The 57,304-nt window shown below is 73.2% G+C and carries 47 protein-coding genes (1 of these 47 cut by a window edge); 18 read left to right on the forward strand and 29 right to left on the reverse strand.

Going from position 1 to position 57,304, the window contains the following annotated elements; translation table 11 throughout:
* Window positions 1-185 precede the first annotated feature (185 nt).
* Window positions 186-1,040, forward strand: coding sequence for a DMT family transporter (locus tag AB0927_RS12815; RefSeq protein WP_366667794.1), 855 nt, complete (start codon window positions 186-188; stop codon window positions 1,038-1,040).
* Window positions 1,041-1,075: 35 nt separating this feature from the next.
* Here the strand turns inward: AB0927_RS12815 and AB0927_RS12820 are convergent, their stop codons facing one another.
* Window positions 1,076-2,464 (reverse strand): PLP-dependent aminotransferase family protein, encoded by a 1,389-nt coding sequence (locus AB0927_RS12820; RefSeq protein ID WP_366667606.1) that lies wholly within the window; start codon window positions 2,462-2,464, stop codon window positions 1,076-1,078.
* A gap of 46 nt (window positions 2,465-2,510) precedes the next feature.
* Between AB0927_RS12820 and AB0927_RS12825 the strand changes: the two genes are divergently transcribed.
* Entirely contained in the window at window positions 2,511-3,008 is a 498-nt protein-coding gene (locus AB0927_RS12825) for a carboxymuconolactone decarboxylase family protein (RefSeq protein ID WP_366667607.1), read from the forward strand.
* Window positions 3,005-3,742 carry an isocitrate lyase/phosphoenolpyruvate mutase family protein gene (locus AB0927_RS12830; protein WP_366667608.1) on the forward strand — a complete coding sequence of 246 codons (738 nt, stop codon included), beginning with the start codon at window positions 3,005-3,007 and terminating at the stop codon, window positions 3,740-3,742. Before AB0927_RS12825 ends, AB0927_RS12830 begins: the two co-directional genes overlap by 4 nt.
* Before the next feature lie 7 nt (window positions 3,743-3,749).
* On the opposite strand, the gene AB0927_RS12835 is transcribed toward AB0927_RS12830, so the two are convergent.
* The 9 genes from AB0927_RS12835 to AB0927_RS12875 form a co-directional block, all read right to left on the reverse strand.
* Window positions 3,750-4,709 (reverse strand): ABC transporter substrate-binding protein, encoded by a 960-nt coding sequence (locus AB0927_RS12835; RefSeq protein ID WP_366667609.1) that lies wholly within the window; start codon window positions 4,707-4,709, stop codon window positions 3,750-3,752.
* Window position 4,710: 1 nt separating this feature from the next.
* The gene (locus AB0927_RS12840) at window positions 4,711-6,639 is read right to left on the reverse strand and encodes an ABC transporter permease subunit (protein ID WP_366667610.1); all 1,929 of its coding nucleotides are present in this window, start codon (window positions 6,637-6,639) and stop codon (window positions 4,711-4,713) included.
* A complete protein-coding gene (locus AB0927_RS12845; protein ID WP_366667611.1) occupies window positions 6,639-7,739 on the reverse strand; it encodes a glycine betaine/L-proline ABC transporter ATP-binding protein in 1,101 nt (366 codons plus the stop codon). Before AB0927_RS12845 ends, AB0927_RS12840 begins: the two co-directional genes overlap by 1 nt.
* Complete coding sequence (locus tag AB0927_RS12850; RefSeq protein ID WP_366667613.1) at window positions 7,736-9,274, reverse strand: GMC oxidoreductase; 1,539 nt, start codon at window positions 9,272-9,274, stop codon at window positions 7,736-7,738. Before AB0927_RS12850 ends, AB0927_RS12845 begins: the two co-directional genes overlap by 4 nt.
* Before the next feature lie 73 nt (window positions 9,275-9,347).
* The gene (locus AB0927_RS12855; RefSeq protein WP_366667614.1) at window positions 9,348-10,868 is read right to left on the reverse strand and encodes an aldehyde dehydrogenase family protein; all 1,521 of its coding nucleotides are present in this window, start codon (window positions 10,866-10,868) and stop codon (window positions 9,348-9,350) included.
* Between the two features lie 358 nt (window positions 10,869-11,226).
* The gene (locus tag AB0927_RS12860) at window positions 11,227-12,216 is read right to left on the reverse strand and encodes a malate dehydrogenase (RefSeq protein ID WP_366667615.1); all 990 of its coding nucleotides are present in this window, start codon (window positions 12,214-12,216) and stop codon (window positions 11,227-11,229) included.
* Window positions 12,217-12,524: 308 nt separating this feature from the next.
* Entirely contained in the window at window positions 12,525-13,673 is a 1,149-nt protein-coding gene (locus tag AB0927_RS12865; RefSeq protein WP_366667616.1) for a DUF2690 domain-containing protein, read from the reverse strand.
* 175 nt (window positions 13,674-13,848) lie between these two features.
* The gene (locus tag AB0927_RS12870) at window positions 13,849-14,319 is read right to left on the reverse strand and encodes a DUF3017 domain-containing protein (protein WP_366667617.1); all 471 of its coding nucleotides are present in this window, start codon (window positions 14,317-14,319) and stop codon (window positions 13,849-13,851) included.
* A complete protein-coding gene (locus AB0927_RS12875) occupies window positions 14,309-15,163 on the reverse strand; it encodes a bifunctional methylenetetrahydrofolate dehydrogenase/methenyltetrahydrofolate cyclohydrolase (RefSeq protein WP_366667618.1) in 855 nt (284 codons plus the stop codon). Before AB0927_RS12875 ends, AB0927_RS12870 begins: the two co-directional genes overlap by 11 nt.
* A 288-nt stretch (window positions 15,164-15,451) precedes the next feature.
* On the opposite strand from AB0927_RS12875, the gene AB0927_RS12880 reads away from it, so the two are divergent.
* The 3 genes from AB0927_RS12880 (at window position 15,452) to AB0927_RS12890 (ending at window position 18,430) form a co-directional block, all read left to right on the forward strand.
* Window positions 15,452-15,976 (forward strand): hypothetical protein, encoded by a 525-nt coding sequence (locus AB0927_RS12880; RefSeq protein WP_366667619.1) that lies wholly within the window; start codon window positions 15,452-15,454, stop codon window positions 15,974-15,976.
* A gap of 154 nt (window positions 15,977-16,130) precedes the next feature.
* A complete protein-coding gene (locus tag AB0927_RS12885) occupies window positions 16,131-16,886 on the forward strand; it encodes an FHA domain-containing protein (RefSeq protein WP_366667620.1) in 756 nt (251 codons plus the stop codon).
* Window positions 16,883-18,430, forward strand: coding sequence for a protein kinase (locus AB0927_RS12890; RefSeq protein WP_366667621.1), 1,548 nt, complete (start codon window positions 16,883-16,885; stop codon window positions 18,428-18,430). The genes AB0927_RS12885 and AB0927_RS12890 overlap by 4 nt, the downstream gene beginning before the upstream one ends.
* A 98-nt stretch (window positions 18,431-18,528) precedes the next feature.
* On the opposite strand, the gene purH is transcribed toward AB0927_RS12890, so the two are convergent.
* Complete coding sequence (purH, locus tag AB0927_RS12895) at window positions 18,529-20,091, reverse strand: bifunctional phosphoribosylaminoimidazolecarboxamide formyltransferase/IMP cyclohydrolase (RefSeq protein ID WP_366667622.1); 1,563 nt, start codon at window positions 20,089-20,091, stop codon at window positions 18,529-18,531.
* Window positions 20,088-20,717: a phosphoribosylglycinamide formyltransferase gene (purN, locus tag AB0927_RS12900; RefSeq protein ID WP_366667795.1), complete on the reverse strand. Its 630-nt coding sequence runs from the start codon at window positions 20,715-20,717 to the stop codon at window positions 20,088-20,090. The genes purH and purN overlap by 4 nt, the downstream gene beginning before the upstream one ends.
* Before the next feature lie 280 nt (window positions 20,718-20,997).
* Between purN and AB0927_RS12905 the strand changes: the two genes are divergently transcribed.
* Window positions 20,998-21,837 carry a hypothetical protein gene (locus tag AB0927_RS12905; protein WP_366667623.1) on the forward strand — a complete coding sequence of 280 codons (840 nt, stop codon included), beginning with the start codon at window positions 20,998-21,000 and terminating at the stop codon, window positions 21,835-21,837.
* Between the two features lie 6 nt (window positions 21,838-21,843).
* On the opposite strand, the gene AB0927_RS12910 is transcribed toward AB0927_RS12905, so the two are convergent.
* Window positions 21,844-23,388: a DUF6350 family protein gene (locus AB0927_RS12910; RefSeq protein WP_366667796.1), complete on the reverse strand. Its 1,545-nt coding sequence runs from the start codon at window positions 23,386-23,388 to the stop codon at window positions 21,844-21,846.
* Between the two features lie 113 nt (window positions 23,389-23,501).
* Between AB0927_RS12910 and AB0927_RS12915 the strand changes: the two genes are divergently transcribed.
* Complete coding sequence (locus AB0927_RS12915; protein WP_366667624.1) at window positions 23,502-24,554, forward strand: helix-turn-helix domain-containing protein; 1,053 nt, start codon at window positions 23,502-23,504, stop codon at window positions 24,552-24,554.
* 118 nt (window positions 24,555-24,672) lie between these two features.
* Here AB0927_RS12915 and sucD read toward each other — a convergent pair whose 3' ends face one another.
* The 5 genes from sucD to AB0927_RS12940 all read right to left on the reverse strand — a co-directional run bounded on the left by sucD (window position 24,673) and on the right by AB0927_RS12940 (window position 32,079).
* Window positions 24,673-25,557 (reverse strand): succinate--CoA ligase subunit alpha, encoded by an 885-nt coding sequence (gene sucD, locus AB0927_RS12920; RefSeq protein WP_366667625.1) that lies wholly within the window; start codon window positions 25,555-25,557, stop codon window positions 24,673-24,675.
* A 27-nt stretch (window positions 25,558-25,584) separates the two neighbouring features.
* Window positions 25,585-26,763 (reverse strand): ADP-forming succinate--CoA ligase subunit beta, encoded by a 1,179-nt coding sequence (sucC, locus tag AB0927_RS12925; RefSeq protein WP_366667626.1) that lies wholly within the window; start codon window positions 26,761-26,763, stop codon window positions 25,585-25,587.
* 512 nt (window positions 26,764-27,275) lie between these two features.
* A complete protein-coding gene (locus AB0927_RS12930; RefSeq protein ID WP_366667627.1) occupies window positions 27,276-28,508 on the reverse strand; it encodes a VWA domain-containing protein in 1,233 nt (410 codons plus the stop codon).
* The gene (locus tag AB0927_RS12935) at window positions 28,505-30,943 is read right to left on the reverse strand and encodes a DUF5682 family protein (protein WP_366667628.1); all 2,439 of its coding nucleotides are present in this window, start codon (window positions 30,941-30,943) and stop codon (window positions 28,505-28,507) included. Before AB0927_RS12935 ends, AB0927_RS12930 begins: the two co-directional genes overlap by 4 nt.
* Entirely contained in the window at window positions 30,940-32,079 is a 1,140-nt protein-coding gene (locus tag AB0927_RS12940; RefSeq protein ID WP_366667630.1) for an AAA family ATPase, read from the reverse strand. The genes AB0927_RS12935 and AB0927_RS12940 overlap by 4 nt, the downstream gene beginning before the upstream one ends.
* A 132-nt stretch (window positions 32,080-32,211) precedes the next feature.
* Here AB0927_RS12940 and AB0927_RS12945 point away from each other — a divergent pair, with 132 nt between their 5' ends.
* Together AB0927_RS12945 and AB0927_RS12950 are read left to right on the forward strand one after the other, a co-directional pair.
* Window positions 32,212-33,552 carry an SWIM zinc finger family protein gene (locus AB0927_RS12945; protein ID WP_366667631.1) on the forward strand — a complete coding sequence of 447 codons (1,341 nt, stop codon included), beginning with the start codon at window positions 32,212-32,214 and terminating at the stop codon, window positions 33,550-33,552.
* 59 nt (window positions 33,553-33,611) lie between these two features.
* A complete protein-coding gene (locus tag AB0927_RS12950) occupies window positions 33,612-35,270 on the forward strand; it encodes a DUF5691 domain-containing protein (protein WP_366667632.1) in 1,659 nt (552 codons plus the stop codon).
* Window positions 35,271-35,295: 25 nt separating this feature from the next.
* Here the strand turns inward: AB0927_RS12950 and AB0927_RS12955 are convergent, their stop codons facing one another.
* Complete coding sequence (locus AB0927_RS12955) at window positions 35,296-35,718, reverse strand: cobalamin B12-binding domain-containing protein (RefSeq protein WP_366667633.1); 423 nt, start codon at window positions 35,716-35,718, stop codon at window positions 35,296-35,298.
* Window positions 35,719-35,962: 244 nt separating this feature from the next.
* On the opposite strand from AB0927_RS12955, the gene AB0927_RS12960 reads away from it, so the two are divergent.
* Window positions 35,963-36,811, forward strand: coding sequence for an alpha/beta fold hydrolase (locus tag AB0927_RS12960; protein ID WP_366667634.1), 849 nt, complete (start codon window positions 35,963-35,965; stop codon window positions 36,809-36,811).
* A gap of 211 nt (window positions 36,812-37,022) precedes the next feature.
* Entirely contained in the window at window positions 37,023-38,531 is a 1,509-nt protein-coding gene (locus AB0927_RS12965; RefSeq protein ID WP_366667635.1) for a M23 family metallopeptidase, read from the forward strand.
* A gap of 76 nt (window positions 38,532-38,607) precedes the next feature.
* On the opposite strand, the gene pcrA is transcribed toward AB0927_RS12965, so the two are convergent.
* Entirely contained in the window at window positions 38,608-41,136 is a 2,529-nt protein-coding gene (gene pcrA, locus AB0927_RS12970; protein WP_366667636.1) for a DNA helicase PcrA, read from the reverse strand.
* Between the two features lie 143 nt (window positions 41,137-41,279).
* Between pcrA and AB0927_RS12975 the strand changes: the two genes are divergently transcribed.
* Window positions 41,280-42,254 (forward strand): tellurite resistance/C4-dicarboxylate transporter family protein, encoded by a 975-nt coding sequence (locus AB0927_RS12975; protein WP_366667637.1) that lies wholly within the window; start codon window positions 41,280-41,282, stop codon window positions 42,252-42,254.
* A gap of 161 nt (window positions 42,255-42,415) precedes the next feature.
* Here AB0927_RS12975 and AB0927_RS12980 read toward each other — a convergent pair whose 3' ends face one another.
* Entirely contained in the window at window positions 42,416-42,769 is a 354-nt protein-coding gene (locus AB0927_RS12980) for a hypothetical protein (protein ID WP_159704256.1), read from the reverse strand.
* 349 nt (window positions 42,770-43,118) lie between these two features.
* Here AB0927_RS12980 and AB0927_RS12985 point away from each other — a divergent pair, with 349 nt between their 5' ends.
* Window positions 43,119-44,195 (forward strand): NlpC/P60 family protein, encoded by a 1,077-nt coding sequence (locus tag AB0927_RS12985; protein ID WP_366667797.1) that lies wholly within the window; start codon window positions 43,119-43,121, stop codon window positions 44,193-44,195.
* A gap of 47 nt (window positions 44,196-44,242) precedes the next feature.
* On the opposite strand, the gene AB0927_RS12990 is transcribed toward AB0927_RS12985, so the two are convergent.
* Both AB0927_RS12990 and AB0927_RS12995 read right to left on the reverse strand, forming a co-directional pair.
* Window positions 44,243-44,989, reverse strand: coding sequence for a response regulator transcription factor (locus tag AB0927_RS12990; protein ID WP_366667638.1), 747 nt, complete (start codon window positions 44,987-44,989; stop codon window positions 44,243-44,245).
* Entirely contained in the window at window positions 44,986-46,275 is a 1,290-nt protein-coding gene (locus AB0927_RS12995; RefSeq protein ID WP_366667639.1) for a PspC domain-containing protein, read from the reverse strand. Before AB0927_RS12995 ends, AB0927_RS12990 begins: the two co-directional genes overlap by 4 nt.
* 221 nt (window positions 46,276-46,496) lie before the next feature.
* On the opposite strand from AB0927_RS12995, the gene AB0927_RS13000 reads away from it, so the two are divergent.
* Both AB0927_RS13000 and AB0927_RS13005 read left to right on the forward strand, forming a co-directional pair.
* Window positions 46,497-48,020 carry a PspC domain-containing protein gene (locus AB0927_RS13000; RefSeq protein ID WP_366667640.1) on the forward strand — a complete coding sequence of 508 codons (1,524 nt, stop codon included), beginning with the start codon at window positions 46,497-46,499 and terminating at the stop codon, window positions 48,018-48,020.
* Window positions 48,007-48,216 carry a hypothetical protein gene (locus tag AB0927_RS13005; protein WP_366667641.1) on the forward strand — a complete coding sequence of 70 codons (210 nt, stop codon included), beginning with the start codon at window positions 48,007-48,009 and terminating at the stop codon, window positions 48,214-48,216. Before AB0927_RS13000 ends, AB0927_RS13005 begins: the two co-directional genes overlap by 14 nt.
* Window positions 48,217-48,347: 131 nt before the next feature.
* Here the strand turns inward: AB0927_RS13005 and AB0927_RS13010 are convergent, their stop codons facing one another.
* From AB0927_RS13010 to AB0927_RS13020, 3 genes are all read right to left on the reverse strand, one after another.
* On the reverse strand, window positions 48,348-48,875 hold the full coding sequence (locus AB0927_RS13010; RefSeq protein ID WP_366667642.1) for a DoxX family membrane protein: 528 nt from the start codon (window positions 48,873-48,875) through the stop codon (window positions 48,348-48,350).
* A 142-nt stretch (window positions 48,876-49,017) separates the two neighbouring features.
* Window positions 49,018-50,298, reverse strand: coding sequence for a hypothetical protein (locus AB0927_RS13015; protein WP_366667643.1), 1,281 nt, complete (start codon window positions 50,296-50,298; stop codon window positions 49,018-49,020).
* Between the two features lie 229 nt (window positions 50,299-50,527).
* Entirely contained in the window at window positions 50,528-51,322 is a 795-nt protein-coding gene (locus AB0927_RS13020) for a class II aldolase/adducin family protein (protein WP_366667644.1), read from the reverse strand.
* 163 nt (window positions 51,323-51,485) lie between these two features.
* On the opposite strand from AB0927_RS13020, the gene AB0927_RS13025 reads away from it, so the two are divergent.
* Entirely contained in the window at window positions 51,486-51,953 is a 468-nt protein-coding gene (locus tag AB0927_RS13025) for a pyridoxamine 5'-phosphate oxidase family protein (RefSeq protein ID WP_366667645.1), read from the forward strand.
* Between the two features lie 16 nt (window positions 51,954-51,969).
* Here the strand turns inward: AB0927_RS13025 and guaA are convergent, their stop codons facing one another.
* Complete coding sequence (gene guaA, locus AB0927_RS13030; RefSeq protein ID WP_366667646.1) at window positions 51,970-53,544, reverse strand: glutamine-hydrolyzing GMP synthase; 1,575 nt, start codon at window positions 53,542-53,544, stop codon at window positions 51,970-51,972.
* A 283-nt stretch (window positions 53,545-53,827) separates the two neighbouring features.
* Between guaA and AB0927_RS13035 the strand changes: the two genes are divergently transcribed.
* Window positions 53,828-54,106 (forward strand): chorismate mutase, encoded by a 279-nt coding sequence (locus AB0927_RS13035; protein WP_366667647.1) that lies wholly within the window; start codon window positions 53,828-53,830, stop codon window positions 54,104-54,106.
* Between the two features lie 486 nt (window positions 54,107-54,592).
* Here AB0927_RS13035 and AB0927_RS13040 read toward each other — a convergent pair whose 3' ends face one another.
* Together AB0927_RS13040 and AB0927_RS13045 are read right to left on the reverse strand one after the other, a co-directional pair.
* The gene (locus tag AB0927_RS13040; RefSeq protein WP_366667648.1) at window positions 54,593-56,371 is read right to left on the reverse strand and encodes a GMC family oxidoreductase; all 1,779 of its coding nucleotides are present in this window, start codon (window positions 56,369-56,371) and stop codon (window positions 54,593-54,595) included.
* Between the two features lie 75 nt (window positions 56,372-56,446).
* A protein-coding gene (locus tag AB0927_RS13045; protein ID WP_366667649.1) for a succinic semialdehyde dehydrogenase crosses the window boundary here: on the reverse strand, window positions 56,447-57,304 show its 3' portion. Its footprint extends 756 nt past the window's final position; 858 of the gene's 1,614 nt are visible here — the last part of the coding sequence; the start codon falls outside the window, past its right edge; it ends in the stop codon at window positions 56,447-56,449.

Here is a 57,304-nt window from a genome sequence, read left to right on the forward strand (position 1 = left end):
CGGCTGGCTGCACACCTACAATCACCACCGCGGACACACCGCGCTGAAAGGCCAACCACCCGCCAGCCGCGTCCCCAACCTCACGGGTCAATACACCTAGAGACGGGTGAGAGAACCGGCCAGGCAGGGGTGGGCATGACAGGGCTCACCCGGGGCGGCCCTAGAGTCCCTTTGTGCTCTTTGGAATGGTGTGCGCCCTCGGCGCGGCGGTCTGTTTCGGTACCGCGACGGTCTTGCAGGCGGTCGCGGCGCGGCAGGCCGGGCCCGGTGGGGGCGGTGAGGCGGCGCTGTTGCTGCGGGCGTTGCGGCAGTGGCGGTATCTCGCCGGGCTCGCGCTGGACGGGCTGGGGTTCCTGTTCCAGATCGCGGCACTGCGCTCGCTGCCGATCTACGCGGTCGGCGCCGCCCTCGCGGCCAGCCTCGCGGTGACGGCGGTGGCCGGGGCGCCGCTGCTGGGGGCGCGGCTCAGCGGCGTGGAGTGGGGCGCGGTGGGCGTGGTGTGCGCCGGGCTCGCGATGCTGGGCCTCGCCTCCGGCCCGCAGGGCGGGACGGCCGGGTCGGACGCGCTGCGGTGGGTGATGCTCGCGGTGGCGGTCGGGATGCTGCTGCTCGGGCTCGCGGGCGGGCGGTTGTCCGGGCGGACGCGGGGGCTGGTGCTCGGGCTCGGGTCCGGGTTCGGGTTCGGGGTGGTCGAGGTGTCGGTCCGGCTGATCGACAGCCTCGCCCCGGGCGCCCTGCTCACCAACCCGGCGGCCTACGCCCTGCTGATCGGCGGCGGCGCCGCCTTCCTGCTGCTGACCTCCGCCCTGCAGCGCGGCTCGGTCACGACGGCGACGGCCGGGATGGTGATCGGCGAGACGATCGGTCCCGCACTGATCGGCGTCGTCTGGCTCGGCGACCGCACCCGCGAGGGCCTGGCCTGGCTGGCCGTGCTGGGCTTCGCGGTGGCGGTGGCGGGCGCGCTGGCCCTGGCACGCTTCGGCGAGGCGCCGGCGGCGGACACCGCGGAGGATGCGGGGGCGGCTTCCGCGCAGGAGTGAGCGCCGCGGGCCGGACGGGACCTTCGGGACACGCCCTACGGCAGCACCCTGCACAACGCCTCCAGCGCCGCCGCCCACGCGCTGTCCGGCGGCGTCCCGTACCCCACCACCAGCGCGTCCACGTGCTCGGCGACGGCCTCGGGGTGGCGGTGGTAGGAGAGGCCGTGCAGGGCGAGGCCCTGCCAGGCGGCGGCCTGGATGACGGAGGGCTCGGTGCCGGGGGGCAGGCGCAGCAGCGCGTGCAGGCCGGCGGCGACCCCGGTGACGCGCACGCCGGGGGCGCGTGCGGCGACGGCCGCGGCGAGGGCGTCGCGGCGGCGCCGGTAGCGCAGCCGGGCGGAGCGGACCTGGCGGTCGTAGGCGCCGGAGGTGAGGAAGTCGGCGAGGGTGAGCTGTTCGAGCACGCCCACGGTGTCGGAGTGTCCCTTGGCCGCGATCACCTCATCCGTGAGGGCCGGCGGCAGCACCATCCAGCCCAGCCGGATGCCGGGGGCGAGGGACTTGCTGGCGGTGCCGAGGTAGACGACGCGGTCGGGGTCGAGGCCCTGGAGCGCGCCGACGGGCTGCCGGTCGTAGCGGAACTCGCCGTCGTAGTCGTCCTCCAGGACGAGGGAGCCGGTGCGCCGGGCCCAGTCCACGACGGCCGCCCGCCGGTCGGGGTGCAGGGGCATGCCCATGGGGAACTGGTGGGCGGGGGTGAGGAGTACGGCGCCCTCGGTGCCCAACGGGCCCGGATCGGTGCCGAGTTCGTCCCACGGCAGCGCGGGGGTGGCGAGGCCCGCGGCCTGGAGGAGGTCCCAGTAGACGTCGAGGCCGTACGACTCGACGGCCACCGCGCGCACGCCGCGGGCGCGCAGCACCGGGCCGAGCAGGCGCAGGGCGTCCGAGAAGCCCGCGGTGACGACCACGTCGTCCGGGTCGGCGCGGACGCCCCGGACGCGGGCGAGGTAGCCGGCGAGGGCGGTGCGCAGTTCGACGCGGCCGCGCGGATCGCCGTAGCCGAGGGCCTCGTTGGGGGCGGCGGTCAGGGCGCGGCGGGTGGCCCTGGCCCATTCGGCGCGCGGGAACGCGGCGAGGTCCGGGGTGCCGGGGACCAGGTTGTGGGTGGGCCGGGCGGGCACCCGGGGCTGGCGGGCGGGGCCGCGCGGGGGGACCACGGCGCGTTCGGCGACCCGGGTGCCGGAGCCCTGCCGGGCGGTGAGCCAGCCCTCGGCGACCAGGTCGGCGTAGGCCTCGGCGACGGTGTTGCGGGCGATGCCGAGGTCGGCGGCGAGGGTCCGGGAGGAGGGCAGCCGGGTGCCGGGGGCGAGGCGGCCGGTGCGGACCGCGTCGCGCAGGGCGTCGGTCAGGCCCCGGCGCAGCCCGCCGGAGCCGGCCGGTTCCAGATGCAGGTCGACGCCCAGAGTGGCCCAGGATTCCGCCATGGAAATGGACCATACTCCTGGGCTGCCTCGCTTCTAGATTGGAGGCATGAACACGGACGAGAACACCGAGTACGCCACCGAGCACGCCCCCCGTCTGAACTGGTCCGAGCACGCCCCGGACGTGTACAAGGCGATGGTCCGGCTGGACATCGCCGCCCGGCAGGGGCTGGACCCGAAGCTGCTCGAACTGGTGAAGATCCGCGCCTCGCAGCTCAACCACTGCGCCTTCTGCCTGGACATGCACACCAAGGACGCGCTCGCGGCCGGGGAGAGCACGGAGCGGATCATCCAGCTCAGCGCGTGGGAGGAGTCGCGGCACTTCTACACCGAGAAGGAGCTGGCGGCGATCGAGCTGACCGAGGCGATCACGGTCCTCACCGACGGCTTCGTGCCGGACGAGGTGTACGAGCGGGCCGCCAAGCAGTTCGAGGAGGCCGAGCTGGCCCGGCTGATCGCCGCGATCACGGTGATCAACGCGTGGAACCGGTTCGGCGTCTCCGCCCGGATGACGCCGGGCCACTACCAGCCGGGGCAGCACCGGTGACCGCGGCGTCGGCGCCGGACGCGGTGGAGGAGTTCCGCGCGCTGCACCGGGGGCGCCCGTCCGGTGATCCGCTGGTGCTGCCCGGCCCCTGGGACGCCGCCAGTGCGCGGGCCTTCGTGGCGGCGGGGTTCCCGGCGCTGGCCACGCCGAGCGCGGGCATCGCCGCCGCGCTCGGCTACGAGGACGGCGCGACCCCGGCGGACGAGATGTTCGCGGCGGTCGCCCGGATCGCGCGGGCGGTGGACGTGCCGGTCTCGGCGGACGTCGAGGGCGGGTACGGGCTCGCGCCGAAGGAGCTGGTGGAGCGGCTGCTGGAGGCGGGCGTCGTCGGCTGCAACATCGAGGACTCCGCCGAGGGGGTCCTGAAGGACCCGCGGGAGCACGCCGACTACCTGGCCGAGTTCTGTGCGGCCGCGGCCGGGCGGCTCTTCCTCAACGCCCGCGTCGACACGTTCGTCCACGGCGACGGGGATCCCGGACAGACCCTGGAGCGGGCCGCCTTGTACGTCGCGGCGGGTGCCGGGTGCGTGTATCCGATCATGGCGCCGGTGGACGTACTGCCCCTGCTGCGGGCCGGGATCGAGGGCCCGCTGAACGCGCTGGCCCGCCTGGACGCGGGCGGCCCCTCGCCCGCCGCGCTCGGCGAACTCGGGGCCACCCGGATCACGTTCGGGCCGCAGCTCCAGCGCAGGGCCACGGCGGCGGCGGGCGAACTCGCCGCCGGGCTGCGCTAGTCACCGCTCAGGACAGCCATCGCTTCCACACGGACGGGTGGCTGTCCACCCACTTCTTCGCCGCCTGGTCGGGGGACAGCTTGTCCTGGGCGATCAGCAGCGAGACCTCGTTCTGGTCGTCGGTGGTCCAGCGGAACCTCTTCAGGAAGTCCGCCGCCTTCCCGCCCGACCTGGCGAAGTCGGCGTTGAGGTACTTCTGCAGCGGGGTGCGCGGGTACGCGCAGGTGATCTTCGCGGCGTCCGCGTCGCAGCCGTCCTTGTACGGCGGCAGCTTCACCTCCGTCATCGGGACCTTCTCGAACAGCCACTGCGGCGAGTACCAGTACGTCAGGAAGGGCTTCTTCTCCTTGGCGAACTGCTTCATCTGGGTGATCTGCGCCGCCTCGGAACCGGCGAAGACGACCTGGTAGTCCAGCTTCAGGTTCTTCACCAGCGCCTTGTCGTTGGTGACATAGGACGGGGAGCCGTCCATGAGCTGGCCCTTGCCGCCGCTCTCCGCGGTGCGGAAGAGGGGGGCGTACTTGTTCAGGTTGTGCCAGTCGGTGATGTCGGGGTGCTGCTTGGCGAGGTACGTCGGCACGAACCAGCCGATGTGGCCGGTCACCCCGAGATCGCCGGCGCGCGCGATCGTCTTCTTGTCGTCGACGTAGCGCTTCTCCTGGTCGGGGTGGCCCCAGTCCTCCAGGATGGCGTCGACCCGGCCCTGGCTCAGCGCGTCCCACGCGGGCACCTCGTCCACCTGCACGGTGTCGACGCGGTAGCCCAGCTTGTGCTCCAGCAGGTACTGGGCGACGGCCACGTTGGCCTCGGCGCCCACCCAGGACTGCACGGACAGCGTGACGCTCCTGCCGCCGCCGGTGTGGGCGAACGGGCTGGCCTGCTTGGTCATGTCGGCGGCGCCGCAGCCGGTGGTCAGGCCCAGCACGGCGAGCGCGACCGGGATCGTCGTACGCAGTCGGATCCGCATGTCAGGCTCCCTTCTTCGAGCGGCGCTCGGTCGGCTGCGTCACCCGGTCCAGCATCAGGCCCAGGCAGACGATGGCGGCGCCGGCCACCAGGCCGGTCGCCAGGTCGCCCTGGGCGAGGCCGAAGGCGACGTCGTAGCCGAGGGCGCCGCCGCCGACCAGACCGCCGATGATGACGACCGCCAGGACCAGGACCACGCCCTGGTTGACCGCGAGCAGCAGCGCGCGGCGGGCGAGCGGCAGCTGGACCTGCCACAGCTGCTGGCGGCCGGTCGCGCCGAGCGAGCGCGCCGACTCCAGCGCCGCCGGGTCGACCTGGCGCAGGCCCTGGGCGGTGATGCGGACGACGGCGGGCAGCGCGTACACCACGGCCGCGGCGACGGCGGGGGCACGCCCGACGCCGAACAGGGCGACGACCGGGATCAGGTACACGAACTGCGGCATCGTCTGGAAGACGTCGAGGACCGGGCGCAGGGCGCGCTCGACGCGGTCGCTGCGGGCCGCGGCGATGCCGGTGGCGAAGCCGAGCACGAGGGTGACGGCGACGGCGGCCAGCACCTGGGAGAGGGTGTCGAGGGACGGCTCCCAGACGCCGAGCACGCCGATCGCGGCCATGGCGAGGACGGCGGTCAGCGCGGTGCGCCAGGTGCCGATCAGCCAGGCCAGCGCGGCGACGATCAGCAGCACCGACCACCAGGGCAGCCACTGGAGCCCGTCGCGGACCGGGTCCAGGACCCAGGTGGTGAAGTGGGCCGCCCAGTCGGCGGTGCCGCCGATGACCGGGACGCCGGAGTAGAGGTGGGAGGTCATCCAGTCGACGGCGTGGTTGACCGGTCCGGCGATCTCCACGCTCCAGCCGTTCGGCCAGTCCAGGGCGCCGAGGAGGCGGGCGACGAGGGCGGCGGCCACGGTGACGGCGAGGGCGTACGGCCAGCCGATGGTCCGGGGCCCCCTGGCCTCGGCGGCGCCGGCCGCGCCGGTCACCCGGTCCAGGACCACGGCGAGCAGCACGATCGGGATGCCCGCGGCGAGGGCCTGGCCGACGTCGACCGTGGACAGGGCCTGGTAGACGCGGTCACCGAGGCCGCCGGCGCCGATGACGGAGGCGATGACGGCCATGGACAGGGCCATCATGATCGTCTGGTTGAGGCCCAGCAGGAGTTCCTTGCGGGCCAGCGGGACACGGGCGGTCAGCAGCCGCTGGCGGCGGGTCGCGCCGAGCGACTCCACGGCCTCCAGGACCTCGGGGTCGGCGCCGCGCAGGCCCAGCGCGGTGAGGCGGGCCATCGGCGGGGCGGCGTAGACGACGGTGGCGAGGACGGCCGCGGGGACGCCGATGCCGAAGACCAGGACGACGGGGAGGAGGTAGGCGAAGGCCGGGAGAACCTGCATCGTGTCCAGGACCGGGCGCAGGGCGCGGTCGAGGCGCTCGGAGAGGCCGCCGGCGAGGCCGAGGGCGGTGCCGACGATCACCGAGGCGAGGACGGCGGCCACCATCAGCGCGAGGGTCTGCATCGTCGGTTCCCACATGCCGAGAACGCCGCAGGCCAGGAAGGCGACGGCGGTGCCGATCGCCAGGCGGGGGCCCGCGACGCGCCAGGCTACGAGGGCGCCCAGCGCGGTGACGCCCGGCCAGCCGATGGCGAGGAGGGCGACGTAGACGGCGCGGACGCAGAGGACGACGGCCTTGCTGACGTAGCCGAAGAAGTAGAGGAAGAGCGGGTGGGTGTCGCGGTTGTCGATGATCCAGTCGCTGGCGCCGGTCAGGGGCTTGGTGAGGCTGACCGTGAGCTGGTGGGGCCAGCTGTGGCCGTGCAGCAGCGGGAGCAGGACGACGGTGACGAGGGCGAGCAGCAGGAGCTTGGCCACGGCCCGGTTGCGCAGGACGGCGGGCGTTCTGGTGCGCAGGGCGGGGACGGTGAGCATAGCCATCAGACGGCCTCCGGGGTGCTGCCCGCGAGAGCCGGCACGCCCGCGACGACACCGAGCAGCTGCTCGTGGCCGACGACGCCCAGGCACTTGCCCTCGTCCATCACCCGGGCCGGTTCGCCGGCGCGGGCCACCGCTTCGATGGCCTCGGCGACCGTGGCGTCCGGGCGTACGGCGGGGCCGTTGCCGATCTCGGCCGAGGAGGCGGGGCGCATGGCGGTGCGCGCCGTCAGCACCTGCTCGCGCGGCACGTCGCGGACGAACTCGCGGACGTAGTCGTCGGCCGGGGAGCCCACGATCTCCTCGGGGGTGCCGAGCTGGACGACCTGGCCGTCGCGCATCAGGGCGATGCGGTCGCCGAGCTTGAGGGCCTCGCCGAGGTCGTGCGTGATGAAGACCATGGTGCGGCCCTCCTCGCGGTGCAGGCGGGCGACCTCGTCCTGCATGTCGCGGCGGATGAGGGGGTCGAGGGCGCTGAACGGCTCGTCGAACAGCAGGACTTCGGGGTCGACGGCGAGGGCACGGGCGAGGCCGACACGCTGGCGCTGGCCGCCGGAGAGCTGGCCGGGGCGGCGGTGCTCCATGCCCGCGAGGCCGACCTTGTCGACGATCCCGGCGGCGCGCTCGCGGCGCTCGGCCTTGCCGAGGCCCTGGATCTCCAGACCGTAGGCGACGTTGTCGAGCACGGTGCGGTGCGGGAGCAGGCCGAAGTGCTGGAAGACCATCGCGGCACGGTGGCGGCGCAGTTCGCGCAGCCGGGACCGGTCCATGGCGCGTACGTCCTCGCCGTCGATGGCGATGGTGCCGGCGGTCGGCTCGATCAGCCGGGTCAGGCAGCGCACGAGGGTGGACTTGCCGGAGCCGGACAGGCCCATGACGACGAAGACCTCGCCCTTGCGGACGTCGAAGGAGACGTCGCGCACGGCGGCGGTGCAGCCGGTGCGGGCGCGCAGCTCGGCCGCGTCGAGGGCGCCGAGGGCGGGGTCGGCCGGGACGCGCTCGGGCTTGGGGCCGAAGACCTTCCACAGGCCGGAGACGGAGAAGACCGGGGTGTCCTGGGCGGTGGTGGGGGGCTTGCGGGTGGGGACGGTGGTGGTACTCATCGGCGATCGCCTCCGATCAGATCGACGGCCTTCTCCCCGACCATCAACACCCCGATCATCGGGTTGACGGCGGGAATGGTCGGGAAGACGGACGCGTCTGCGATTCGAATGCCGTCGAGACCACGGATCCTCAACTCCGGGTCCACGACAGCGAGTTCGTCGTCCACGGCGCCCATCCGGCAGGTGCCGGCGGGGTGGTAGACGGTGTGGTGGGCCTTGCGCAGCAGTTCGCTGAGCTGTTCGTCGTCGGTGACCTCGGGGCCGGGGAAGACCTCGCGCTCCAGCCAGCCGGCGAACGGCTCGGTCCGCGCGATCTCACGGGCGATCTTCACGCCGTCGACCAGGGTCCGGGCGTCGTAGCCGTCCTCGTCGGTGAAGTAGCGGAAGTCGAGCGCGGGCTTCTCCTCCGGGTCCGCGCTCTTGAGGTAGAGACGGCCGCGGGAGCGGGACTTGGGGATGTTCGGGGTCATCGACACGCCGTGCTCGGGGCGTTCGTAGCCCAAGCGCTCGGGGTTGTCGGTGAAGGGGATCTGGTAGAAGTGGAACATCAGGTCGGGGGCGTCGAGCGAGTCGTCCCGGCGCACGAACAGCGCGGCGTCGGAGTCCATCGCCGAGTTCTCCGGCAGCGGCCGGTTGGTCTCCCACACGATCACCGACTCGGGGTGGTCCTGGAGGTTCTCGCCGACGCCCGGCAGGTCGTGCGCGACCGGGATGCCCAGCTTCTCCAGGTCCTCGCGCGGGCCGATGCCCGACAGCAGCAGGAGGCGGGGGGAGTCGACGGCGCCCGCGCAGACGACGACCTCCTGGCGCGCGCTGATCAGCTGGTCCGCGCCGTCCTTGGTGCGCACGTGGACGCCGGTGGCACGCTTGCCGTCCAGCTCCAGCCGGTACGCCCATGTCTCCAGCAGCAGCGTGAGGTTGGGGCGGTCGCCGGCCTCCATGTGCGGGTGGAGGTAGGCGACGGAGGCGGAGGAGCGCTTGTTGTTCTCCGGGTGGTAGGCGAGGTCGAGGAAGCCGACCCCCTCATGGAACGGCTTGTCGTTGAAGCCGATCACCTCGGGGACGCCGATCGCGGTCTTCGTCGCGTCGATCCAGTCCTTGGCGACGGCGTTCTGGTCCTTGTCGGCGACGCGCACGATGTTGTTGCGCAGCCGGGCGTAGTACGCCTCCATCGGCACCGCGCCCCAGCCCTTGGCGCCGGCCTGCTCCCACTCCTCCCAGTCGGACGGCAGCGGCTTGAAGGAGATCAGGGTGTTGTGCGAGGAGCAGCCGCCGAGCACCTTGGCGCGGCTATGCAGGATGTGGGAGTTGCCGTTCGGCTGCTCGACCGTCGTGTACTCGTAGTCCAGGTCGCCGCCCAGCAGGCCCAGCCAGCGGCGCAGGGTGAGGACGTCCTCGCGGTCGAGGTCGCTCGGGCCGCCCTCGATGACGGCGACGGTGACGTCGGGGTCCTCGGTGAGGCGGGAGGCGATGACCGAGCCCGCGGTGCCGCCTCCGATGACGACGTAGTCGTAGACGTGGGGGGTGTGGGACATGGGGGTGTTGCTCCAGGGGGTGTGGGGAAGAGGCGGGCCCGGCCGGACCGGGCGCGGCCGGAGGGGGCCGGGCTCAGCCGGCGAACCAGCGCACCGGCTTCGGCGCGAGGTTCTGGTAGACGTGCTTGGTCTCCCGGTACTCGGCGAGCCCGGCGGGTCCCAGCTCGCGGCCGGTGCCGCTCTTGCCGAAGCCACCCCACTCCGCCTGCGGCAGGTAGGGGTGGAAGTCGTTGATCCAGACGGTGCCGTGGCGCAGCCGGGCCGCGACGCGCCGCGCCCTGCCGGGATCGGCGGTCCACACCGCGCCGGCGAGGCCGTACTCGGTGTCGTTGGCGAGGCGGACGGCCTCGTCCTCGGTGGTGAAGGTCTCGACGGTGAGGACGGGACCGAAGACCTCCTCGCGGACGACCCGCATCCCGCGGTGGCAGCCGTCGAGGACGGTCGGCTCGTAGAAGTAGCCGGACCCGGGCCGCTCGGGGGCGGGTTCGGGGCGCTTGCCGCCGCAGCGCAGCACGGCGCCCTCGGCGAGCGCGGAGGCGACGTACTCCTCGGTCCTGGCACGCTGCCGCTCGGAGACGAGCGGGCCGACCTCGACGCCGTCCTCGGTGCCGCGGCCGATCCGGATCCGCTGGGCGCGGCGCGCGAGTTCGGCGACGAAGCGTTCGGACACCGACTCCTCGACGATGAGCCGGCCGCCGGCCGAGCAGACCTGGCCGCTGTGGATGAAGGCCGCGTTCAGCGCCTGGTCGACGGCGGTGTCGAAGCCCTCCTCGGTGGCGCAGGCGTCGGCGAAGACCACGTTGGGGTTCTTGCCGCCGAGTTCGAGGGCGACCTTCTTCACGCTCGGGGCGGCGGCCTGGGCGACCTTGGTGCCGCTGACCAGCCCGCCGGTGAAGGAGACCAGGTCGACGTCGGGGTGCTCGGCGAGCCGGGCGCCGACGGTGTGACCGGGGCCGGTGACGATGTTGGCGACGCCCGCGGGCAGTCCGGCCTCGGCCAGCAGCCCGATCAGCGCGACGGTGGTCATCGGGGTGATCTCGCTGGGCTTGATCACGAAGGTGTCGCCGGCCGCGAGCGCCGGGGCGATCTTCCAGCTCGCCTGGAGCAGCGGGTAGTTCCAGGGGGTGATCAGCGCGCAGACGCCGACCGGCTCGTGCACGACGACGCTGTGGATGTCGGGCGAGCCCGCGTCCACGACCCGGCCGGGGGCCTCCGCGGCCACCAGGTCGGCGAAGTACCGGAAGGCGTCGGCGACACAGTCGATGTCGACCCGGCCCTCCTCGACGGTCTTGCCCGCGTCCTGGGCCTCCAGACGGCCGAGCGCTTCGCGATCGCGTACGAGGAGGTCGGCGACGCGGCGCAGCAGGGCGGCGCGCTCGGCGACGGGGGTGTGCGGCCAGGGGCCGTGGTCGAACGCCTGCCGGGCCGCGGCCACCGCGCGCTCGGCGTCCTTCTCGTCCCCCTCCGCGACCACGGCGAACGGCCGGCCGTCCGCGGGGTCGAGAACCTCCCGGGTCGCCCCGGAGATCGCCGCCAGCCACTCGCCTCCCGCGTGGATGGTCGCCTGGGTATGTCGTGCCGTGCTGTCCGCCATGATGGGTGTTGCCTTCCGTTACTGATCGACGCCCCCGGGTCACGCGAAGGGCGGGCTCAGGGACCGTGGCCCCCTGCCCAGGAGCACCCTTTGCATGCGGAATCAGTGGCCGAAAGTGCGGGTCGTCACTGAAAAGGCGGCGGAAAACGGACGGAGGCGGATATCCGGGGCACTGCGCTCGGTCCACGGCCCCGGCACACGGCGTGGCGACGGGGCCGGGGCGGGCGGGGGTGTCGGCGAGGGCGGTGCGAGGCGCGCGGGCGGCACGCGGCGGCACGCACGTGGGCCCCGCTCCGGAAGTGATCCGGAGCGGGGCCCACGTGGAGTTCTCTGCTGCTGAACCGCCGGGAGGCGAAGGTCAGATCAGGCCGAGCGCGCGAACCGCCTCGCGCTCCTCCGACAGCTCCTTGACCGACGCGTCGATGCGGGCGCGGGAGAACTCGTTGATCTCCAGGCCCTGGACGATCTCGTACTTGCCGTCCTTGGTGGTGACGGGGAAGGAGGAGATCAGGCCCTCGGGGACGCCGTAGGAGCCGTCCGACGGGATGCCCATGGAGGTCCAGTTGCCCTCGGCCGTGCCGTTGACCCAGGTGTGGACGTGGTCGATGGCGGCGTTGGCGGCGGACGCGGCCGAAGACGCGCCGCGGGCCTCGATGATCGCCGCACCGCGCTTGGCGACGGTCGGGATGAAGTCCTCGGCCAGCCACTTCTCGTCGTTGACGACCTCGGCCGCGTTCTTGCCGCCGACCGTGGCGTGGAAGATGTCCGGGTACTGCGTGGCGGAGTGGTTGCCCCAGATGGTCAGCCGCTTGATGTCGGCGACGGTGGAGCCCGTCTTCTTCGCCAGCTGCGTCAGCGCCCGGTTGTGGTCCAGACGGGTCATCGCGGTGAACCGCTCGGCCGGTACGTCCGGCGCCGCCGCCTGCGCGATCAGCGCGTTCGTGTTGGCCGGGTTGCCGACGACCAGGACCTTGATGTCGTCCGCGGCGTGGTCGTTGATGGCCTTGCCCTGCGGCTTGAAGATGCCGCCGTTGGCCTCCAGCAGGTCACCGCGCTCCATGCCCTTGGTCCGCGGACGGGCGCCGACCAGCAGGGCCACGTTGGCGCCGTCGAAGGCGACGTTCGGGTCGTCGGAGATGTCGATGCCCTGAAGCAGCGGGAAGGCGCAGTCGTCCAGCTCCATGGCCGTGCCCTCGGCGGCCTTGAGCGCCGGCGTGATCTCCAGGAGGCGCAGGCGAACCGGCACGTCCGCCCCGAGCAGCTGGCCGGAGGCGATGCGGAAGAGCAGGGCGTAACCGATCTGGCCGGCCGCGCCGGTGACGGTGACGTTCACGGGAGTGCGGGTCATGGCGTTCTCCGTATGACAGCTGGCGGTGGGGCGTCCCTGCCCCGGGCGGATGATCGATCTCTTGGTATCAAGAGAGATCCAGCGATCAGGCTATCGCGCATCCGGCAGGCGAGACGTCCGGGGCCCTGTGGCTCACCCCACAGAAGATCGTTCGGGGGAACGAGAAGGCGGCCGTCCGTCCGGAGAGGCTGGACGGAGACGGCCGCCGGTGGGGGTACCGGCTCACCGGTCTCCCGTGGGGGGTACTGATTCGCCTGCCCAGGATCCGGCCGGGCATGCGTGCCCGGCCCGAATTCATCCGTTCGGCTTCACCGGGTGCAGCCCGTACGGCCCGACGCGAGCGTGGCGCACGCCGTCGCCTGGGCCGGGTCCCGTACGGCGATCATCGGCGTGTAGGCGATGGTGTCGCCCACCTCGGTGATCTCCCCGGTCTCCCGGACCTTGTCCCGCGCCCCGGTCACCCGGACCTTGTCGCCGGGCACCCCACCGGTGATCCGGCCCCACGCCGTGCCGCAGACCTTGCTGTAGCGGACCTCCAGGGTGGTGGCGCCGAGGGTGACGGCCTGGGCGGTGGTCACCTGGTCGCCGCTGCACCCCATCGACTCGGCGTCCTGGCCCACACAGTCCGCGCCGGCGCACTCGACCCCGGGCGGCGGGCTCGGCTTCGGGCTGGCGCTCGGGGTGGGTCGCGCGGGCGCGGCCCGGTGCTCGCCGCCGCCGTGCCCCCCGGTGAAGTGGAGGACGCCGAGGATGATCAGCAGCACGGTGACGAACCCCCCGGCGAACATCAGCACCGGCTGCCGGAACCCGGACCCGGGGCCGGCGGCGGAGGGCCGTACGTCATCGGGGCCCTGGGGGCTCTGGTCCCGGGGACTCTCCGGGTCCTCGGGGCTCTGGGGGGCCTGGGGACCGCGGGGGCCGGGGCTCCGGGTCTCCGTAGTGCCGGAGGCCGGCACCGGGTCCGGGCCCGGATCCGGCCGCGCTTGCGGCCGCGCGCTCGCCCGCGACGGCCCCTGATACCCGGCAAGCCCCCACGAGTTACCGCCGGACGCGCCTTTCGCCGCACCCCCGGCGCCCTCGGCACCCCCCGTACCCGCGCGCTCCTCCGCCTCCGCGGCCGTCGGCTGGGCCGGGATCTTCGGGACGGCCGGCGGGCCGCCGCGCACCGCGTGTTCATGCCCCAAGTCGGCCCGGCTCCAGGCCCGTTCGGCCAGCTCCCACATCGTGATGATCGGCACCGGACTGGTCCCCGCCGCCTCGGCGAGCGCGACGGCCGCGCCCTTGGGAGCGAGGAGCCGGCCGTCGAGGTAGCCGTCCCAGGACGCCCTGCCGTAGCCCGTGCGGTCGGCCAGGGCCGCGCCGTTGAGCCCGCCGAGGTCCACGAGCCACCGCAGTTGGCTGACGAACTCCTTGATCTCCGGGTCGAGTTCGTTCGGCAAGGTTTTCCAACGAGGCATCGTCTCCCCCCTCATCCCCACTTTCGTTCCGGGCCGTCACCGTTTAGCGGAACGGTCACTTCCGTGCCACAGCGCGAAGACAGCCGTTGATCAGGCCGTTCGCCACGGGCCAGGGTGTGTCGGGCGGCGGTTCGTCCCTCCACGGGGGTGGGGACGAACCGCCGTCGCACCGGCCCTATTTGGTCATCGTGAAGTGCAGCGTGTCCTTCAGGAACGGGATCTCCAGCAAGGGATGCGGCTGGGCCATCAGGGCCAGCAGGACGATCGCCAGGCCGAGGACGCCGTAGGTGCTGATGTCGGTGAAGCGGGAGCGGACCGCGAGCATGCCGACGCCGGGCAGCATCCAGCGCAGCACCGCGCCGGCCAGCAGCGCGGCGCCGATCAGCACGATGCCGACGCGGAACGCGTCGAACGCGGTCAGCAGCAGGCCGAGCGCGACCGTGCCCAGCACCACCAGCAGGGGCCACTGCCGGGCGGGCGCGGGCGCGCCGCCGGCCGCAGCCCGGCCACCGCCCTCCGGCCGCGCGGTGTCCCTCGTGAACAGCGGGAAGCGGCGGGTGACCCGCCGCGGGCGCCCCTCGGCGTCGGGGGCGCTGATCGCGTCGCGGACGGTCTCCTCGCCGTCCCGCGTGTCCTCAGCCGGCACTGCGCTCCGCCGCCTCGACCACGTTGGCCAGCAGCTGGGCCCGGGTCATCGGGCCGACGCCGCCGGGGTTCGGGGAGATGAAGCCGGCCACCTCGGTCACGTCGGGGTGGACGTCGCCGACGATCTTGCCCTCGGCGTTGCGGGAGACACCGACGTCGAGGACGGCCGCGCCCGGCTTGATGTCCTCGGCGCGGATCAGGTGCGGGGAGCCGGCCGCCGCGATGACGATGTCGGCCCGCTTGAGGTGGGCGGACAGATCGCGGGTGCCGGTGTGGCACTGGGTCACGGTGGCGTTCTCGCTGCGCCGGGTGAGCAGCAGCGGCATCGGGCGTCCGATGGTGACGCCCCGGCCGACGACCACGACCTCGGCGCCCTTGATCTCCACGCCGTGCCGGCGCAGCAGGGTGAGGATGCCGTTGGGGGTGCAGGGCAGCGGCGCGGGCTCGTTGAGGACCAGGCGCCCGAGGTTCATCGGGTGCAGGCCGTCCGCGTCCTTGGCCGGGTCCATCAGCTCCAGGATGCGGTTCTCGTCGATGCCCTTGGGCAGCGGCAGCTGGACGATGTAGCCGGTGCAGGCGGGGTCCTCGTTCAGCTCGCGGACGACCGCCTCGATCTCCTCCTGGGTGGCCGTGGCGGGCAGCTCCCGCTGGATGGAGGCGATGCCCACCTGGGCGCAGTCGCGGTGCTTGCCCGCGACGTACTTGCGGCTGCCGGGGTCGTCCCCGACCAGGATCGTGCCGAGGCCGGGCGTGACGCCCTTCTCCTTCAGCGCCGCCACGCGGGCGGTCAGATCGGACTTGATCGCGGCTGCGGTGGCCTTGCCATCGAGAATCTGGGCGGTCATACCCCCATCCTCCAGGATGACCGCCCCAGGGTTCCAATCCGGGTTCCGATCAAGGTCCCGAGCGGCGCTCCGGGCAGGGCCGGGTCCGGGTCCGGGTGATCACGGATGTTGCACTTGCACAACACCCTGCGATTACGGCTGGACAAGTCACTATCCGGTCAAGAACGATGAACAGCACAGTGCAGCGGGCAGCTCATCGGGGGGATGGACCGCATCTGTAGAAACTCTCCTCCGTGCAGTGCCGCGCCTCGTCCCCGCACTCGCTCGAACAACGGAGGAAGACCGACCATGAGCTACGGCGACCCGAACAACCCTTACGGCCCCCCGCAGGGGCAGCCGCAGCAGCCCGGGTACGGCTACCCCGCCGCGCCGCCGGTCCAGCAGTCCTACGCCGCCGCCCCGATGACCGTCATGCCGGGCAAGGTCAACGCGGCCCGCGTGATGCTGTGGGTCATCGTCGCCCTCCAGGTCATCGGCGCGGCGCTGTTCGCCTTCTCCGCCGTGGCCATCAACAAGGCCAAGAACGACAACTCCCTGCCGGGCCTCTCCAACTACCCGGTGGGCGTGATGTGGGCCTTCGTGGTGCTCGCGCTCGTCTGGCTGGTGTGGGCGGTCGTCCTGGCCACGAAGTTCTCCGGCGGCGGCAACGGCGTGCGGGTCACGACGCTGGTCTTCGGCATCCTGACCGCGGTGCTCGGCGTCTACCCGTTCGTCGTCATCGTGGGCATCGTCCACATCGTGCTCGGCATCCTGATCGCCTGCTTCGTCGGCGGCGCCGACGGCAAGGCGTGGTTCAACCGCGCCCGCTACTGAGCCGCTCGCGCGCCCTCGTGCGCCCGCGCACGCTGAGGAACGCCTCGCGCGCCGTTTCACCATCCGGGGCCGTGTCTCACCCTTCCAGGGGAGACACGGCCCCGGTGCGTCGCCCTACTCTGGAGGAAGCCGTTCAGGCACGGGGAGACGCACCTTGTACAGCATCATCGTCGTACCTCCGCCGACCACGGAGGACCGGCAGCGGCGCGACCAGATCCGCCTCGCCCCCGGCGAGCGCCTCCGGTTCGGGCGGGCGCCGGGGAGCGATCTGCCGATCCCGCACGAGGGCGTCTCGCGCCGGGCCGGGGAACTCGGCGCGCAGGGCGCGTTCTGGATGCTGAGCAACCTGTCCGCGCACCAGACCTACGTCGTGGAGAACCCGGAGGGCGCGGGCGAGCACATCAAGGTCGGGCCGGGCCGGCTGGAGGCGCCGGTGCCCTTCGAGTTCTCGCGGATCGTGCTGCCCGCCGGCGGCGACCTGCTCGCCATCGAGGTGTGGGCGCCGCGCCACGACTATCTGCGCGACGGCTGCGGACCGGACGGCGACACCACCGCCCCGGCCTTCTCCGTCGACCGCACCACGCGCTACTTCGCGGTGCTGGCCGCCCTGTGCGAACCCCGGCTGCGCGGCGATCCGCACGCCCCGCTGCCCACCGTCGACGAGGTCGTCGGCCGGCTGCGCCCCTCCTGGCCGGCCGCCTCGCGCACCTCGGTGCAGTGGAACATCGACTACCTCGCGGTGAAGCTGCGGCTCAAGCCCGGCCCGGACACGGCGGATCCGGGCCCGCGGCTGAACGGCAAGAAGGAGTCCCTGGTCTCGCTGGCGCTCCGCTTCGACCTGGTGCGCGAGGACGACCTGATCGTGCTGACCGGCACCGGGTCCGGGGCCGTGCGCCGGACCGCCCGGTGACCGAGCCGTTCGCCGTACCGGTGCCCCGGGGTTACCGGGTCGGCGACTGGGAGGTCCGCGAACCGCTCGCGACCGGCGCCTTCGGCAGCGTGTACGCGGCGCGGCGCACCGACGGGCCCGAGCGGCGGCCGGACACCCGCGGCCGGACCCGCACCCGCCCCGGCGAACAGCTCCCGCGCACCGCCGCCCTGAAGTTCCTGCCCACCGGCACCGGCACCCCCCGCCAGCTCACCCACCTGCGCGAACTCATCGACCGTGAGGTCGAGTTGCTGCGCCGGCTGCGGCGGCCGCGGCTGATCCGGATGTACGAGACCCTCGTCGTGGACGACCCCGGGTGCCCCGCCCTCGACGGCGCCACCGTCCTCGTCCTGGAACGCGCGGCGGGCTCCCTGTCCGCGCTGCTCGCCGCCGGGCCCCGGCCGGCCGACGGCCCCGTGCTGCTGGCCCACGTCTGCGAGGGACTCGCGCAGCTGCACCGGGCGGGCTGGGTGCACGGGGACCTGAAGCCGGCCAACGTGCTGCTGATGGCGGACGGTTCGGCACGGCTCGCCGACTTCAACATGGCCGCCGAGCTGGAGGGCACCCACGGCTACACGCCCGCCTTCTCCACCCCCGACTACACGCCGCCCGAGCTGCTGTGGGCGGAGATCGGCGAACGCGGCCGCCGGATCCGCCCGTCGGCCGACGTCTGGGCCTTCGGCGTCCTCGCCCACCTCCTCCTCGCCGGATCCTTCCCGTTGCCCGGCGGCACCCCCTCGGCCCGCCGGGACGCGGCCGTCGCCTACGCGCGCGGCACCGAGGAGCTGCGCCTCGCGGCCGGACTCCCGGACACCTGGCGGGAGATCGTGCGGGACTGCCTGGCCCGTACGCACGCCGACCGGATCGGCACCGAGGCGCTGCTGCGCCGCGTCACGGCCGCCGCGGGCACGGGCCGCCCGCCGCGCCGCGCGGGCTCCGGCCGCCGTCATCGCCGTACGACGGTCCTGGCCACCGCGGCCGCCGCCGCGGCCCTCCTCGGGTACGGCCTCGACGCCTGGCACGGCGTCGGCGAGAAGACCGATGCGGCCGGTTACGGCGCCGCCGAACTGCGCACCGACCGGGGCGTCCCGCCGCGCTACCGGCGGCTGATCGTGGACGCCGCCCACGGCTGCCCCCGCCCGGACGTCAGCCCGGCGCTGATCGCGGCCCTGCTGAAGGCCGAGAGCGACTTCGACGCGGACCTCGCCGACCCGGGCACCCATGAGTACGGCATCGCCCGCTGGACCCCGTCCGTGCTGCGCTGGTGGCTGCGGGACGACGGCATCCCCGCGTCGGCGACCCCGGCGCCCCCGCTGACCCCCGAGGTCTCCATCCCGGCCGTGGGCCGCTACCTGTGCTTCATCGACGCCCATCTGAAGGCGGGCCTGCCCGGCGACCGGCGGGTGCTGGACGCGGCCGGGTACCGGACGTCGTACAAGAAGGTGAACGCCGCGGGCGGGATCCCGCCGGCGTACCGCGCCTACGGCGCCCGGGTCGCCCGCTACCTCGCGGAGTACGCGCCCTGAGCCGTCCGGTGCCCGCGCTGCCCGAGGGAGAGAGCGCGGCGGCCTCCGGCTCCCTCGGGGGAAGTCCGGAGGCCGCCGCCCACGGGGCTCGCTCAGGCTCAGTGGAAGAAGTGGCGCGTGCCCGTGAAGTACATGGTCACGCCCGCCTTGCGGGCCGCCTCGACGGCCAGCTCGTCGCGGACGGAGCCGCCGGGCTGGACGATCGCGCGGACACCGGCGCCGATGAGGATCTCCGGGCCGTCGGGGAAGGGGAAGAAGGCGTCGGAGGCCGCGTAGGAGCCGCGGGCACGCTCCTCGCCGGCCCGCTCGATCGCCAGCTTGCAGGAGTCGACGCGGTTGACCTGGCCCATGCCGACGCCGACCGAGGCGCCGTCCTTGGCGAGCAGGATCGCGTTGGACTTCACCGCGCGGCACGCCTTCCAGGCGAAGGCGAGGTCCCTCAGCTCGTCGGCGGACAGCGCCTCGCCGCTGGCGAGCGTCCAGTTCGCGGGGTCGTCGCCCTCGGCCTGGAGCCGGTCGGTGACCTGGAGCAGCAGACCGCCGTCGACCGGCTTGGCCTCGACGGGGTTGGCGGGCGCGCCCGCGGCCTTCAGCACGCGGATGTTCTTCTTCTTGGTGAGGGCCTCCAGGGCCCCCTCCTCGTAGTCCGGGGCGACGATGACCTCGGTGAAGATCTCCGCGACCTGCTCGGCCATCTCCTTGCTGACCGGCCGGTTCACCGCGATGACGCCGCCGAACGCGGACAGCGGGTCGCAGGCGTGCGCCTTGCGGTGCGCCTCGGCGACGTCCGCGCCGATCGCGATGCCGCAGGGGTTCGCGTGCTTGATGATCGCGACGCAGGGCTCGTCGTGGTCGTACGCGGCACGGCGGGCGGCGTCCGTGTCCGTGTAGTTGTTGTACGACATCTCCTTGCCGTGCAGCTGCTCCGCCTCGGCCAGCCCGCCCGTGCCGTCGACGTACAGGGCGGCGCCCTGGTGCGGGTTCTCGCCGTAGCGCAGGGTGTTCTTGCGCTCGTAGGTGGCGCCGGCGAAGTCCGGGAACGCCGAGTCGTCCACGGGCGCGTAGTCGGCGGCGAACCAGGAGGCGACGGCCACGTCGTAGGCGGCGGTGTGCTTGAAGGCCTCGGCGGCCAGCCGCTTGCGGGCGGCCAGGTCGAAGCCGCCGTCCTTGACGGCCGCGAGGACGTCGGCGTACCGCTCGGGGCTGGTGACCACGGCGACCGAGGGGTGGTTCTTGGCGGCGGCGCGGACCATCGAGGGACCGCCGATGTCGATCTGCTCCACGCACTCGTCGGCCGAGGCGCCGGAGGCGACGGTCTCGCGGAACGGGTACAGGTTCACGACGACCAGGTCGAACGGCGCCACGCCCAGCTCGGCGAGCTGCTCGCGGTGGCTGTCCAGGCGCAGGTCGGCGAGGATGCCCGCGTGCACCTTGGGGTGCAGGGTCTTGACCCGGCCGTCCAGGCACTCGGGGAAACCGGTCAGCTCCTCGACCTTGGTGACGGGGACGCCGGCGGCGGCGATGCGGGAGGCGGTGGAACCGGTCGACACCAGTTCGACGCCGGCCTCGTGCAGCCCGCGCGCCAGCTCTTCCAGGCCGGTCTTGTCGTAGACGCTGACGAGCGCCCTGCGAAGGGGCCGCTTGTTGCTCTCGGCGGTCACTGGATAACTACCTTTCGTCCCTCAATGCGATAGCCGTGGCGGGCAAGCCGGCCCACGACCTCGACGAGCAGCCTTCGCTCGACTTCCTTGATGCGCTCGTGCAGCGCGCTCTCGTCGTCCTCGTCCCGGATCTCCACCACGCCCTGCGCGATGATCGGCCCGGTGTCGACGCCGTCGTCGACGAAGTGGACGGTGCAGCCGGTGACCCTGGCTCCGTACGCGAGCGCGTCGCGGACACCGTGGGCGCCGGGAAAACTCGGCAGCAGGGCCGGGTGGGTGTTGACGAACCGCCCGCCGAAGCGGGCGAGGAACTCCTTGCCCACGATCTTCATGAACCCGGCGGAGATCACCAGGTCGGGCTCGTACGCCGCGACCGCCGCGGCGAGGGCGGCGTCCCACGCCTCGCGGCTCGGGTGGTCCTTGACCTTGCACACGAAGGTCGGCAGCCCGGCCCGCTCGGCGCGGGCGAGCCCCTCGATGCCGTCGCGGTCCGCCCCGACGGCGACGATCCGCGCGCCGTACGCCTCGGCTCCGGTGCGCTCGATCTCGTCCAGGAGTGCCTGGAGGTTGGTGCCGGATCCGGAGACCAGCACGACGAGGCGCTTGGCCACGGGGTTGGCGGCCACGATGGGGCCCTTTCTCAAGAAGCGATCCGTGCGGTCGGCGGTTTGTACAGTCATACGAATGCTTCGCGCCCCGGGATACGGGGAAGTCTACGAAGCGGCCGACCGCCAGCAACGATACCGGCACCGCGGACGGCCCCCACGGGACGGGTGCGTGGCCGGGAGGTAGCGTTCGCAGGGAATCGAGAAGAGCAGCCCCGGGAACGTGGTCGTCGTGCGGCGCGTTGACGGGGTGGAAGCTCACGACGACAGCCGTGTTGACCTAGGGGAAGACGCTCTTTTGATGCCCGTCCGCAGCCTGCGACTCCTCACGTTCCCGCCAGACCCGGCCCAGGGAGGGGAGCGCGGCGGAATGCTGCTGCGCGAGCGGCCTTCGACGCCGCCGGACGCTCCGCGGGACGGCAGCGGGCAGGGTGAACCGGGCGGCCGGAAGGACGAGGGCGGGCGGGACGGCGAGCGGCAGGAGGACAACCCCTTCGCGCCGCCGCCCGAGGGCGTGCCGGACCGGCCGTGGCAGCCCCGGCACCCGAGCGGCCCCTCTGGTTCCGGTGGCGGTCAGGGCGGTCAGAGCGGTCAGGGCGGCGGTTCCTGGGGCAGTCAGTGGAGCGACCGGCAGCCCGGCCGCTCCCCCGGCGGCTTCGGCGAGCGTCCGGGCGCGGGTCCCCAGGGCCCCCAGGGCCCCGGTGGGCAGGGCGGTCAGGGCGGCCCCGGCGCGGGCATGCGCTGGGACCCCACGGACCCGGTCCAGCGCCGGGCGCGCTACGCACTGCTGTCCGGGATGTGGGCCGTCTTCTTCGCGCTGTTCAGCTGGCCGTACGTGTCGCTGTTGCTGGGCGCGCTCGCTCTGTACTGGGGCATCAGCGCCCTGCGCGCCCAGCCGCGCGCCGCCGAGCCCGGCAAGCCGGCCCCGGCCCCCGGCCGGCCCCAGACGACGGCGGCCGTCGGCGGCCTGGTGACGGCGGCGCTGGCCCTGGTGCTGGTCGCCTCGACCTTCACGGTCCAGTTCGTCTACCGCGACTACTTCACCTGTGTGAACGACGCCCTCACGCACGAGGCGAAGCAGTCGTGCCAGACGCTGCTGCCCGAGCAGTTGCGGGGTGTGCTCGGGGCGGGGAACGAGTAGTCCGGCTCAGGGGGTTTCCGCGGCGGGGGGCCCGGCGGGCGGCCGCTCGGTGAAGGGTTCGGCAGGGAGGATGTCGTAGGGCTCCTCCCCGGGAAGCCCGGTCGCGCCGGGGGCGGGCCTGGGCGGGGTGAGCGGGCGCTTGGTCTCGGCGGGGGACCGGAACGCGGCGAGCGGGTGCTTGGTCTCGTCCTTGGTCTTGGTCTTGGTCTTGCCCGTGCCCTCCCCCGCGTCCTTCGGCGGTGCCGCGGCCCGCGCGCCCCGGAGCCGCCACGCCCGCACGGTGAGGGCCGTCGGCATGCCGAGCAGCGCGGTCCAGGCGCCGGCCGCCGGGCCGGTCTGCCACCACGGGGGGCCGAAGCAGGCCAGGGCGGCGTTGCCCAGGGGGCCGCCGGAGAAGGCGGCGAGGAGGGCCAGCAGGAGGGCGCAGGCCGTGGCCGTCAGCAGGGTCACGCCGGTGGTACGGGCCACCGACCAGCGCGCCCGGGGCGGCTCCCCCCGCCCCCGCCGCCGTACCGCCGCGCGGGCCACGAACCATCCGGCCACCACCGACGCCACCACCGGTACCAGCGCGGCCGCCCAGTTCAACCGGGTGCCGGGGCCGGCGTCCGGGACCGCCGCGAGCAGCGGGAACGGCGGCAGCATCGGGGCCGGGTCGGAGGTGAGCGGGTGCACCAGGTGCCCGGCGCCGAGCACGAACCCGGGGCCGAGGGCGTAGGACGCGGCCCACACGGCGGCGTTGGGGACCAGTGCCAGACCGAGCAGCAGCACCGCGAACCGGCCCGTCCACCCCTCCGTCAGGTGCAGGAAGGACGCCCGCGCCGCCTCCCCGTGCCACACCGTCGACGCGGCGACGAGCGACGCCCCGCCCCCGACCAGCACGGCGGCCGACGCACCGGCGGCCCGTACGGCCGTACCCACCCGCGCCGCCGCGTCCGCGCCGAACACCACCCGCCGTACCGGACCCGGCACCGCCCGCAGCGCGACCAGCAGCGGCTCCTGCGGGCGCCCGCGCGCCGACCACACCCCCGCCCCCGCACCGGCCGCCGCGACCAGCGGCAGTGACAGGGCCACCCAGCCCCAGGACGGCCGGAGTTCACCGCCGGAGCAGTACAGCGCGGCGGCGCCGCCGACGCCGAGGTAGCCGAGGACCACGCCCAGCCAGGCCGTGCGCACCGGCACGGGTGGCGGTCCGTCGGGTTCGGCGGAGGCGTCCGTGGCGTACCGGCCGGCCCGGTACAGCAGCCATCCCGGCAGCGCGAGCAGCAGCAGCGGGGTGACGCCCAGCGGCAGGGGCGCGCCCGAGAGGGTGTCGGTGCGGACCAGTTCGACGCCGTGCGCCAGCAGCCACAGCGCGGTGACGACGTGCAGCGCGCCGCCCGGACCGCTGTCGGGGTAGGGCGAGCTGATCCACAGGCCCAGGACCAGCACGGCGAGCGTACCGAGGCCGAGCCCGGCCGCGACCACGCCGTTCAGCAGGCTCGCGGACAGGCCGGGCGAACGGTCGCGCAGCCGGGCGGACAGGGGGGTGGACGACGGTCGGCGCGCGCTCATCTGGGTCACGCGGCCATGGTCCCAACGACACGCGCTTTCCCGGCGTAACAGGTGAAGCGCCGTAGTGTCGCTCAATATATGTTTATGTCACTTATCGTACGAAAGGGTGCACGGTGACCACGCAGATCTCCGCCAGCCCGTTGCCACCGCCGAGGGAACGCCGACGCCTGCGCCAGTCCCGCTCCCTGACCCGGACTCAGCTCGCCAGACGCCTCGGCGTGGCCCGCGCCACGGTGCGCGCGTGGGAGTCCGGCCGCCGGGCACCGGACGGCGCCGAGGGGCGGGCGTACACCGAGTTCCTCACCGCGTCCGCCGGGCCGGCGGCCCCTGACGAGCCGTCCGCGACGGCGGCCCCCGGCGTACCCGAGCCCCTGACGCCCGCTCAGGCCTTCGACGCGCTCTACGCCTTCTGCGCCCCGGCGCTCGTGCGCCAGGCCTATCTGCTGTGCGGGCGCCGCGAGCTGGCCCGCGAGGCGGTGGAGCGCGCCTTCCAGCTCGCCTGGCAGCGCTGGCCGGAGGTGGCCCGGGACCGGGACCCGGCCGGCTGGGTCAGGGCGGTGGCGTACGACTGCGCGCTCTCCCCCTGGCACCGGTTCCGCCCGTGCCACCGGCACCCGGAGCCGCCGCCGGCCGACCCGGCCGACCGGAAGCTGCTGGGCGCCCTGCTCCGGCTGCCGCCGTCGTACCGGCGCACGCTCGTGCTGTACGACGGCGTCGGCCTCGATCTTCCGGAGACGGCGGCGGAGACGGAGGCGAGCACCCCGGCGGCGGCGAACCGGCTGACGCACGCGCGGGAGACGGTGGCCGCGCACGTCCCCGAGCTGGCCGACACGGCACTGCTGCACCGCCGGCTGACCGAACTCGCCTCCCGTGAACGGCTGCGCGCGTCCCGCCCCCCGGCGGTCCGCACGCTCGGCGAACGCCGGAACGTCTTCTGGACCCGCGCGGCCATCGCCTTCACGGTGACGATCATCGGCGCGACGGCGCTGACGCTCCGTACGGCCCCCACCCACTACGAACCGCCCATCGCCCCCGCCCGGGCCGTCCAGGGCGTCCCCCGCCCGGTCCCGATGGGCCCGCTGTCCCGCGACGAACTCGCCCTGCGGACGAAGCTCCACCACGACGCGGCCTCCGGCACGGAGCGGATCGCGCCGACGCCGCGCTGACCTGCCCGGTCGCGGGCAGCGGAAACGCCGGCAGGCCCGCCCCGGGAACGGGACGGGCCTGCCGGCGTACAGGTCAGAAGCTCGGCGCCGGTTGGGCGGCCCAGATCTGGCGGGAAGCTCAGGCGCCCAGGATCTCGCGGGCGAGCTTCGCCGTCTCGGTCGGGGTCTTGCCGACCTTGACGCCCGCGGCCTCCAGGGCCTCCTTCTTCGCCTGGGCGGTGCCGGAGGAGCCGGAGACGATCGCGCCGGCGTGACCCATGGTCTTGCCCTCCGGCGCGGTGAAGCCCGCGACGTAACCGACGACCGGCTTCGTCACGTTCTCCTTGATGAACGCGGCGGCACGCTCCTCGGCGTCACCACCGATCTCACCGATCATCACGATGAGCTCGGTCTCGGGGTCCTCCTGGAACGCCGCGAGCGCGTCGATGTGCGTGGTGCCGATGATCGGGTCGCCACCGATGCCGACGGCCGTCGAGAAGCCGATGTCCCGCAGCTCGTACATCATCTGGTACGTCAGCGTGCCGGACTTCGAGACCAGGCCGATGCGGCCCGGCTTGGTGATGTCGCCCGGGATGATGCCGACGTTCGACTGACCCGGGGTGATGATGCCGGGGCAGTTCGGGCCGATGATCCGGGTCTTGTTGCCCTTCTTGCCGGCGTACGCCCAGAACGACGCCGAGTCGTGCACGGCGATACCCTCGGTGATCACGACGGCCAGCGGGATCTCGGCGTCGATGGCCTCGACGACCGCGTCCTTGGTGAACTTCTCCGGTACGAAGATGACGGAGACGTTGGCGCCGGTCTTCTCGATGGCCTCCTTGACGGTGCCGAAGACGGGTACCTCGGTGCCGTCGAAGTCCACGGTCTGACCCGCCTTGCGCGGGTTCACGCCGCCCACGACGTTCGTGCCGTCACCGAGCATGAGCTTGGTGTGCTTCATGCCGGTGGCGCCGGTCATGCCCTGGACGATGACCTTGCTGTCCTTGTTGAGCCAGATAGCCATGGTGTGTCGGTGTCCTCGTCCTCGTGCTTACTTGGCGGCGGCCAGCTCGGCGGCCTTCGCGGCCGCGCCGTCCATGGTGTCGACGCGCTGCACCAGCGGGTGGTTGGCGTCCGTGAGGATCTTCCGGCCCAGCTCGGCGTTGTTGCCGTCGAGGCGGACGACGAGCGGCTTCTCGACCTTCTCGCCGCGGTCCTCCAGGAGCTTCAGGGCCTGCACGATGCCGTTGGCGACCTCGTCACAGGCGGTGATGCCACCGAAGACGTTCACGAAGACGGACTTGACGTCCGGGTCGCCCAGGATGATCTCCAGGCCGTTCGCCATCACCTGGGCGGAGGCGCCGCCACCGATGTCCAGGAAGTTGGCGGGCTTCACGCCACCGTGGTTCTCACCGGCGTACGCGACGACGTCCAGGGTGCTCATGACGAGACCCGCGCCGTTGCCGATGATGCCGACCTCACCGTCGAGCTTGACGTAGTTGAGGTTCTTCTCCTTGGCGGCGGCCTCCAGCGGGTTGGCCGCGGCCTTGTCGTGCAGCGCCTCGAAGTCCGGGTGACGGAACTCGGCGTTGTCGTCCAGGGAAACCTTGCCGTCGAGGGCGATGACGTCACCGGAGGCGACCTTGGCCAGCGGGTTCACCTCGACCAGGAGGGCGTCCTCCTTGATGAAGGTGTCCCACAGCTTGACCAGCACGTTCGCGACCTTGTCGGCGACCTCGGCCGGGAACTTGGCGGCCGCGACGATCTCGCGGGCCTTCTCGGGGGTCACACCGTCGATCGCGTCGATCGGCGTCTTGGCGACGGCCTCGGGGCGGGTGGCCGCCACCTCCTCGATCTCCATGCCGCCCTCGACGGAGGCGATGGAGAGGAAGGTGCGGTTGGCACGGTCGAGGAGGAAGGAGACGTAGTACTCCTCGACGATCTCCGGAGCGGTCTCGGCGATCATCACCTTGTGGACCGTGTGGCCCTTGATGTCCATGCCGAGGATGTCCGTCGCGCGGGCGACGGCCTCGTCCGGGGTGGCGGCCAGCTTGACGCCACCGGCCTTGCCGCGACCACCGACCTTCACCTGCGCCTTGACGACGGACTTGCCGCCCAGACGCTCGGTGATCTCGCGCGCCGCCTCAGGCGTGTCGATGACTTCACCGGCCAGCACCGGTACATCGTGCTTGGCGAAGAGGTCCCTCGCCTGGTACTCGAACAGGTCCACGCGCTTCCGTCCCTATCAGTGATCTCGCGGTTCGTTGGATGCGTGGGCGTGCCGCGAAGGGCAACGTGACGTCCGCGTGTCACTAGGGGGGCGCACACGGTGTCCGAGCGCGCGGCATGTCCGTCTCGCAGGTTATCGCCGCTTGCGGGGGCTCCCTAAATCGAGCGTCACACGTGAGCGGTGATACCTGTCACATGATGCCGGAATCCCTGGCACGCCGTGCCTATCCGGGCCAGGTCCTACCAGTCGGTACGAGGCCTCACCGGGCTGGGGTTGACCCGGTGAGGCCTCCGGAGGCCCCGGTGGCACCGAGGCCGGAACGGTTGATCCCCACCCCAATGGGGACCACCCGCCCACCCGCGGGACTCCGCCCGGACGAACCGACGGCGTTCGGCCGACCGGGTGCAGCCGCCCCGCGGAGCGAGGTGGCCGGGCGACGAGCGGATGTGCCGGCTACCCGATGCCTCCTCCGACGCCCTGTACGCCCTGCGGGTTCCCGGTTTTCCCCGGCCTCACGCCGTCTCCGGTATCGGCAGCGGCCGCTTCTCCAGTGCCGCGGCCATCACCTCGGGGAACAGGTCGGGCGTGCAGGCGAAGGCCGGGGCGCCGAGCGCGGCGAGCGCGGCCGCGTGCTCCCGGTCGTAGGCCGGCACGCCCTCGTCCGACAGCGCGAGCAGGGTCACGAACTGCACGCCGGACGCCTTCATGGCCGCCACCCGCTTGAGCATCCCCTCGCGTATGCCGCCCTCGTAGAGGTCGCTGATCAGCACCACCACGGTCTCGGCGGGCCGGGTGATGTGCGCCTGGCAGTAGGCGAGGGCCCGGTTGATGTCCGTACCGCCGCCGAGCTGGGTGCCGAAGAGGACGTCCACCGGGTCGTCGAGCTGGTCGGTGAGGTCGACCACCGCCGTGTCGAAGACGACCAGCCGGGTGCTGATCGACCGCATGGAGGCGAGGACCGCGCCGAACACGGACGCGTAGACCACGGACGCCGCCATCGAGCCCGACTGGTCGATGCAGAGGATCACCTCCTTCTTCACCGACCGCGCGGCCCGCCCGTAGCCGATGAGCCGCTCCGGCACGACCGTGCGGTACTCCGGCAGGTAGTGCTTGAGGTTGGCCGCGATGGTGCGGTTCCAGTCGATGTCGTGGTGGCGCGGCCGGCTGACGCGCGCGCTGCGGTCCAGGGCGCCGGTCAGGGTGGCCCGGGTGCGGGTCGCGAGCCGCTTCTCCAGGTCGTCCACCACCTTGCGCACGACCGCCCGCGCCGTCTCCTTCGTCGTCTCCGGCATCGCCTTGTTGAGCGAGAGCAGCGTGCCGACCAGGTGCACGTCGGCCTCCACCGCCTCCAGCATCTCCGGCTCCAGCAGCAGGGCGGCGAGCCCGAGCCGGTCGATGGCGTCGCGCTGCATGACCTGCACGACGGAGGACGGGAAGTAGGCGCGGATGTCCCCGAGCCAGCGCGCCACGGACGGCGCCGAGGCCCCGAGCCCCGCCGCGCGCTCCCGCCCCGGCTGCGGCTTGTCGCCCTTGCCGTAGAGCGCGGCCAGCGCCCCGTCCATCGCCGCGTCCCGCCCGGACAGCGCGCATCCGGTGCCGTCGGCCTGCTCCCCGCCGAGCACCAGCCGCCAGCGCCGCAGGCGTTCACGGGAAGGGTCGTGATCGGGGGACGGGCCGGGCTCGCGGGCATCGCCGGGCTCGCGGGACGGGTCGTGGAGGTTCGTCGGTGCCGGTTGGGTCGTCATGCGCCCGCCCTCGTGAGGCTCTTGTCGTGGGTCGTCGTCCCCGGCCGGTGTCCGTCCGGGCCGAGCAGCAGCCGCAGCACCGGGAGCACGGCGTCGGCGCGCTCGGTGTCCGGTTCGGCGGCGAAACCGGGTGCGGTGGGTCGCCGGGCCGCCGCGCCGGTCCGCTCCCCGGGCCCGCGCCGCACCAGTTCGCCGAGGGTTCTGCGCACCCCCGGGTCGTACGCCGCGAAGGTGCGCCGCAGCAGCGGCAGTACGCCCGTGAACGCCTCCGCCGGCACCCCGGTCAGCCAGGTGTCGACCAGGCCGAGCAGCCGCTCGTCGTGCACCAGCAGCAGGCCGCCCCCGCCGCCGACGAAGCCCTCGATCCAGGCGGCCGCGACCGCGGGCGGCGTGCCCGGCGACAGCGCCAGCCCCATCGCCCGCGCCGCGTCCCCGGCCCCCAGCTCCCCCTCGTCCAGCAGCAGCCGCACCGCCCGCCCCCGGATCACCCCGGCGACGGTGTCCCGCGCCGCGAGGGCGCGCAGTACCGCCTGCCAGCGTTGTCGCAGCTCACCGAGCCCGTCGGGACTTCCGGCGGTCCCCTCGCCGCCGGTTGCCGAGGCCGCCGCGCCGTCATCGGCGCCGACGGCCGCGCCGGCCGCCGTACCGACCAGAGCCTCTCCCAGCAGGCCCACGGCCGTGTGCACCGCGTCCACGTGGCCGCGCATCCGCTCCGCCGCGTCGGTGTCGAGCGCGGCGCAGGCCGGGGGCAGGCCGACGAAGATCCGCTCGGCGAGACCGGCCGCGACGCCGGCCAACGCGCGGGTGTCGGTGCCGCGCACATCCCCGTAGCGCAGGGAGCGGACCAGGGCGGGCAGGGCCTGGGCGAGGTGGCCGACGTCCGTGTCCAGGGCCGCGCGGTCGGCGAGCGCCCGCATGACCGCCGGCAGGGCGTCCGGCAGCCCGGCGAGCAGGCACCGTTCGGCGAGCGCGGTGACGTCGGCGAGGGCCCCGGCGGCGGCCGCGTCCGCCTCCGCCCTTGCCCGTGCCGCCCCGGCCACGGTCGTGCCCCATACCCCCGCCTCCGCGACCCGCACCGACAGCTCCGGCTCCCAGCGCAGCCGCCAGGTCTCCCGGAACGTGCCCGTGCTCCCCCGCGCGGGGCCCGGCTCGCCCCAGCCGATCCCGAGCAGCCGCAGCCGGTGCAGCAGTCTGCTGCGGGCCGCGTCCGTGTCCCCCCGCAGATCCAGCTCCAGCTCGCGCTCCAGCGCCTCCGGCTTGATCCGCAGGGTGCGCTGCAACCGCACCAGGTCGCGCTGCAACGGCACGGCGGGGGCCGACTCCGGCACCTCGCCCAGGGCGTCCCCGACCACCAGACGGTCGTGCACCAGCGCCAGCGGCACGTCCGATCCTTCGCACATCACCGCGCGCACCGCGTCGGTGGTCTCCCCCAGGCCGGGTAGCGGACGCCCGCGCATCGCCGCGAGGGTCTCCGCGAGCCGTACCGCCTCGATGACGTGCGCGGAGGACACGATCCGGTCCTCCTCCCGCAGCAGCCCCGCCACCTTGGTCAGCCACCGCTCCACCGGCCGGTCGGGGGCGTGGAAGAGATGGCCGTACCAGCCGGGCGAGTCGATGCCCGCGCCGTAGCCGCTCGACCGGGCCAGTCTGCGGTGGGTCCAGGGCACCCAGGTCAGGTCGGCCTTGACCTTGGGCAGCCCCTTCAGCAGCGCCCGGTCGGCGGTGACGGTGGTCTTCTCGCGCAGCGCGGGCACATGCCAGGCCCCGCACACCACGGCCACCGCGTCCCCGAACTCCTTCCGCGCGGCGCGCAGCCGCAGCCGCATGTGCGCCTCGCGCACCAGGTCCCGGGGGCGCCCGCCCGCGCCGTACCGCTCGCGCAGCGCGCCCATGGCCTCGGCCAGCGCCTCGAACGGGGCGAAGGGATCCCGCTCCCCCGGCCCCCGGTGCTCCACGGCGTCCTCCCACCAGCGCTCGGGATCGTCGTACCCGGCGGTCCCGGCGAGCACGGCGAGCGGGTCGAACCGGACCCGCTCCTCCTCGTCGGCGGGCCGCGCCTCCTCCTCGGGCGGGGGTCCGGCGTCCCACGCGAGGGTGTGGGTGGCCGGCAGGTCGATGAAGCGGGCCGGGACGCCGTGCTCCAGCGCCCAGCGGACGGCCACCCACTCCGGGCTGAACCCGGCGAACGGCCAGAACGCCGAGCGGCCGGGCTCGTCCACGGCATGGGCGAGCAGGGCGACCGGCGGCCGCAGGTCCGGGTCGGCGGCCAGCGGGATCAGTGCGTCGGCCTCGGGCGGCCCCTCGATCAGGACGGTGGCGGGCCGGGCGGCGTCCAGGGCGGCCCGCACCGCGCGGGCGGAGCCGGGCCCGTGGTGCCGCACCCCCAGCAGGAGCGGGCCGGGTTGGCGGCTCCCGGTCCCGGCCGTGCCGGTCATGCGCTCACCTCCCTGCACGCGCGGTAGAAGTCCGTCCAGCCCTCGCGCTCGCGCACGACCGTCTCCAGGTACTCCTGCCAGACGACCCGGTCGGCCGCCGGGTCGCGGACGACGGCGCCGAGGATGCCGGCGGCGACGTCCGCCGGGCGCAGCACGCCGTCGCCGAAGTGGGCCGCGAGCGCGAGGCCGCCCGTGACGACGGAGATCGCCTCGGCCGTGGAGAGGGTGCCGCTGGGCGACTTCAGCTTCGTACGGCCGTCGCCGGTCAGGCCGTCGCGCAGTTCGCGGAAGACGGTCACGACACGGCGGATCTCCGCGGTCCCGTCGGGCGCGGCCGGCAGATCGAGGGAGCGGCCGATCTGTTCGACGCGGCGCGTGACGATGTCGACCTCGGCCTCGGCGCTCTCGGGCAGCGGCAGCACGACGGTGTTGAAGCGGCGGCGCAGCGCGCTGGAGAGGTCGTTGACGCCCCGGTCGCGGTCGTTGGCGGTGGCGATGAGGTTGAAGCCGCGGACCGCCTGGACCTCCTCGCCCAGTTCCGGTATCGGCAGGGTCTTCTCGGACAGGATGGTGATCAGCGTGTCCTGCACGTCGGCCGGGATCCGGGTCAGCTCCTCGACCCGGGCGGTCATGCCCTCGGCCATGGCGCGCATGACGGGGCTGGGCACGAGGGCGTCGCGGCTGGGTCCGTGGGCGAGCAGCCGCGCGTAGTTCCAGCCGTAGCGGATGGCCTCCTCGGGGGTGCCGGCGGTGCCCTGGACCAGCAGGGTCGAGTCGCCGCTGACGGCGGCGGCCAGATGCTCCGCGACCCAGGTCTTGGCGGTGCCGGGCACGCCGAGCAGGAGCAGCGCGCGGTCGGTGGCGAGCGTGGTGACGGCGACCTCGACGATCCGGCGCGGCCCCACGTACTTCGGCGAGATCACCGTGCCGTCCGGCAGGGTGCCGCCGAGCAGGTACGTGGCCACCGCCCACGGCGACAGTTTCCAGCGGGCCGGGCGCGGCCGGTCGTCCTGTGCGGCCAGCGCGGCGAGTTCGTCCGCGAACGCGTGCTCGGCGTGCGGCCGCAGGGCCCCGGCGCCCTCGCCCGGGTGCGGCGCGGCGGTCTTCGATTGCGTGGACGCAAGGATGGCAGACATGGCTGAGGCCCCCTCCAGCTCGGCCGGTTCGGATCTGCCACCAACGGTGCACCACCCCACTGACAATCGCTCTGACCTGCGCGAACACCCGTGCAGGGCCGATTGTCAGTGGCGGGATCTACCGTCGGAGACATGACTGAGCAGGGGGTGCGCTGGACCGCGGACCAGGTGCTGGCACTGGCGCCTGACGCCGCGTCACGCAAAGCGGGCGGCAGGCTCGGCACGGCCGGTCCGTGGTCCGGGGCGGGGAGCGGGAAGGGGTCGGTGTGGGGGCTGTGCAAGGGCAGCGGCAGCAGGCCGTACCAGACGGCGGTCGACCTCACCGGGCCCGCGTACAAGTGCAGTTGCCCGAGCCGTAAGTTCCCGTGCAAGCACGCGCTGGGGCTGCTCCTGCTGTGGGCGGGCGACGGCGGCTCGGTGCCGGTCGGCGCCGAGCCGCCGGACTGGGCCGAGCAGTGGCTCGCGGGCAGACGCGGACGCGCGGAGGACAAGCGGACACCAGGCGGCGGGAGCGCTCCGGCCGCCGATCCGGAGGCGGCCCGGCGCCGCGCGGAGCGCCGGGCCGAGCGGGTCACCGCGGGCGCGACCGAACTGGAGCAGCGCCTGGCCGACCTGCTGCGCGGCGGCCTCGCCTCGGCCGAACAGGCGGGGTACGGACTGTGGGAGGAGACGGCGGCCCGCATGGTCGACGCCCAGGCGCCCGGACTGGCCGCGCGGGTGCGGGAGTTGGGGGCCATACCGGCTTCCGGGGCGGGCTGGCCGGCCCGGCTCCTGGAGGAGTGCGCGCTGGTGCACCTGCTCGACCAGGGCTGGCTGCGCCGAGACCGGCTGCCGGAGCCCCTCGCGGCCACGGTCCGCTCCCGGCTCGGCCTGCCCGCCTCGGCGGACGGCCCGCCCGAGCGCGACCGCTGGCTGGTCCTCGCCCAGTACGACACGGCGGACGCCAAACTGACGACCCGCCGGATATGGCTGTACGGAGCCGAGTCGCACCACACCCGGCTGCTGCTGTCCTACGGCGCGGCCGGCCGGGCACCGGAGCTGTCCCTGCCGGTGGGCCTCGCCCTGGACGCCGAGCTGTCCGTGTATCCCGGCGCCGGCCGGCCCCGGGCCGCGCTGGGCGAGCGGTTCGCCGCGCCCGTCCCGGCCGGCCACCGCCCCCCGGGCGTCACCACGGCCGAGGCGGTGGCCCGGTACGGCACCGCCCTGCGCGAGGATCCCTGGCTGGAGTCGGTCCCGGCGACCTTGGCCCGGGTCGTCCCCGTCCCGGACGGCGAGCAGTGGCAACTGGCCGACGCGGACGAGGACTCGGCCCTGCCCCTGACCCGCTCCGCCCGGTCCCGCCCCGGCCTGTGGCGCCTGCTGGCCCTGTCCGGCGGCGCCCCGGTCACGGTCTTCGGCGAGTGCGGCCACCGGGGCTTCACCCCGCTCACGGCGTGGCCGGAGGGCGGCGGGGAGGCGGTGCCGCTGTGCTGACGCACGAACCGCCGGCCGGCCCCCGCTCCTCCACGCCCGCGCGAAGGGAAGCCCACCCGATGAGCACCGCAGCGCCTCACGAAGCCGCCGTGAACGACTGGGAGGACCTGGTCACCACCGCCCTCCTCGGCACCGACCGGCGCCCTCCCGCGCGGCTCGCGCCCGGCCGGCCCGCCCCCCTCGCCCTGCTGGACGCGGCCGCCGAGGCGACCGTACGGCGGCGGGCCGGGCTGCGGGCCGCACGGGCCGCGCGGCGTCCGGAGCGGGCGCCCGCGGATCCCCGTCCGGCGCTGCCCGCGGCCGCGGCCGGCAGGCTGGCGGCGCTGCTGGCCGACCGTTCCGGCGGCACGGGCGGCGGCCGGCGGGGCAGTTCCCCGGACCTGATGGAACTGCTCCCGCAATGGCTCGCGGCGGCCAACGCATACGGGTACGCGGCCCCCGCGCAGGCCCTGCCCGCCCTGCTGGACGCGGCCCGGGGCCGTACGGACCTGCGCCCGGCGGCGCTGACCTTCGCGGGACCCCGGGCGCTGTGGCTGGCCCGGTTCAACCCGGACTGGCGGTTCGCCCTGCGCTCGGCCCCCGGCGGCGGCGCGGCGCTCCCCGACCCCGGGGACGCGGAGGCGATACGGCGGCTGTGGGAGGAGGGGCTGTTCGCCGAGCGGGTGGCCCTGCTGGGGGCGCTGCGGGCCCGTACCCCCGCGCACGCCCGCGAGCTGCTGGCCGCGACCTGGCCGACGGAGCGGGCGGAGGACCGGCTGATGTTCCTGGACTCGCTGCGCTCGGGCCTGTCCGCCGCGGACGAGCCGTTCCTGGAGAAGGCGCTGGGCGACCGCAGCCGCAATGTCCGGGCGACGGCGGCGGAGCTGCTGTCCGCGCTGCCGGGTTCGGCGCTGGCCGCGCGGATGGCCGTACGGGCCACGGCGTGTGTGGCCCTGGACCGTACGGAAGACGCGCCGGTGATCGCGGTCGAGGCGCCGCACGAGTGCGACCCCGGCATGGAGCGCGACGGCGTGGTGGCCACACCGCCCGCCGGCCGGGGCGAACGGTCCTGGTGGCTGGGCCAGTTGGTGGAGGCCGCACCGCTCGGCACCTGGCCGCGGCGGCTCGGCGGGCGCGGCGCGCAGGAGATCGTGGCGCTGCCGGTGGCGGACGGCTGGCAGGGCGAGCTGCACGCGGCCTGGTGCCGGGCGGCGGTGCGGCAGCGGGACGCGGAGTGGTCGCGGGCGCTGCTCGGTTCCCCGTCGGCGCCGGAGGCGGGCGGACCGGGAGCGGTGTCGCTGGCGGAGCGCGCCAAGCTGCTGGCCGCGCTGGAGCCTGCGGAACGGGCCGAGTGGGTCGCCGGGTTCATCGCGGCACACGGCCTGTCCGAGGCATTCCAACTGCTCGGCGTGTGCGCGGTGCCCTGGGCCGCCCCGCTGGGCGGGGCCGTCGTGGACGCCCTCAACATCGCGCGGGACGCCGGGAGTTATCCCTGGAGTTTCAGCGGCGTGATGGGCCTCGCGGAACGCTGCCTGGATCCGGCCGAGGCCACCCGGCTGCGGTCCCTGCTGGCGGTACCCGACGAACGCGAGGACGCCGCGCCGGGTGCCGGGGGCTACTGGGCGGAGGCCTTCCAGCGGCTCGTCACCACGCTGCGGCTGCGGGCCTCGATGGCCGACGAGCTGAGACCGGCCGCCGAGGCCGCCGGCCCGCACCGGCCGGCCCGCCCGGCACCATGACGGCCCGGTGTGTCGCGCCCTCGGCTCAGCCCCCGGAGGCCGCCGGCTGACGCACGTTCTCCCTGACCCACTCCACGATCGACGCGGTCGTCGCTCCGGGGGTGAAGATCTCCGCGACGCCCTTCTCCTTCAACGGCGGGATGTCCTCCTCCGGGATGATGCCGCCGCCGAAGACGAGGATGTCCGCGGCCTCGCGTTCCCGGAGCAGGTCGATGACCGCGGCGAACAGGGTGTTGTGCGCGCCGGAGAGGATGGACAGGCCGATCGCGTCGGCGTCCTCCTGGAGCGCGGTGTCCACGATCTGCTCGGGCGTCTGGTGGAGCCCGGTGTAGATGACCTCCATCCCGGCGTCCCGCAGGGCGCGCGCGATGACCTTGGCCCCGCGGTCGTGGCCGTCGAGGCCCGGCTTGGCGACCACCACGCGGATCGGACCGGCTGCCACACCCATCGCTGCCTCCATCGACACGACGGCGCAGGCGCTCGCCTCCGCCTCTCGACAAGTACCGCATCTCCTCCCGACAAGTACCGCACCTTCGGCACGCTCCGCCACCCGTCGCGAGGTGAACGGACGTTGTCTCCAGCATCCCGCGCCCGGCTGTTTTACGGTGCGCGGCGAGGGGGAATTCATTGAGTGGGACATGAAGGCACCCGGGGGAGGAGCCGACCTCCGGTGTGCCGACAGGAGGTCGGCCATGAAGGTCACCGCAGTAGTGCCACTCTTCTACCCGTACTGCCGTCGCCTGTGGCCCGGCAAGCTGACCGGGGTGTCGGTGACGCTGCTGAAGGCGACCGCCCTGGACGCCGCGATCCTGGCCGGACACGTGCTGCTGTACCCGACCGGCCTGTTCCAGGAGCGCAGCGCCCCCGCCCCGGTGGGCGACGGCACCGCCCGGCTGCCCGTCCGCCCCGGCCCCCCGGTCGTGCTGCTGCACGGCTTCATCGACAACCGCTCCGTGTTCGTGCTGCTGCGCCGCAATCTGGCCCAGCACGGCGGGCAGCGCGTGGAATCCCTCAACTACTCCCCGCTGACCTGCGACATCCGCACCGCCGCCGAGCTGTTCGGCCGGCATGTGCAGGAGATCTGCGAGCGCACCGGCAGCGACCGGGTGGACATCGTGGGACACAGTCTCGGCGGCCTGATCGCGCGGTACTACGTGCAGTGTCTGGGCGGTGACCTGCGGGTACGCACGCTGGTCACGCTCGGCACCCCGCACTCCGGCACCCGGGTCGCGCCGCTGGCCGACGCCCATCCCATCGTGCGCCAGATGCGGCCCGGTTCGCGGGTGATCGAGGAGCTGGGCCGCCCCGCGCCCGGCTGCCGTACGCGGTTCGTGAGCTTCTGGAGCGACCTGGACCCGCTGATGGACCCGCTGGAGACGGCCTGTCTGGACCACCCCGACCTCGACGCCCGCAACATCCGGGTGACCGGCATCGGCCATCTCGCCCTGCCGGTGCACCCCGCGGTGGCGGCCGGGATACGCGAGGCGCTGGACTTCACCGACGCCGGGGAGCGCCCCGCGAACGGCCTGACCGTGGCGTGAGACCGGCGTTCCCGCGCTCCGACCCACCCGTCTCGCATCGAACACACATCGAACAGAAAGCCAAGCACGGGTCGGGCGCCCCCGAAACAGCGCCGAATGCCCGTTTCCGGCCTACCCGAAACCCGGCGGAAGATTGTCGGGCCCGCGTACCGCCGGGTACAGTCGCCGCACTGCTCTGGCAGCCCCTGTTGTCGAGGCGAAAGAGAAGTTGGTGAACGACCGTCACCCGTCGGGGACCCTGACCACCCCGGCCCCGGCTTCCGACGCCTCCGCGGCGCCCCCGGCGTCGTACGGCACACCGGAAGCCCCTTACGGCGACTTCACCACGTACGGCGGCTACGACGCCACCGGTTTCACCAGTGGTTCCGCCGCGGGTTACGACCCGGACCCCTACTACGGCAGTCCCGGCGGCGCTCACGCCACGGGTGAATATGCCACTGGCCAATGGTATTCCGACACCGGCCAGACCCCCGCCTACGGTGCCTACCCGCACCACTACCAGGCCGGTTACGACACGGGATCCTACGAGACCGCCGCCTGGACCATCCCCGCGCAGGCCACCGGCAACGAGGTCAGCGGACAGTGGGACGCGGGCGCCTGGCTGCACCCCGACCCGTCCGGCCCCGCCGCCGCCACCCAGCAGTGGGACTGGGGCACCCAGACCTTCGACACGGGCGCGTACGACGCCACTCAGTGGAACTCCGGCGAACCGGCCGCGGCGGCGGGCGCCGGGCAGGACGCCGTGCCGTTCGGACACGACGGCGTGCCGCTGGACCAGGCCGCCGTACCGTTCGACCAGGACGGCATGCCGTTCGACCAGGACAGCGTGCCGTTCGACCAGCAGGAGACCGCGACCTTCGAGGGGCTCGGGGACCCGGACGGGACCGGTGAACCCGACGCGGTGCCGTACCTGTTGGAGGAGCAGCAGGAGGCCCCACCGGCTCCGGATCCGGTGGGTCGCGCGGGCTCGCGTGCCGGGGCGCGTTCCCGGCGTCGTACGCCCGCGAAGCGCTCCGCGCTGCTGACCGTCGCCGTCCCCTCGGTCTGTGTGGTGGGCGTCGCCGGGATCGCCGCGGCCTCCGTCGGCTCCCTGCACGACCACGGCTCCGCCGGGACGACCGCCTCCGCCTCGGACGCGCACTCGGTCCAGCCGTCGGTCGCCAACAGCAAGCTGGACACCCAGCTCACCACGCTGTCGGCCGGCGCCGACGACTTCGCCGACCGGGCGAGCCGCACCCAGGAGCGGATCGACCTCAAGCAGCAGCAGGAGCTGGAGAAGAAGAAGGCGGCCGCGGAGGCCGCGCTGAAGGAGCGGCTGCGGCCCAAGTTCATGCTGCCGGTGCTCCAGAAGGGGCTCAGCGCCTACTTCGGCCAGGCGGGCGTCAACTGGATGTCCGTGCACACCGGCATCGACTTCCCCGTCGCCTACGGCACCACGGTGATGGCCGCGACCGACGGAACCGTCGCCACCAAGTGGAACAGCGCCTACGGCAACATGCTGATCCTGACCGCGAAGGACGGCACGGAGACCTGGTACTGCCACCTCTCCCGCTACCTCGTCGCCCCCGGCACGACCGTCAAGGCCGGCCAGCCGATCGCCGACTCCGGCAACTCCGGCAACTCCACCGGCCCGCACCTGCACTTCGAGGTACGCCCCGGCGGCGGGGCGGCGATCGACCCGCTGCCGTGGCTGCGGAGCCACGGGCTCGACCCCACCTGACGTTCCTGGCGCTCCTGACACTGACGAAAAAGGGGCCCCCGCCGGTCGGCGAGGGCCCCTTCTGTCCGTCTCGCGCCTACAGCTTCTCCACCGGGGCGTACCGCAGCAGCAGCCGCTTCGGCTTGGTGTCGCCGAAGTCGATCGTCGCCTCCGCGTTCGCGCCCGTGCCCTTGACCCCGACGACCGTGCCGAGTCCGAACTGGTCGTGCGTCACCCGGTCCCCGACGGACAGCCCGACCACCGGCTTCTCCGTGGTGCGCCGCGTGGCGAAGCCGGACGCGCCCGACGCCGAGGAGCGCGAGCGGCTCGACGACAGCGAGGCCGCCACCCCGGACGCGGGCCCGGAGGACACCGGCGCCGTCGCACCCGTGCGCTTCCAGTCCACGTGCGTGGCCGGGATCTCCTCCAGGAAACGGGAGGGCGGGTTGTACGACGGCTGCCCCCAGGCACTGCGCATCGCGGCCCGCGTGAGGTACAGCCGCTCCCGCGCGCGGGTGATGCCCACGTACGCCAGGCGCCGTTCCTCCTCCAGCTCCTTGACCTGCCCGAGGGCGCGCATGTGCGGGAAGACGCCGTCCTCCATGCCGGTCAGGAAGACGACCGGGAACTCCAGGCCCTTGGCGGTGTGCAGGGTCATCAGGGTGATGACGCCGTCGCCGTCCTCCTCGTCGGGGATCTGGTCGGAGTCGGCGACCAGGGCGACCCGCTCCAGGAAGTCGGCCAGCGTGCCCCCCGCGACGGGGGCGTCCGGTGCCGCCTCGCCCTCACCGCGCTCCTGTTCGAACTCCAGGGCGACGGCGGCGAGTTCCTGGAGGTTCTCGATGCGGGTCTCGTCCTGCGGATCGGTGGAGTTCTGCAGCTCGGCCAGATAGCCGGTGCGCTCGAGTATGGCCTCCAGGACGGTGGCCGGTCCGGCGCCGGACTCCACGATGGTGCGCAGGTCGTCCATCAGCGTGTTGAACCGCTTGACCGCGTTGGTGGAGCGCGCGGCCATGCCGTACGCCTCGTCCACGCGCTTGAGCGCCTGCGGGAAGCTGATCTTCTCGCGCTGGGCGAGGGCGTCGATCATCGCCTCGGCCCGCTCGCCGATGCCCCGCTTGGGCACGTTGAGGATGCGGCGCAGCGGCACCGAGTCCTCGGGGTTGGCGAGAACACGCAGGTAGGCGAGGACGTCCCGGACTTCCTTGCGCTCGTAGAAGCGGACGCCGCCGACGACCTTGTAGGGCAGGCCGACGCGGATGAAGACCTCTTCGAAGACACGGGACTGGGCGTTGGTGCGGTAGAAGACGGCGACGTCACCGGCGCGCGCCTCGCCCGCGTCCGTGAGGCGGTCTATCTCGTCGGCGACGAACTGCGCCTCGTCGTGCTCGGTGTCGGCGACATAGCCGGTGATCCGGGCGCCCTGGCCGGCGTTGGTCCACAGGTTCTTCGGACGACGGGACTCGTTGCGCTCGATGACCGCGTTGGCGGCGGACAGGATGGTCTGCGTGGAGCGGTAGTTCTGCTCCAGCAGGATCGTCGTCGCGTTCGGGTAGTCCTCCTCGAACTGGAGGATGTTGCGGATGGTCGCGCCGCGGAAGGCGTAGATCGACTGGTCCGCGTCACCGACGACGCACAGTTCGGCGGGCGGGATGTCGGAGCCGGCGGGCGGTACGTGCTCGCCGTGCTCGCCGGTGCCGACCAGCTCGCGGACCAGCGCGTACTGGGCGTGGTTGGTGTCCTGGTACTCGTCCACCAGGACGTGCCGGAAGCGGCGGCGGTAGTGCTCGGCGACGTCCGGGAAGGCGCGCAGCAGGTTGACCGTCGTCATGATCAGGTCGTCGAAGTCGAGCGCGTTGGCCTCGCGCAGCCGCGACTGGTAGAGCGCGTAGGCCTGGGCGAGCGTCTTCTCGAAGCCTCCCCCGGACTCCGTCTGGGAGGTGCCCCCAGCCGCCTGCGCGGCGAAGTCCTCCTCGTCGATCAGCTCGTTCTTCAGGTTGCTGATCTTGGCGCTGAAGGACTTGGGCGGGAAGCGCTTGGGGTCGAGGTCCAGGTCTCGGCAGACCAGGGCCATCAGCCGCTTGCTGTCGGCGGCGTCGTAGATCGAGAACGACGACGTGAAGCCGAGCCTCTTGCTCTCCCGGCGCAGGATGCGCACGCACGCGCTGTGGAAGGTCATCACCCACATCGCGTTGGCGCGCGGGCCGACGAGCTGCTCGACGCGCTCCTTCATCTCGCCCGCGGCCTTGTTGGTGAAGGTGATCGCGAGGATCTGGCCCGGGTGCACGTTCCGCTCGGCGAGCAGGTGGGCGATGCGGTGGGTGAGCACGCGGGTCTTGCCGGAGCCGGCGCCGGCCACGATGAGCAGCGGGGAGCCCGCGTGCGCGACCGCGGCGCGCTGGTTCTCGTTCAGCCCCTCCAGCAGGGCCGCCACGTCGAGCGGGGGGCGCGGGGCGCCGTCGCGGTAGTAGGTGTCCCGGTCCGGCGGCACGTCGAACTTCCCGCCGAACAGATCCTCCGGAATCGGCTCCGGAGCGTGATCGTCCTCGGGCGGCGGGTGTTCCTCCTCGTGCCCGCGGGGGGCCTGGAGATCCGCCAGGAAGCTGTCGTCAAAGAGGCTGCTCATCGCCTTCCGAGTCTAGGGTGCCCCGCCGACAACCGGTCCCGCTCCCCGAAACCCGCGGGAACCGGATCGGGGACGAACGTTTTCGCGCGCCCCGTGCGCGTGCCCCTGCCGTCCGGCCCGGGTCCCTGCCTAGCATCGGGCGCATGTCCGTCACCCGAGGTCTGCGCGCCTGGTGGGAGGGCCGGTCGCCGGCCGCCGGAGCCGCCGTGATGGCGACCGGCATCCTGTCGACGGACCTGCACCTGACCGGCGACGAGGCGCTCTCCCTGGCGGCGCTGGCACTGGCGGGCGTCATCTGGGTCGTGCTGGCCGTCGGATTCGTCAGGCGGCTGCTCCTCGACCGGCGCCGTTGGGCGGCCGAGGCCAGGAGTCCCGGCGCGCTCACCGCCGTCGCCGCGACCGCCGTGCTCGCCTCCCGGCTCGCCGTACTGGGCCGGCGGCCCCTGGCCGAGGCGTTGCTGGCCCTCGCGGCGGTGCTGTGGGCGGTGCTGCTCCCGGTCGTCGTACGGCACTGGCGGCCCCGCATGCCGGGCTCGGTGTTCCTGTGCTGCGTGGCCACCCAGGGACTGGTCGTGTCGGCGGCCGGGCTGGCGGCGGCCGAGCACACGGCGTGGCTCGCGCACACCGCGCTGGTGCTGTTCTGGCTGGGGCTGGTGCTCTACGCCCTCGCCCTGCTCCGCTTCGACCCGCGGCAGCTACTGGAGGGGGCCGGGGACCACTGGGTGTCCGGCGGAGCGCTCGCCATCTCGGCGCTGGCCGGGGCGGGCCTGCTCGCCGCCGGGAACACGAGCGGCCTGTATCTGTGGAACGAGGACGACCGCGACGCCCTGCGCACCACGACGGTCGCCCTGCTCGTCGTGTGCCTGGCGGCGTATGCCGTGCTGGTGGTCGCCGAGGCCGTCCGGCCCCGGTTCCGCTACGACCAGCGCCGTTGGGCGACGGTCTTCCCCCTGGGAATGACGGCCGCGGCGACGCTGTCCGTCGCGACCGCCGTCGGCGTCCCGTGGCTCAGGGGGCCGGGACGCGTGCTGGAGTGGGTGGCGGTGGCGGTGTGGCTCCTGGTGGCCGCCGGCGCGGTCCGCGGCGCGGTGCGCACCGCCCGCGCCGCGACGGCCTGACGAGGCCGGCCGCCGGGGCGCCGTAGCGCCGGGACCTGGCCTGCCGTGGTCCAGCAACCGCCGAGCCCGGGCGGTCACGTCGCGGCAGTCGGGCCGGGGCGGACTGGCCGAGGCGGACTGGCCGGGGCAGTCGGGCCAGAGCGGTCGGGCCGGGGCGGCCGTCAGGTCCAGAGCACCGCGATGAAGATGTTCGTCGCGGTCAGCGCGCCGACCAGCCCGAACTGCGCCTTGTCGATCCGCTCCTCGTCGCGCTTGACGTAGACCAGGCCGAGGATCACGATCAGCAGCGCCAGCTTGATGCCGATCTTGACGGTGTTGATCTGGGCGCCCTGGGCCTGGTTGAGCCCGACCAGGGCCACGCCGGTGACCAGCATGGTCAGCGCGCCGTGCAGCATCCCCGGTACGAACCGGGCCGTGCCCTGGCCCATCGCCTTCATCTGGGTGAGGAAACCGCCGAGCAGCGCGGCGATGCCGATGATGTGCAGGCCGACGAAGAGATGGATGAGTACGTCCATGGAGCGGGAGCCTAACCAGCGCCCGACGGCGCCCCGTCACCGCCCCCGGACACTCGCCCATCCCGCGTGAACACGCCCTATAGCACCCCACCTCCCTCCCTCTCATCACTTCTCACACTTCGATCACCACGCTGCGTGAAGACGGCACCCCGAACCGCTCGACGTGGTCGCATACGGTCACGCATCGCCGCGTCGACGACAGTTCCGTACAGTGCGTTACCAACTCGTCACCGTCCGGCTTAGCGTCCTCCCCCAGGCACCCGGCTCCCACCGCCGGGCCCGTATCGATCGGATCAGTCGATCGGATCAGTCGATCGGATCAGTCTTACGGAAGGACGTGACGGCACAGGTGGCAGCGCACCGCAGGCCACGGCAGTACCCGTTCAGGGGTCATACGGCCCGGACGGCCGCCATCGTCGCGCTGGCCGGGGCGGCCACCGCGACGGGCTTCGACGGCACCGGACAGGCCGAGCCCCGGCTGACACCCGCACAGGTGAAGGCCAGGGTGGACAGCTTGTACCGGGAGGCCGAGACCGCCACCCAGAAGTACGACGGCGCGAAGGAGAAGGCGGACGCGGGCGAGCACCGGCTGAACTCGCTGCGCGACGAGGCCGCCCGGAAGACACTGAAGCTCAACTCCGCGCGGGAAGCCCTCGGTTCCCTCGCCGCCGCGCAGTACCGCTCCGGAGACATCGCCCCCGCCTGGCAGCTCGCCCTGTCCAGCGACCCCAACCGCTACCTGGACGACGCCGCCCTCGCCGAACGCGCCGGTGACCGGCAGTCCGCCGCCGTGTCCCAGGTAAGCCGGCAGCTCCAGGAGATCGAGCGGTTGCGCGGCGCCGCCCGCGTGGCGCTGAAGTCGCTGAAGTCCCATCAGGCCGAACTGCGGCGGCAGAAGAAGACCGTCACCGGCAAACTGGCCGAGGCCCGGCGGCTGCTGGCCGAGCTGCCCCCGGCGCAGCGCGACGGGATGACCGGCGCCGACGACGCATACCGCACCGCTGTGGGAGACGCGATCCGGTCGGCCGACGGCCTCGGACAGGCGCTGGAACAGGACGGAGCCGCCACGGCCCCCGACTCCCGCGCCGCGGCGGCCGTCTCCTACGCCTTCGCCAAACTCGGTAGCCCCTACGTGTGGGGCGCGACCGGCCCCCACGCCTTCGACTGCTCGGGCCTGGTCCAGGCCGCCTACCGCTCCGCCGGAGTGTCCCTCCCCCGCACCACCTACGCCCAGATCGGCGCGGGCCGACGCGTTTCCCGCTCCGAACTGCGCCCCGGCGACCTGGTGTTCTTCTACTCCGGCGTCAGCCACGTCGGCATCTACGTCGGCGACGGCCGCATGATCCACGCCCCGAACCCCTCGGCCCCGGTACGCGTGGCCCCGATCGACCAGATGCCGTTCGCGGGGGCGACGCGGGTGGTGTGAGGGGCCCGGCCGAGCGGGATCCGACCGGGGGTTCCTCCGCCGCCGGGTCAGACCAGGCGGCGCGCGGTCGCCCAGCGGGTCAGCTCATGGCGGTTGGACAGCTGGAGCTTGCGCAGGACCGCCGAGACATGGGATTCGACCGTCTTCACCGAGATGAACAGCTGTTTGGCGATCTCCTTGTAGGCGTAGCCCCGGGCGATCAGACGCAGCACCTCCCGCTCGCGCTGGGTGAGACGGTCCAGGTCCTCGTCCACGGGCGGGGCGTCGGTGGAGGCGAAGGCGTCCAGGACGAAGCCGGCCAGCCGCGGGGAGAAGACCGCGTCCCCTTCCTGGACCCGGAAGATCGAGTCCACCAGGTCGGTGCCGGTGATGGTCTTGGTGACATAGCCGCGGGCGCCGCCGCGGATCACCCCGATCACGTCCTCCGCCGCGTCCGACACGGACAGCGCGAGGAAACGCACCGGTTGCTCGGCGTCCGCCATCAGCGCCGCGCACCGGCGCAGCACCTCCACCCCGCCGCCGCCCGGCAGATGGACGTCGAGGAGGACCACCTCGGGCCGGGTCGCGGTGATGACGGTGACCGCCTGGTCGACGTCCGCGGCCTCGCCCACCACCTCGACTCCGGTCACGGCGGTCTGACCGATCTCCGCCTGTACGCCGGTGCGGAACATCCGGTGATCGTCCACCAGCACCACCCGTACGTGCCGCCCGCCCGCACCGCCGTCGGCGAGTCCGCCGATCGCGGCAGTCCCCGCCGTCTCCGCCGTGCCGCTCGCCTCGGTCGCGTCGCTCATGCCGTCTTCTCCGCCCTCTCCATCTCCAGCTCGACCTCCGTGCCGCCGCCCGGCACCGACCGCAGCCGGGCCGTGCCTCCGTGGCGCTCCATGCGCCCGATGATCGATTCTCTGACGCCCATGCGGTCGGCGGGTATCTCGTCGGGATCGAAGCCCGGACCGCGGTCGCGCACGGACACGAACACCGTCCTACTCTCGACCTCGGCGTAGACCTGCACGGCGCCGCCCTCGCCACCGTACTTGGCGGCGTTCACCATCGCTTCGCGCGCGGCCTGCATCTGCGCACCGGTCCGCTCGTCCAACGGGCAGTCACCGACGACGACGACCTCCAGGGGCACCCCGTGCTTGTCCTCGACCTCGGCCGCGTTGCGCCGCACCGCCTCGGCGACCGTGTCGGGCTCGTCGGCCTCGTCCTTGCCGGTGCCCTCCGGCTTGTACAGCCAGGTGCGCAGGTCGCGCTCCTGGGCGCGGGCGAGGCGGCGGACCTCGCCCGCGTTGTCCGCGTTGCGCTGGATCAGGGTGAGGGTGTGCAGCACGGAGTCGTGGACATGCGCGGCGACCTCGGCGCGCTCCTGGGCGCGGATGCGCATCAACCGCTCCTCGGACAGGTCCTGGGTCATCCGGACCAGATACGGACCGGCGAGCAGGGTGATGCCGACGAGGACCGCGAGCGCGGCCTGGAGGACGGCGCCCAGGTGGGCGGCCGAACCCTGGAGGACGAAGATCGCCGAAACGCCGGCCGTGACCAGCAGGACACCGGCGGCCGCGCGCACCAGGGTCAGGGTGCGGCGGTGTCGGCCGACCTCGGCCCAGCGGGCCCGGCGGGCGTTGTCCGCCTGCCGCCAGACCAGGGCGACACCGGCCGCGACGAGCACGGCGGGCACCAGATACGCCTTGGCCGCGCCGGTCAGATTGACGCTGCTCACGAAGACCATGGACACGATGACCATGAGGAGCAGCGCGACCATCTGGCCGCGGTCCGGCTTGCGGGTCACGAGTCTTCTGCGGCCGCCGGGCGCGGTCTCGGCGGCGGCCGGGGACGGCCTCTGCCCTCCGACGCCGCCGACGCCGAGCGGGACGAAGAACCAGAACGCCGCGTAGAGCAGCGCGCCCAGTCCGTTGGCCATGAACAGGCCGGCGAACGCGAGCCGGACCCAGACGACGGGCAGCCCGAGATGCCCGGCGAGGCCCCGCGCCACTCCACCGAGCCAGCGTCCGTCGCCGCTGCGGTAGAGCTTGCGCGGCGGCCGCGGGTCGTCGAGTGGCAGGCTTGCGGCTTCCGGCATGGCACCGATGGTCACACGGCCGGCCGGGCCGGGGCATCAGGGTCGGTCCCCGAGACGCCCCTGATCTTCCCCGGGTCCAGGTCGGGGACCTCGCTCGCGCACCGGTTCCGGCCGGTGCGCGCCGCTCGAACGCTTCCCCCGCCCGCCTCAGGGCCGATCTCAGGGTTCGCCCAGGGTTGTCCCGACTGCCGCCGCGCCGCCCCGGCCGTCACCATGGACCCATGACGGATCACGAGCACGCCGCGACGGGTCCGGGACCCGGTCCCGGCCCGCGCCCGGCCCCGGGCACCGGGCCGACGGATGCCGTGCCCGCCGCGACGGAAGGGACGGGCGCGGCCGGCGGCGGCTCCGCCCCTCGGGCGGAAAACTCGGAGAAGACGGGGCAAGGGGAGAGGCACAGGCAGGGGCAGGGGCAGAAAGACGGGCAGCCGCAGGAGCCCGCGCGGCAACCGGGCCCCGCCGAGACCGTCCTCGGCCGGTTCCGGCGCGAGCGCCGGTACAAGATGATCGCGGGCGTGTGCGCGGGGCTCGGCCGGCAGGCCGACATGGACCCGGTGATATTCCGGATCACCCTGGCCGTCCTGTCCGCGACCGGTGGCATCGGCCTCATCTTCTACGGCTTCGTGTGGCTGCTGGTGCCGTACGAGGACGAGGAGGAGAACGAGCTGCGCAAGCTGCTGACCGGCCGGGTCGACGGCCAGGCGCTGGCCGCCGTGCTGTTCGCCCTGGTCGGCTGCGGGATCTTCCTGACCATGCTGAGAAACGGCGGGGCGCTCGCTTTCGCCGCGGTGCTCTCGCTGATGCTCGCCGGCGCCGGGTACTGGTCGCGGCGCCGTGGCGCCCCCGACCCCGACCCGCTGGCCGCGCAGGCCGCCGCCGACGCGCCGCCGGAGGCGCAGGCGCCGCCGGTCGCCACCAGCTACCCGTCCTGGTGGCGGGACCCGATCGTCAAGGACGGCACCCATGTCGGCGGCACCGGCTATCTGTGGGGACCCGGCGACGCGCGAGTCCGGGACGGAGACCTGCTCTCGGTCGTCGACGTCCACATCGTCACCCCCTGGACCCACCCCGGTGCCGCACAGCCGCCGCGTCCCGCGTCCCCGAAGCCGCGCGGACCACGCTGGATAGGCGGCGCGGTGTTCCTGCTGGCGCTGCTGGCCGCCGGTCTGGGCTCCGGGCTGACCTGGCACACCCACCCACTGGGCGCCAGTCTGCAGACCGGACTCGCCTGTGCGCTGGCCGTCTTCGGCCTGGGCCTCGCGGTCAGCTCCTTCCTGGGCCGCACCGGCGCAGGCACGGTGTTCCTGGCGATCGTCACGGCGGCGCTGCTCGGCGGGACCGCTGCGATGCCCCGGGACATCTCCACGCACTGGCAGGAGGCCACCTGGACACCCGGCACCGCGGCGCAGGTCCGGCCGTCGTACAAGCTGGGGACGGGCCGAGGAGTCCTCGACCTGACCCGGATACACCCGGCCGAGGGACAGACCCTCGCCACGGACGCGCACATCGGCGCGGGCCGGCTGAAGGTGATCGTGCCGGCCGACGCGACCGTGCTGATGGACATCGACGTGGGCGTGGGCGACATCAAGTCGCCGGGAGAGAACGGAAAGGACGTGGACGTGCTGCCGCGACGGCACAGGGATGTGACGCTGGCACCGACCAAGGGCGGCAAGGACAGCGGCACCCTGGACCTCACCCTCGGGGTCGGGGCCGGCGAGGTGGAGGTGGACCGTGCTGCGCCATGAGTTCCGGCCGGGAAAGCTGGTCGCCGGGCTGTTCCTGGTCGCCACCGGTGTGGTGTACGCCGGGGACGCGACCGGCCTGTGGAAGACCCCGTGGTTCGCGATCATCCCGCTGGTGGTGGGCGGCCTGTGCCTGGCCGGGGCCACCGCGACGCTCAACCGGGCGATACGCGGGCGGGGCAGGACCGAGAGAGGTTAGGGCCTCTCTCTCGGATCCTGCCGGCGGACGCGCGGCGCGGGGACTGGCACAAGGCAGCCTCGCCAGGGGCCGACCTGCTCCGGCCAACGGCGCCTCGTGCGCGACCGCCGACAAGGTCCGGAAGAAAGACCCTAGAGGTAGCCGAGGGCCCCCCGTCGGCCGCGGGCGCGCCTGACGGCGTCCAGGGAGAGATAGGGGGCGCCGGCGAGGATCAGGGGCAGCCAGGCCATCAGGTAGGCGAGGTCGTTGCCGTAGTAGTAGGGGGTCGTCGCCCAGCTCATGGTCAGCCAGAGGCTGAGGGAGATCAGCGCGCCGCCCAGTGCGGCCAGGCGGCCGAGCAATCCGAGGAGGGTGGCGATGCCGACGGCCAGTTCGCCGAGGGCGATGGCGTAGCCGAAGCCCACCGGGCTCTTCAGGGCGAGGTCGACCAGGGCGGGGAGCGCTGCGGTGCCGCGGGCGGCGCGCATGGTGTCGCCGATCGAGCCGGCGCCGACGGCCTTCATGAAGGTGCTGTCGGTGATCTTGTCCAGACCGGCGTAGAGGAAGGTGACGCCGAGGAAAACACGCAAGGGCAGCAGGGCGTAGTGGGCGGCGGTGTCCCGCCAGCCGTTCCGGCCGTTCAGCCGGGTGCCGCGCGTGTCCATCCGAATACCGGTCATCCTGCCTGCCGCCTCTCGCCCGCCGTCCCTGCCGCCCCCTCCCGACCATACGTATGACAAGGAGGAGACGCTCAATCATCTCCCATGGATTTTTCCGGATTTCAGGCGTTCGCATGAGAGGAGGATCGGGAGCGGAGGACGCTCACTCGGTGATCTGGACCGTGTAGCGGTTGGTCGGCACTCCGGCCGCGGTCACCACCTGGACCTCCACCGAGCCCGGCTCGACGTCGGCCGGGACCGGGACGGTCAGGACGGTGTCCGTGGGGTTGCGGAAGCCGCCGGTGACCGGGACCAGCGGGACATGGACATCGACGGCGCCGATGCGGACGACCATGCGCGAGAGCCGTTCGGCGGTCCCGGCGCCGGGCGGGACGAAGCCGGCGCCGCGGATCTCGATGTCGTCGCCGGTGCGGATCGGCCCGTCCAGGTCACCGGGTTCGCGGGCGCGGACCACGGAGAGGACGACCGCCCGGCCGCCCTCCGCGTACTTGCCCGTCAGATAGGTGGCGGCCGAGATCAGGACGACGACCGCGAGTCCCCAGGGCAGGTCGGGCAGTTGGTCGGGGCGGCGGGCGAGCCGTACGGCGGCGAAGATCAGGGCGACGGCGCTGATGGCGACGTACTGGATGTCGGTGAAGGCGCCCCGGCCGGAGTCGTCGGTGAGCAGGTCGGCGGCGCGCGGCCGGTGGGCCGGGACCTTCTGCAGCCGCTGGGCGAGGATGCGCAGGCCCACCACCCGGCGGACCAGGACGGCGATGCCGCACACCACGGCGAGGACGGTCACCACACCGGCGCCGCGGGCGAGGTCGAGGCCCGCGATGAGCGCGTCGCGTTCGGCGTGGCCGGAGGCCGCGGCCAGGCGGGCGGCGAGCAGCAGGACGGCGTAGCCGATGAACAGGACCCAGCAGACGGCGACGGAACGGGAGGTGGACATGCGATGGTCCTCACCGATCACCGGGGCGAGAGCGCCGCCGCGCGCCCGGTGGAACCAGCAGGCGGCGGTCAGCGCGACGGCCACGACGAGGGCGGCGAGCAGGGCGGCGGTGCGGGCGGCGGTCCAGCCGGCGCCGATCGCGGTCAGCGCCTCGCCGAGCAGCAGGGCGACGACCGCGCCCCACACCGTGCACAGGGTCCGCAGCCACAGCCGGGTGAGCCACATCTCGCCCTCGGCGCGACCGCGTTCGGCGACGGCCTCCGCGCGCTGGGTCAGTTCCTCGGAGACCCACTGACGGGAGGCCGAGGGAGAGTAGGCCACGGCGGCGGGCAGGCCCTGTCCGGCGGCGAACTCGTCGCGGCGCCGCAGGAACGCGGCGACGGCCCGCCGGTGTCCCTCCCGGGCGCCGTGCGGACAGTCCCCGCAGCCGCAGCCGCCCTCGTGGACGCCCTCGGCATCCGCGCCCTCTCTCGCCTCCTGCACCGCCACGTCCGACGCCCGCCTTCCCCGCGACCTCGCGGCACGGCCGCCGGTCTCTCGGTGAGCCGTTCCGTCGCCGTGCAACTCCCCTACCTCAACAGCGAATTGTGCCCTACCAGGACCGTCTGGGGGCCGCCGACATGATCCTGGAGGGTGAACTGCCGAGCGTCGCGTTGACACGTCCGCCCCGGCCGCCACTCCCCGGCCCGCCCCTCCCCTCCCCACCCCTCCCCGTCCCTCAGCTGAGCAGATCGGGTTCGCTGCGGGTCACTTCCTGCCAGAGGGGCTGGTAGTTGATCCAGGCGACGAGGTCGCCGCCGAGCTGGTCGCGGGTGGCGACGGCGAGTTCGTGGTCGATGAGGACCGGCCGGCCGGCCGCGCGGGCCAGGAGCTGCACCTGGCAGGAGCGGTCCATGGACAGGAACCACCAGGCCGCGGCGTCCACGGAGTCGCCGACGGTGAGCAGCCCGTGGTTGCGGAGCACGAGCGCCTTGCGGGAGCCGAGCGCCGACGCGATGCGGCGGCCCTCCTCGGCGTCGACGGTGACTCCGGTGTAGGCGTCGTAGAGGGCGGCGTCCTCGTAGAAGGCGCAGCTCTCCTGGGTGAGGGGGTCGATGAGTTCGCCGAGGGCGGCGAGGGCGCGGCCGTGCACGGAGTGGCAGTGGGCGACGGCGACGACGTCCGGGCGGGCGGCGTGGACCTGGGCGTGCACGGTGAAGGCGGCCTGGTTGACGTGGTAGCGGCCCTCGACGACCTGGCCGTCCTGGTTGACGAGGACGAGGTCGCCGGCGGTGACGTGCTTGAAGGGCATGCCGAAGGGGTTGACCCAGAAGCAGTCGCCGAACTCCGGGTCGCGGGCGGTGATGTGGCCGGAGACGCCGTCCTCGAACCCGTGGCGACCGAAGATCCGCAGGGCTCCGGCGAGCCGTTCCTTGCGGTGCCGGCGCTCCTCCTCGACCGAGTCGTGCGTCGGCGGCATGGCGAACTGCAGTTGGTCGGTGGCCAGCGGCAGCGGCGGGGTGGGCCCGGACATCGGTCCTCCAGCGCGGGTAGGGCGGTACGGCCGGAAGTTACCGCCGGTCAGCGCGAAAGGGCAGGGCTGCTGCGTGAAGATGGCGCGCAGATGGGAGAGGCGCGAGAAAGACCGAGAGAAAGGCGACAGGAGATGTCGGGTTGGGGGAGCACACTCGGCCGGTATGAACTGGGCAGACTTCACCACAGCCGAACCGCGCCTCGCCGCGGTCACCGAGGAACGCTTCGGCGCCTTCCGGCACCACGTCCTCGTCACCCTCCGCCGGGACGGCTCGCCGCGCGCCTCGGGACTGGAGGTGCGCTTCCAGGGCGGCGAGCTGTGGTTCGGCATGATGCCGGACTCGCTGAAGGTGCGCGACCTGCTGCGCGATCCGCGGTTCGCGCTCCAGGCCAATCCCGGCGAGGGCACCGGCATGGGCGGCGGGGACCTGCGGATCAGCGGGCGGGCGTACGAGGTCGGGGACGGGGAGGCGAAGGCCGGGTATGTGAAAGAGGTGGAACCGCCGGAGCCGTTCCACCTCTTCCGCACCGAGTTGACGGAGGTCGTGCGGACCTCTGTCGAGGACGACCGGTATCTGGTCGTCCAGGTCTGGAAGCCCGGAGAGCCGGTGCGGACTCTCAGGCGGACCTGAGCCTAGAAGGGGAGGCTTACTCCCACTCGATGGTGCCCGGCGGCTTCGAGGTGACGTCGAGGACGACGCGGTTGACGTCGCGGACCTCGTTGGTGATGCGGGTCGAGACGCGGGCGAGGACGTCGTAGGGCAGCCGGGACCAGTCGGCGGTCATGGCGTCCTCGGAGGAGACGGGGCGCAGCACGATCGGGTGACCGTAGGTGCGGCCGTCGCCCTGGACGCCGACGCTGCGGACGTCGGCGAGCAGGACCACCGGGCACTGCCAGATGTCGCGGTCGAGGCCGGCCGCGGTCAGCTCCTCGCGGGCGATGGCGTCGGCGTCGCGCAGGAGGTCCAGACGCTCCTTGGTCACCTCGCCGACGATGCGGATGCCGAGGCCCGGACCCGGGAAGGGCTGGCGCTGGACGATCTCGTCCGGCAGGCCCAGCTCCTGGCCGACCATCCGGACCTCGTCCTTGAACAGCTTGCGCAGCGGCTCGATCAGCTTGAACTCGAGGTCCTCGGGCAGGCCGCCGACGTTGTGGTGCGACTTGATGTTGGCGGTGCCGGTGCCGCCGCCGGACTCGACCACGTCCGGGTACAGGGTGCCCTGGACCAGGAACTCCACAGCCGGGCCCTCGTCGGCGATGATCTCGGCCTGCGCCTGCTCGAAGACGCGGATGAACTCCCGGCCGATGATCTTGCGCTTCTCCTCGGGGTCGCTGACCCCGGCGAGGGCGTTCAGGAAGCGCTCCTCGGCGTCGACGACCTTCAGCTGGACGCCGGTGGCCGCGACGAAGTCCTTCTCGACCTGCTCGGTCTCGCCCTTGCGCATCAGGCCGTGGTCGACGTAGACGCAGGTCAGCTGGGAGCCGATGGCCTTCTGCACCAGGGCGGCGGCCACGGCGGAGTCCACGCCGCCGGACAGGCCGCAGATCGCGCGCTTGTCGCCGACCAGCTCGCGGATGGCCTCGACCTGCTCCTCGATCACGTTGCCCGTGGTCCAGGAGGGCTCCAGGCCCGCGCCGCGGTACAGGAAATGCTCCAGGACCTGCTGGCCGTGCGTGGAGTGCATGACCTCGGGGTGGTGCTGGACGCCGTAGAGCTTCTTCTCGTCGTTCTCGAACGCGGCGACCGGGACCAGGTCGGTGGACGCGGTGACCGAGAAGCCCTCGGGGGCGGCGGAGCAGGCGTCGCCGTGCGACATCCAGACCTGCTGCTCGGCCGGGGTGCCCTCGAAGAGGGTGGAGGACGTCCGGGAGACGTGCAGGTCGGTGCGGCCGTACTCACGGGCGCCGGTGTTGTCGACGGTGCCGCCGAGGGTGCGCGCCATCAGCTGGAAGCCGTAGCACATGCCGAAGACGGGGACTCCGGCCTCGAAGATCTCGCGGTCGAGGCCGGGCGCGCCCTCCTCGTACACCGACGAGGGACCGCCGGAGAGGATGATCGCCGCGGGCTTCTTGGCGAGCATCTCCTTGACCGGCATGGTGCTCGGCACGATCTCGCTGTAGACCCGCGCCTCGCGGACGCGTCGGGCGATGAGCTGGGCGTACTGCGCACCGAAGTCGACGACCAGGACGGTGTCGGGGGCAGTGGGAGTCGCTGATGACACGGGGTGCCTTCTGGTGGTCCGGGCGGGGGTCTGTACTACGAGTCTAACGGTGCGGGCGCAAAGCCCTCCGCCGAAGCGGCATGGCATACTGGCCCCATGCTTCAGCACACGACCTTCGTCTTTACCTATGGCACCGGGCCCGCCGGTCGCCATGGTCGTGCTGCTCAGCGAAACGCTTAGCGACTTCCCCAGGCGCCCCGGGCCGACAAGGCCCGGGGCGCCTGTCGTTTCTCCGGGTCACGCCGCTCCGGGGCATCCACCTTCACGATCAGGAGCCCCCGACATGACCACCACCACACCCGAAGAGACGGCCGCGACGCCGGAGGCGACCATCGCCGCCGCCCGGGAGCGCATCGACGCGATCGACGACCGGATCATCGGCCTCATCCAGGAGCGGACGGCCGTCTCCGCCGTGGTCCAGCAGACCCGGCTCTCCTCCGGCGGCCGGCGGGTCAGCCTCTCCCGCGAGATGGAGATCCTCGGGCACTACCGCGAAGCGCTGGGCAAGCCCGGCACCGCGCTCGCCATGACCCTGCTGGAGCTGTGCCGGGGACGCATCTGAGGCGCTCCGATTATCCGACGTGAGTTCGGCCGCCGTCTCACCCGTACGGCGCGTGACCGTGCCGCGCGCGGCTTCGTTAGCGGGGTGTCCGTGCCAGCCAGGGGCGGGCCCGAGAGAACCACGCGTGGCTCACTGGGGCGATGAGGCGTACGGGTCGTGCCGTACGCCGTGGGACCTCGCTCCAGGGAAGTGACCGGACGGCAGGGGACAGCAGCCCGGTCACCAGAGAACGGTCGGCTCCGGGGACGCCCGGGGCCGACCGGCGGAACGTGCGCCGACACCGTCGCACCCTGCGGCACGGCCACCCCCGCACATCCTCACCGGATACGAAGAGGGACCTGCATCCCCCTCCGAAGGCAGGTCCCTCTCACCGTCCGCTTGATCCGGCAGCAGGTTTGATCTGCGACGACGAACAAGGGTTGTGCCCGCGTCCGGGAATTCCGTGTGATCCGGGTCACACATCCGGATCGCGGCACTCCGGACCCGCTACTCCTTCGGCGGCACCGTCGGCATTCCCAGGAACGGCAGCCGCAGCGCGCCGAACGCCTCCGCCGGCACCACCGGACTCAGCGGCTCCACCGGCTTCAGCCGCTCGTACGCCGCCCCCGGCGCCGGCCGCGGGTCCTCCTCGCCCTTGTTCGGCCAGAACGACATGGCCCGCTCGGCCTGCGCGGTGATCGTCAGCGAGGGGTTGACGCCCAGGTTCGCCGAGACCGCGGCGCCGTCCACGACCGAGATGCCGGGGTGGCCGTACAGCCGGTGGTACGGGTCGATCACCCCGGTGTCGGCCGAGTCGCCGATGGGGCAGCCGCCGAGGAAGTGCGCCGTGAGCGGGGTGCCCATCAGCTCGCCGACATTGCTGCCGGGAAAGCCGTTGATCTCGGCGGCGAGCGCGGCGGCGGCCTCGGTGGCGGCCTTGATCTGCTTCGGGTTGGGCGCGCCGTGCCCCTGCCGCGCGGTGAGCAGCCCCTTGCCGACGCCGTCCGGCTTCAGGTACGTGGTCAGCGAGTTGTCGAGGGACTGCATGACCAGGCCGATGATGCTCCGCTCCGACCAGCGCCGGTTGGACAGGGAGCGCAGCACCAGCGCCGGGTGCCGGGCGGCGTGCGCCAGCCAGGCCAGCACCCGCGAGGAGCCCTCGGTGTACGGCACCTGGAGGATGGACAGGCCGCCCATCGCGTTGGAGCCCTTGCCGTAGCGGACCGGCTCGATGTGGGTGTTCTCGTCCGGGTGGATCGAGGAGGTGATCGCGACACCCTGGGTGAAGTCGGCCCGGGGGGTGCCGTGCGCCTTGCGGTACCGGTGGTTGTCGGTCTGCGCGCCGACCAGCGCCTCGGAGTTGGTGCGGGTCAGCTCGCCCAGCTTGGCGGAGAGGTACGGCAGTTGGCCGCCTGCCTTCATGCGGTGCAGCAGGGTCTGGGTGCCGTACGTGCCGGCGGCGATCACGACCCGGCGCGCGGTGAAGAGCCGTCCCTCGCCCTTCTTCCCGCGGTCCGTGGGCAGGGTGGCCACCGCGTACCCGCCGCGCGAGTCGTCGGTGACGGAGACCACCGTGGTCATGGGGTGGACCTCGGCGCCGGCCTTCTCGGCGAGGTGGAGGTAGTTCTCGTTCAGCGTGTTCTTGGCGCCGTGCCGGCAGCCGGTCATGCACTCGCCGCACTCGGTGCAGGCGTTGCGCTCCGGGCCCACCCCGCCGAAGTACGGGTCGGGCACCCGCTGTCCCGGCGACGCCTTCGCCTCGCCGTCCGCGTCCTTCCCGTCGCCGAAGAAGACGCCCACCGGCGCGAAGTGGAAGGTGTCGCCGACGCCCATCCGCTCGGCCGCCGCCTTCAGATGGACGTCCGACGGCGTCATCGTCGGGTTGAGCCGCACGCCGAGCATGCGCTTGGCCTGGTCGTAGTACGGCTTCAACTCCTCCTGCCAGTCGGTGATGTCCTTCCACTGCGGGTCGTCGAAGAACGCCTTCGGCGGTACGTAGAGGGTGTTGGCGTAGTTGAGCGAGCCGCCGCCGACGCCCGCGCCGGCCAGCACCATCACGTTGCCCAGCAGATGGATGCGCTGGATGCCGTACATGCCGAGCTTCGGGGCCCAGAGGTAGTTCTTCAGGTCCCAGGAGTTCTTCGGCAGGGACTGCCGGGTGAAGCGGCGCCCGGCTTCGAGGACGCCGACCCGGTAGCCCTTCTCGGTCAGGCGGAGGGCCGACACGGAGCCGCCGAAGCCGGAGCCGACCACGATGACGTCGTAGTCGTAGGAGTCCTGGGGCACGGGTCTCTCCTCAGTTGTGATGCGCGTGCGGGCCGACTGTGGTCTCTCGCGCGGTTCCCCGCGCGCCCAGGTGGATCACCTGAAGCGGAACGCCTTCAGCAGGCGCAGGCTGGTGGTCATGAAGCGGGCGTAGCCCTCGTCCGTCATGCCCAGCGAGGGTGCCATCGGCAGCAGCCGCTGCTGGGCGACCGTCTGGGCCTCGGTGTACTTGAGGATGCCCTCGGAGCCGTGGCGGCGGCCGAGGCCGGAGTCCTTCATGCCGCCCATCGGGGACTGGACGCTGCCGTAGGCGGGGGCGTAGCCCTCGTTGACGTTGACCGTCCCGGTGCGCAGCCGGGCGGCGATATCGCGGCCGCGCCGGGCGTCCTTGGTCCAGACGGAGGCGTTGAGGCCGTACGGCGTGGCGTTGGCGCGCTCGACGGCCTCGTCCTCGTGCGCGAAGCGGTAGACGGAGACGACCGGGCCGAAGGTCTCCTCCTCGCAGACCGCCATGGAGTCCTCGACGCCGTCGAGGATGGTGGGCTCGAAGAAGTAGGGGCCGATGTCGGGCCGGGCCACGCCGCCCGCGAGCACCTTGGCGCCCTTGTCGACGGCCTCGCGCACATGCGCCTCGACGGTCTTGAGCTGGCGCTCGCCGACCAGGGAGCCCATCTCGGCGCCGTAGGCGAGGGAGTTGCCGAGCCGCATGGCCTTGGTGCGGGCGGCGAAGCGCTCCAGGAAGGTGTCGGCGATCGACTCGTGGACGTACAACCGCTCGATGGAGATGCAGAGTTGGCCGGCGGAGGAGAAGCAGGCGCGCACGGCGCCGGCGGCGGCCTTCTCGATGTCGGCGTCCTCCAGCACCAGCATGGCGTTCTTCCCGCCGAGTTCGAGGGAGACGCCGATCAGCCGGGCGGCGGCACCCTGGGCGACCTCGCGGCCGGTGCGGGTGGA

The sequence above is a fragment of the Streptomyces sp. NPDC048106 genome, assembly GCF_040706415.1.
Taxonomy (GTDB): Bacteria; Actinomycetota; Actinomycetes; order Streptomycetales; family Streptomycetaceae; genus Streptomyces.

Coding starts and splice junctions, on each gene's coding strand:
- AB0927_RS12815 (WP_366667794.1), top strand. CDS start 186: ATGGTGTGCGCCCTCGGCGCGGCGGTCTGTTTCGGTACCGCGACGGTC.
- AB0927_RS12820 (WP_366667606.1), bottom strand. CDS start 2,464: ATGGCGGAATCCTGGGCCACTCTGGGCGTCGACCTGCATCTGGAACCG.
- AB0927_RS12825 (WP_366667607.1), top strand. CDS start 2,511: ATGAACACGGACGAGAACACCGAGTACGCCACCGAGCACGCCCCCCGT.
- AB0927_RS12835 (WP_366667609.1), bottom strand. CDS start 4,709: ATGCGGATCCGACTGCGTACGACGATCCCGGTCGCGCTCGCCGTGCTG.
- AB0927_RS12840 (WP_366667610.1), bottom strand. CDS start 6,639: ATGGCTATGCTCACCGTCCCCGCCCTGCGCACCAGAACGCCCGCCGTC.
- AB0927_RS12845 (WP_366667611.1), bottom strand. CDS start 7,739: ATGAGTACCACCACCGTCCCCACCCGCAAGCCCCCCACCACCGCCCAG.
- AB0927_RS12850 (WP_366667613.1), bottom strand. CDS start 9,274: ATGTCCCACACCCCCCACGTCTACGACTACGTCGTCATCGGAGGCGGC.
- AB0927_RS12855 (WP_366667614.1), bottom strand. CDS start 10,868: ATGGCGGACAGCACGGCACGACATACCCAGGCGACCATCCACGCGGGA.
- AB0927_RS12860 (WP_366667615.1), bottom strand. CDS start 12,216: ATGACCCGCACTCCCGTGAACGTCACCGTCACCGGCGCGGCCGGCCAG.
- AB0927_RS12865 (WP_366667616.1), bottom strand. CDS start 13,673: ATGCCTCGTTGGAAAACCTTGCCGAACGAACTCGACCCGGAGATCAAG.
- AB0927_RS12875 (WP_366667618.1), bottom strand. CDS start 15,163: ATGACCGCCCAGATTCTCGATGGCAAGGCCACCGCAGCCGCGATCAAG.
- AB0927_RS12880 (WP_366667619.1), top strand. CDS start 15,452: ATGAGCTACGGCGACCCGAACAACCCTTACGGCCCCCCGCAGGGGCAG.
- AB0927_RS12905 (WP_366667623.1), top strand. CDS start 20,998: ATGCCCGTCCGCAGCCTGCGACTCCTCACGTTCCCGCCAGACCCGGCC.
- AB0927_RS12910 (WP_366667796.1), bottom strand. CDS start 23,388: ATGAGCGCGCGCCGACCGTCGTCCACCCCCCTGTCCGCCCGGCTGCGC.
- sucD (WP_366667625.1), bottom strand. CDS start 25,557: ATGGCTATCTGGCTCAACAAGGACAGCAAGGTCATCGTCCAGGGCATG.
- AB0927_RS12930 (WP_366667627.1), bottom strand. CDS start 28,508: ATGACGACCCAACCGGCACCGACGAACCTCCACGACCCGTCCCGCGAG.
- AB0927_RS12935 (WP_366667628.1), bottom strand. CDS start 30,943: ATGACCGGCACGGCCGGGACCGGGAGCCGCCAACCCGGCCCGCTCCTG.
- AB0927_RS12940 (WP_366667630.1), bottom strand. CDS start 32,079: ATGTCTGCCATCCTTGCGTCCACGCAATCGAAGACCGCCGCGCCGCAC.
- AB0927_RS12945 (WP_366667631.1), top strand. CDS start 32,212: ATGACTGAGCAGGGGGTGCGCTGGACCGCGGACCAGGTGCTGGCACTG.
- AB0927_RS12950 (WP_366667632.1), top strand. CDS start 33,612: ATGAGCACCGCAGCGCCTCACGAAGCCGCCGTGAACGACTGGGAGGAC.
- AB0927_RS12955 (WP_366667633.1), bottom strand. CDS start 35,718: ATGGGTGTGGCAGCCGGTCCGATCCGCGTGGTGGTCGCCAAGCCGGGC.
- AB0927_RS12960 (WP_366667634.1), top strand. CDS start 35,963: ATGAAGGTCACCGCAGTAGTGCCACTCTTCTACCCGTACTGCCGTCGC.
- pcrA (WP_366667636.1), bottom strand. CDS start 41,136: ATGAGCAGCCTCTTTGACGACAGCTTCCTGGCGGATCTCCAGGCCCCC.
- AB0927_RS12975 (WP_366667637.1), top strand. CDS start 41,280: ATGTCCGTCACCCGAGGTCTGCGCGCCTGGTGGGAGGGCCGGTCGCCG.
- AB0927_RS12980 (WP_159704256.1), bottom strand. CDS start 42,769: ATGGACGTACTCATCCATCTCTTCGTCGGCCTGCACATCATCGGCATC.
- AB0927_RS12990 (WP_366667638.1), bottom strand. CDS start 44,989: ATGAGCGACGCGACCGAGGCGAGCGGCACGGCGGAGACGGCGGGGACT.
- AB0927_RS12995 (WP_366667639.1), bottom strand. CDS start 46,275: ATGCCGGAAGCCGCAAGCCTGCCACTCGACGACCCGCGGCCGCCGCGC.
- AB0927_RS13000 (WP_366667640.1), top strand. CDS start 46,497: ATGACGGATCACGAGCACGCCGCGACGGGTCCGGGACCCGGTCCCGGC.
- AB0927_RS13010 (WP_366667642.1), bottom strand. CDS start 48,875: ATGACCGGTATTCGGATGGACACGCGCGGCACCCGGCTGAACGGCCGG.
- AB0927_RS13020 (WP_366667644.1), bottom strand. CDS start 51,322: ATGTCCGGGCCCACCCCGCCGCTGCCGCTGGCCACCGACCAACTGCAG.
- AB0927_RS13025 (WP_366667645.1), top strand. CDS start 51,486: ATGAACTGGGCAGACTTCACCACAGCCGAACCGCGCCTCGCCGCGGTC.
- AB0927_RS13035 (WP_366667647.1), top strand. CDS start 53,828: ATGACCACCACCACACCCGAAGAGACGGCCGCGACGCCGGAGGCGACC.